Genomic DNA, 57,671 nt, shown 5'->3' with positions numbered 1-57,671 from the left:
TCCGACTCTTAAAAAAGCATGTGACTTTGTTCAACATACCGGGCACAAAGTTTTTTCAAGACAATTAGAGGATTTCCTACTCAAGTTAAAGCTCATAAGCAATCCGCAACAGGAGGAAATATTTTCTAATAATCCGGAACAGCACATTAAGCAAGAACTCCAAAAGCAGTTCCTACTTGATAAGAATCAAAACATTGAACTCTTTTCGAGTGGAATGAATGCGATATATTCTCTTTTTGAGGGCATTAATCAAATTCAAAAGCTGAAAAAGTCCGCTATTTTCATTCAATATGGCTGGTTATATACCGATACCATAGATATTTTAAGAAAGTACAGTGAATCTTATTTTGAGGTAATCTCTGTTTATGATGAGAAAGAATTACTATTGGTTATTGAAGCTAACAAAGAAGAAATTGCAGCAGTATTTACCGAAATCCCAACCAATCCTTTTCTTCATACTCCTAATTTACCTTTTCTATATTCGCATCTAAGTAAACTCGATATCCCATTAATTGTGGATGGAACCATTGGGACATGCGTGAATATGAATTATCTGCCTTACTGCGATTTTGCTGTGGAAAGCCTCACAAAATTTGCATCGGGAATGGCTGATGTTATGGCTGGTTGTGTTGTATCAAATCCCAATTCGAATTGGATAAAAAACAACTTTGTTGATTTAAAACCTTATCAACAAGAATTATACAGAAGAGATTTGGAAAGAATTGCATTTCAAATTTCGGGTATGGAATCGAGAGTTAAATCGATTCGAAAAAATGTATTCGAATTGGCTCGTTTTTTCGAATCCCATCCCATCGTAAAGACGGTAAATTGGTCGCACAATAAAAAAAACAAGGCTAACTATTCTAAAATTGAGAAAGAAAAAAACAACTATGCCGGTTTAATTTCTATTGAATTTGATGGTTCAATTGAAAAGTTCTATGATGCTCTGGAACTTCCGAAAGGTCCAAGTCTTGGCACAGAATTCACATTGGTAATGCCTTATTTTTACTTGGCTCATTACGATTTAATTAAAACCGGAGAAGGACGAAAACTACTTACTGAAAAGGAAATAAATTGGGAATTGGTGCGCATATCAGTCGGCACTGAGCCAATCGAAGAATTAGTCAGCATTTTCGAAAAAGCCTTCAATCAATTCTAAAAAAAAGCTCCGAATTTTCATTCGGAGCTTTTAATGTTAGATCAATGCCAGAGCCGGATAATCTGTATATCCAACTTCGTTACCCCCGTAAAAAGTTTCTTTATTAGCTGCATTCAATTCAGCACCTTGTTCAAATCGTTTTTCTAAATCAGGATTGGCTAAATAGGGTACTCCAAAAGAAACCAATTCTGCTTTTTTCGAAGCAATTGCTTCATGACCTGTCTCTTTCGTAAATCCTCCATTCACCATTCGAATGCCCTTGTACTGTTTCCTGTAATAACCGGCTACATCTTTAATCAATTGCGGATGATCATCAAGAGGCATCAAAGATTCAATCAAATGCAAATAAGAAAGATCATATACATTCAATTTATCAATCACATAATTAAAGATTGATGTTGGATTCGAATCTCCCATATCATTAAATAAACCACTGGGAGAAAGACGAATACCTACCGATGAAGAATCCCAAACCTGCAGTGTTGCATCTAAAACTTCAAACAGAAAGCGAGCTCGGTTCTCTACTGTTCCACCATATTTATCGGTTCGGTGATTTGTTTTATCTTCTAAAAACTGATCGATTAAATAACCATTTGCCGCATGAATTTCAATCCCGTCAAAACCTGCATCCTTCGCATTTTTTGAGGCATTTTTAAAATCCTCAACAATAGATTCGATCTCATCTGTTTCCAAAGCTCTGGGAGTCACAAAATCCTTTAATCCCTCATAAGTAAATGCTTGTCCTGCCGGACGAATAGCGGAAGGTGATACTGGCAATTCTCCATTGTGAAAATCGGGATGCGAAATCCGCCCAACATGCCAAAGTTGAATAAATATCTTCCCGCCTTTATCGTGAACAGCTTTTGTAATTTGTTTCCAACCGTCCACCTGTTCTTTACTATAAATTCCAGGCGTTGCCGGATAACCCACTCCCTGAGGTGAGATTTGACTGGCCTCTGTGATAATCAATCCTGCTCCTGATCTTTGTTGATAATACTCTGCCATTAATTTGCTCGGAACATTTCCTTCTCCGGCTCTGTTTCTGGTCATTGGAGCCATCACCATTCTATTTCCCAATTCGATTTTACCAATCGTAAGAGGAGTTAATAATGTATTTTTATTCATCTTCTTTTTCGTTATTTTTATTTAATCAAGATATAAATAAGATTCTGATTTCTAAAAAAAGAAATATTAGAGATAAGTATAAATGAATTTATAGTTGCTATTTATTACTGAGCAAGAAAACAATCAAGTTGAATTTCTATTGATCTCAACATTGGTTCGTATCTTCGCTAAAAATTGAAAAGAATGAAACGTTCATGAGAAAATAATTATTAACTCATACATGAGCATGCTGACAACTTTAAACAATTTCAGACACATGAAACAAATTGAACTATTAGCTCCAGCCAAAAATCTGGAAACAGGAATGGCTGCCATTAATTACGGAGCTGATGCTATATATATTGGTGCACCTAGATTTGGTGCCCGATCCGCCGCAGGAAATACTCTCGAAGATATTGGAGAGTTGATTAAATATGCTCATAAATACTGGGCAAAAGTATTCATCACGATGAATACGATTCTATATGACAATGAATTAAAAGAAGCTGAAGAGCTAATTCATCAACTTTATAAACTTGGCGCTGATGCTTTAATTGTTCAGGACATGGGTATTCTGGAAATGAATCTTCCGCCTATCGAACTTCATGCCAGCACCCAAACTCATAATTACGATCTCGATCGGATTAAATTTTTGGAACAAGTTGGATTTAAAAGAATTATTCTTGCCCGGGAGCTTTCCCTGGATCAGATTAAAGAAATCCGCAAAAATACCACAGTAGAGCTTGAATATTTTATTCACGGAGCATTATGTGTTTCACTTAGTGGGCAGTGCTATTTCTCTCATGCCATTGGTGGCCGATCGGCAAATCGCGGAGAATGCAGTCAGGCTTGCCGTATGAAATACGATTTGGTTGACGGAGAAGGAAAAGTAATTGCGAAAGACAAACACCTGCTCTCTTTAAAAGACCTGAATCTCTCCGGTCATATGAAAGAATTGGTGGAAAGCGGAATTTGCTCTCTGAAAATTGAGGGGCGTTTAAAAGACAGCTCCTACCTAAAGAATGTTACCAGCTATTACAGAAAAGAATTAGATGATGTTTTTGCAAAAAAAAAAGAATTCAGAAAAGCATCGTCGGGGACAATCAAACCAAACTTTGAACCGGATTTAGAGAGAACTTTTAACCGGGGGTTTACAAACTACTTTTTTACAGGTAGAATTCCCGAAATTGCAAATTTCCATACGCCAAAATCATTAGGAAAAGAAATTGGTAAGATTGCAGCTGTTCGAAAAGATCATTTTATAATTGACACCAAATTTGAAATTCACAACGGTGATGGCCTTTGCTTTTTTAATCACAACAAGCTGTTAAAAGGAATTCTGGTGAATGGAGTAAAGGGGAAACAGGTTTTCCCGAATGAGATGAGTATGCTGGTTAAAGGTGCTGTTTTGTATCGTAATAACGATCACGAATTTGCCAAAATTCTTAAAAAAGACAACTCTATTAGAAGAATTTCAGTGGATCTTTTTCTGGAATTTAAAGAAAATATTCTGACCCTATTTGCTGCAGATGAAGACGGCATTAGTGCTTCTGCTCAACTTAAGGACGAGTTTGAATTGGCTCGCAATGCAGAAATGGCTATTACTAATCTTAAAAATCAATTATCGAAATCAGGAGATTCAATCTACTCGATCAATTCCATTGAAACCAACTTTACCGAAGCACCCTTTGTTCAGGCCAAAGTGCTTAATGAGTTGCGCCGACAGGTTCTTGATTCTTTAACTGAAAGTCGACTTAGTGCATTTCAACAACCCCAAACGAAAGCGCTAATATCGCATCCCAAATATCATACAAAAAACCTGAATTATATGGGTAATGTGGTCAATTGTAAGGCCGAAGAGTTTTATCACAAGTGCGGGGTCGAAAAAATCGAAAAAGGTTTTGAATTACAATCCAATTTCAAAGGGAAAACAATCATGACCACAAAGCATTGTTTGCGTCATGAATTTGGTTTGTGTAACAAAGAGATGAGTACAGGACAAAAAACAAATCGGCCTCTGTATCTTGTTGATAATAAAAACCGTTACAAGCTTGAATTTCAGTGCCAGCGTTGCGAAATGAAAATCATTTTTGAATAGAACTAACTCAGATTCGAACCCTATTTAAGGATTTTAGCTATGGTTCACTATATAGAAAAACTAATTCGTGAAGGAGAACATCAGCAACAGGATTTTAAATTCTGCATTACTGATTCCCGAAAAATTGCCAGATCATTATCTGCTTTTGCCAATACCGATGGTGGGAAATTACTTATTGGTGTGAAAGACAATGGGAAAATTGCCGGAGCAAAAGTAGAAGAAGAATTCCACATGATAAAAGCTGCGGCTGATATGTACAGTCGTCCTAAAATTACTTTCGAGAGTAAAGTCTGGCAAATAAACGGAAAAAATGTTTTGGAAATCACTGTGCTGCCTTCCGAAAAAATGCCTCATTATGCCGAAAATGAAAAAGGAAAATGGTTGGCGTACCTTCGAAGAGATGATGAAAATATTCTGGCAAACAAAGTTCTTCTTGAAGTTTGGAAACAAAAGTCAAAACCAATCGGTACCTATTTAAAATACACCGAAACAGAGGCTGTTCTAATGAAATACCTTAATCGTAATCAAGAGATTAGTCTCAATCAATTTTGCAGAATTGCAAAGATTAGTCGTTACAAGGCAGAACGAATATTAGTGAAACTAATTTGCTGGAATGTTATTGAATTAAACTTTTATGAAGGAGGTACCAAATACCTCATAAAACAAGAAAAACTTCAAGCGTATAAAACACTCTAATTAAATGAGTATTGAGTATATCTACTTGATTAGATGGAAATTTACACAATCCCCACATTGAAAAAAAAGCATAAAAAAACCGCACTAATTAATAGGATTTTAAACTCCTAAATGACAGGATTTGAGTGCCAGCCTGATCAAGTATCCCCTGTGTCGAAACAACCCGAAGGTTGGGGCCCGCTTTAGCAAGCATGTAGCTTTCTCGGTATCTTATAAATGTTGAGTTTAACAATCGATAATTAATGCGGTATGCTATTATCTTATTTCCAAAGAACGTTCTCTTATTACTTGCAAGCTAAGGAAGAATCTCTGCTTTTGCAAGGCTTACGGTGTATTTTTTATTCTAAATTAAACAAATTCACACTTCCAATTACTCAAAGCACAAGTTATTAAAACGTTATACAGTCAAGACAGCCTGCTTAAAGCAGGAAATTTGGATCAATCAGCAATATTTGTATTTTTGCCAAAAAAATGACTTTGTCGGTGGTACCCTATATCAATATTCATACGCATAACTATAGTTCTCAGTCCAATGTTCGTTCTATCCTATCAATTCAGATAAAAGAACAACTGTTGGACAGTCAAGCTGTATCTTATTCTGTAGGAATTCATCCATGGGCAATTAAGTCCGCAAACATTCCTTCAGCATTGAATGAAATGACAAATTTGGCTTCATACCCGTCAGTTTTAGCCATTGGAGAAATAGGGCTTGATCGAATGATCGAAACTCCTCTTTCCATTCAGGAAGAAGTATTTTGGAAACAATTGCAGGTAGCCAATCAATTTAATAAACCGGTAATTATTCATTGTGTAAAGTGTTATTCAGAAATAATCAACATTCGTAAAAAAACAAATACTAAACTTCCGTGGATTATTCATGGATTTGTTAAAAACTTACAGATTGCCGAAGATTTAATAGAATTGGGATGTTATATCTCATTTGGAAAGGCTTTACTAATTAATGAGAATCTACAACACATTTTCAAAACGCTTCCTGCAAAAAATATATTTCTCGAAACGGATGATAGTGATACAGATATTGAAGTATTATACAAAAAGGCAGCAACTATAAAAAACCTTGAAATAGAGGATCTGAAAAAAGAATTATTATCAAATTTCACAACCTGTTTTAATAGATTATGAATACAGAATGGCTTAGCAGAACAGAACTGCTTCTTGGAAATGATAAATTGAACAAGCTAAAAAATGCACATGTTCTGGTTGTTGGATTAGGTGGTGTTGGAGCTTACGCAGCAGAACAAATATGTCGCGCCGGAGTTGGAGAAATGACCATTGTTGATGGCGATGATATTGAAATTACAAATATAAATCGTCAACTGCCGGCAAGTATTAGTAACTTAGGAAAAGATAAGGCGAAAGTAATGGGCGAACGTCTTTTGGATATCAATCCGAATTTAAAACTCAACATACTTAACGAATACCTTCATGACGAAAGAATGATTGAAGTTTTGCGAGAAAAAAAGTACGACTACGTTTTGGATGCAATAGATACTTTAGCTCCTAAAATCTTTCTCATCTACCATAGCTTACAAAACAATCTGAAAATTGTGAGTGCAATGGGTGCAGGAGGTAAAATGGATCCAACGAAAATTCAGATTACTGATATTTCAAAATCATATAACTGCAAATTGGCTAGAATGCTTCGTAAAAAACTTCACCAATTGGGTGTGCACGAAGGCGTACAAGTCGTTTTTTCTCCAGAAGATGTATCTAAAAATGCTGTTATACTCGCTGAAAGCAAAAATAAAAGATCAAATGTAGGTACTATTTCATATATGCCTCCTCTATTCGGATGCTTCTGCTCTTCGGTAGTAATAAATGGTTTATTATCAGATTAATTATTTTCACAGTACATAAAGCAACATTCACTGTTGTTCTTTATAATATTAGTACATTGGTAAGAATTAACACATCATTATTTTCTAAATCAACTGCTATGATCTACTACGATATTCTTCCGTCTCCTGTGGGTAATTTATTGCTTGTAGCAGATGATAGTGGTTTAAAACAAATTCTGTTTGCTGAAGAGAATCAATCAAATGAAATAAAACCAAATTGGACTAAAGATTCTAATAAATTAAAGACAGTTGCCGATCAATTAATTTCCTACTTTGCCAATGAGAGAAGCACATTTGATGTAAAACTCTCACCTGATGGAACTGCTTTTCAAAAACAAATATGGAATCAACTTCTAAAGATTCCATATGGGAAAACATGTTCTTATCAGGATATTGCCATAGCTATTCATAAACCTTCTGCCTGCAGAGCAATAGGAATGGCTAATTCTAAAAACCCAATTCCTATCATAATTCCTTGTCATCGGGTTATCGGGAAAAATGGGAAACTAACCGGTTATGCCGGAGGACTATCCAATAAGGCTAAGCTGCTGGAAATAGAAAACATTGATCTTGCTCCTTCGAAAGAACAATATCTGCTGTTTTAACTGCCGTTTTCTCTTTATTCATCAGGCTTTCTATCTTATTCATGTTTTATTTACTTTTCCTGAATAAGGCATATAAATACGTAGAATAGCTTTGATATCGTTGGCAAATTGGCTAACTTGCGCAAGGCATTTTTATAGCTGAACACCTTTGTTTTAGCTATAAAATTTTGTCCAAAATCATAAAATCAATAAATAATTACATGAGTAAAATTTTAGGACATAGTTTCCACATCCCAGTAATGGGAACAGGATTTACGGTGGACACTCCTGTAAAAGTGGCTCATTTAGGAATATCATCAGTTGTTTCAATTGTTGATGATATTTTACTTGAGAAAATGAGAGAATTGTATTGCAATAAACTCAGCTTACCATTTTTACCAATTTCGGAGAAAACTAAAGATTTTCGTGCAGAAAGAATCACCTCGTACCTCAATTTGATAGATAAGATCGTAAAAGAGAAATTTGAGAATCTAAAAACATCCGTACAAGAAAAGAAAGAAAATCTTGAGGAATATCTTGATTTACTTCCTGATTTTTCAGAAGTGAAAAAAGAATTTAAAGAAAAATTTGAAGGCAATTCTTACGTAAAAGAAGCGAAAGAATGGTTGGTAAAAAATCTACCTCTTGGTTCTATTGATGTAAACATCATGACCAAGCTAGACAAAGATAACTTTTATGAAGGTGAGCAATTACCTGCAGAATATAACGATGCACATGCAGCTCTTCGTGGATTTGCCATGAGTAACCTGGAGAGCTCCATGGTTTTATCTGCCGGGATGAACCCACGCTTATATGGCTATTTAGAGCAATTTGAAGACTTTTATCCGGATGAAACCGGCTATATAAAGAAGAAAATTGTTCTTAAAGTCAGCGATTACCGCTCTGCTTTAATACAAGGTAAATTCCTTGCTAAAAAAGGAATCTGGATTTCGGAGTTCCGAATTGAATCCGGTCTGAACTGCGGCGGTCATGCTTTTGCAACCGATGGTTTTTTAATGGGCCCAATTCTTGAAGAATTCAAGAATAACAGAGAGGAATTAAAAGTAACTCTTAGCGAGATTTTATTTCAAGCTCTAAAAGGAAAAGAAAGAGCCTGCCCAAAATCAAATTTAGACATAAGAATCACCGCTCAAGGTGGAGTTGGAACAGCTGAAGAGCAAGATTTTCTAATGAACCATTACAATCTTGATTCCATTGGCTGGGGAACTCCGTTTCTTTTAGTTCCTGAAGCTTGCGAAGTTGATGAAAACACCCTACACCTACTTGAGGAAGCTCAGGAAAAGGATTTAAAGCTTAGTCATGCTTCTCCTTTAGGCGTTCGTTACAACAACCTTGTTTCAAACACCAGAGACAGAGATGTTCTCAAGAAATTTGCAGAAAATAAGCCAGGAAGCGCATGCACAAAAAAATACATGTTAGCCAATACTGAGTTTACTGAAAAACCTATTTGCACAGCGTCTATTCAATACCAGAAGTTAAAACTGGCTGATTTAAAAGATAAAAATCTTCCGGAAAAAGAATACGAAAAAGAAATTAGTTTACTTCTTGAAAAAACCTGTTTGTGTAAAGGTTTATCGGCATCTGCTTTTTTGGTTAATCATATCGATACAAAAGCAGATGGTGATGGAGTTTCGATTTGTCCGGGACCAAATCTAGCCTATTTTTCGAAAAAAGCTAAATTGAAGGAAATGATTGATCACATTTACAATCGAACGAATTTGATTGTTAGAACAGACCGGCCTCATATGTTCATAAAAGAAATGAGTCTGTATATCGACTATTTAAAAGAACAAATTGATGAGCTTCATAATCCTGTAGCGAAACAACTTAGATCTCTTGAAAAGTACAAAGACAACCTTTTAAACGGGGTTGATTACTATAAAAATTTATCGAATAATATAACCGGTAAATTTAAAAATATAAAAACCCAGGTTGGTAAAGATCTGGAGAAATTAGAACTTGAAATTCGGGGATTGCTTATTTCCTCTGAAAAATAATCTACATGTAAAGCCAATCGAATACCGATTGGCTTTTCTTTTCCTATCTGCTCACCACCAAACAATTACATAATACAAATAATTAAAATGGCGTAAATCACCCATTTTTTTTGAGTATTTACACCCTGTACATTGGGTAAAACCAATGATTTTTCTCTCTAAAAAAACATCCATATTTGTAAGGCGAAAGGGATATCACAATAAGGTTTCTGACCAAATTGTGAAATGGGACGGATTAGTATAGTAGTATGTGTTTCTGCTACGAGAATACTTTAAATCCTGCTTGGTTTAGGTTAGGGTTAGAATTGTGTAGCAGGATTTAAAGTAGTTCTCTTTTCTTTCGGAATTAAGTTAGAATTCATTGGAACGTTTTCCATATTGTTAGTTTTTGCGCAAAACTGTATAAAAGTCTTCACCAACTTTTATGCAGTTTTTTTTTTGCATAAAAAAAGCTGATTTCATTTCAGAAATCAGCTCAGTCCTATGATATCATAATTATTCTTCAGCTTCCGCCATTTTCTTAATACCGGCAATCTTCTCCAACATATCAGTTGTGATTGATTTTGGTCTTTCCAAAGGATATCCTAAAGCTCTGTCCCAAATCACATTAGCACAAATACCAATTGAACGGCCAATCCCGAAGAGAACGGTATAAAAATCATATTCAGTAACCCCGTAGTGCCACTGAATTACACCAGATTGTGCATCAACGTTTGGCCAGGGATTCTTCGCCTTACCATGCTCTTTAAGAATATCCGGCACTACTTGATACAGCATATCCGCATATTTAAAAATAGGATCCTCAGGCAAATGTTTCAAACTAAACTCACGCTGAAGCATATATCTTGGATCAGTCTTACGCAATACAGCATGACCAAAACCAGGAATTACCTGACCCGAGTTTAATGTATCCCATACGAACTGGGTCATCTCTTCTTTAGTAGGAATCCGATTGTCCATTTTATCCATTACCTCTTGCAGCCATCTTAAAACCTCCTGATTGGCAAGACCATGCAATGGACCAGCCAAACCATTAATCATTGCAGATATAGAAAGATAGATGTCTGATAATGAGCTGGCTACCAGATGACCTGTATGCGCACTCACATTACCACTTTCATGATCACTATGAATAATGAAATGCAAACGGGACACATCGTCGTAAGGCTTTGCAACGCCCATCATGTGAGCAAAATTGGCTCCCATATCCAAATTAGGATTGGATTGAATTCTTGGTCCCTGACGATACAATTTATTATAAATGTAAGAAGCTATCTCGGGAAGTTTAGCAAGCAAATTTAATGCATCTTCATAGGTTGCATCCCAATACTCCTTCTTATTTAATCCGGCATGGTACTGTCTGTTAAAAACAGATTCTCTGTTTAATGTAAGAATGGCAGTTGAAAAGATGGCCATTGGATGACTGCAGCATGGAAATGAATCAATTACCTCATAAACATAGCGAGGTACAATTCTACGCTTGCTAAATTCATCCACAACCTGCATTACCTCTTCCTGATTTGGAATATCTCCGGTAAGGAGTAAATAAAACAATCCCTCAACATAAGGCATGTCGCCCCCTTTAGGTTTCGGTAAGCCTTTAATTACTTCATCCAATGTAAATCCTCTGTAACGTATCCCTTCATCCGGATCAAGATAAGAGATATCTGTAACCAAAGATTTCAGTCCCCTCATTCCTCCAATTATTTGGGATATGGTAACCTGATCAACAACTACATCCCCGTATTCTTCCAGTAATCTTTTTGTCCTAGGTCTATGTTCCTTAATTTTTTTGAACAAAGTTTGTTTTAATGTTTTTTTCATATGGTCTAAACTTTATGTTTGGAAACCAACCGGGGAGACTGATTTCACGTTAGGAAATGTTTATTGTTTATTTTGCGTTTTGTATTCTGATTAAATTTAAAGCACTTCCTGCTTTAAACCACTCAATTTGAACATCGTTATAGGTATGGTTCGCTACAATTGTATCTTTTGTCCCATCTTCATGCGTAACAACTAATTTCAATGGTTTTCCTGGAGCGAAATCTGTTAATCCGGTAACATCAAATTTATCCTTCTCCTGAATTTTATCGTAATCAGCTTTGTTTGCAAATGTCAATCCCAAAACACCTTGCTTTTTAAGGTTCGTTTCGTGAATTCTGGCGAAAGAACGAACGATTACCACCTTAACACCTAAATGTCGTGGTTCCATTGCTGCGTGTTCTCTCGATGAGCCTTCGCCGTAATTTTCATCTCCTACCACAACAGAACCCAATCCACTGGCTTTTAAATCCCTTGCCGTAACAGGCACTTCTTCATATTTGCCGTTTACCGGATTAAATATCGAATTGGTTTCCTCATTGAAATAATTAACGGCACCAATCAACATGTTATTAGAGATATTATCCAAATGTCCTCTGTATCTTAACCATGGTCCTGCCATAGAAATATGATCAGTTGTACATTTTCCTTTTGCCTTAATCAATAAATTCAACCCAGTCCAGTCTTTACCATCCCAGGCTTGAAATGGGGCAAGCAACTGCAAACGTTCCGAACTCTCATTCACATTAATAACAATAGCACTTCCATCAGCACCTGGAGCCAAATAGCCTGAATCCTTCATATCGAATCCTTTTGGAGGAAATTCCAAACCTTTTGGTTCATCCAATCTCACTTCAACACCATCTTCATTAATCAAAGTGTCGGTCATCGGATTAAAGCAAAGATCTCCCGCAATAGCCAATGCAGTAACCAATTCCGGTGATGCTACAAAACCATGAGTATTTGGATTGCCATCATTTCGTTTGGCAAAATTTCTATTGAATGAAGTTATAATGGAATTTTTACGGGTTGGATCCTCTGTATGACGTTTCCACTGTCCGATACAAGGTCCGCACGCATTGGCCATAATTACTCCGCCGATGTCTTCAAACTCCTTTAAAATACCATCACGTTCCGTTGTATATCTTACAAGTTCTGAACCCGGAGTTACCACAAATTCTGCTTTTACTCTCAAGTTTTTATCCTTAGCCTGTTTTGCCAAAGATGCAGCTCTAGAAAGATCCTCGTAAGAAGAGTTGGTACACGATCCTATTAATCCAACCTCTAATGTTTGAGGGTAATTATTTTCTTTAACAGCCTTTCCAAATTCACTTAAACTGTGAGCCAAATCAGGAGTAAAAGGACCGTTAATATATGGCTGCATTTCGGATAAGTTGATTTCGATTACCTGATCGTAATATTTTTCAGGGTTCTCATAAACTTCCTCATCAGAACGAAGATTCCCCATTACAACGTCAGCCAAATCAGCAACATCTTCACGACCTGTAAGACGTAAATAATTACTCATATTTCGATCGTAAGCAAAAATAGACGTTGTTGCCCCAATTTCTGCTCCCATATTACAAATGGTTCCTTTTCCTGTACATGAAATTGAATCGGCACCTTCACCAAAATATTCAACAATAGCACCTGTTCCCCCTTTAACGGTAAGAATTCCGGCAACTTTTAATATTACATCTTTAGGAGAGACCCAACCACTTAATTTACCGGTCAGCTTCACCCCTATTAATTTAGGCATTTTCAATTCCCAAGGCATTCCCGCCATCACATCAACAGCATCGGCACCGCCAACACCAATTGCAATCATTCCCAGTCCTCCTGCATTTACGGTATGAGAATCGGTTCCAATCATCATTCCTCCCGGGAATGCATAATTTTCAAGAACCACCTGATGAATGATACCTGCACCTGGTTTCCAAAAACCAATTCCATATTTCTGAGAAACAGACTCTAAGAAATCATATACTTCGTTGTTTTGTTGTTTTGCATCAGCCAAATCTTTCTCAGCACCAATTGATGCTTGAATTAAATGGTCGCAATGAACCGTTGAAGGTACAGCAACTTTAGTCTTCCCTGCATTCATAAATTGCAAAAGCGCCATTTGCGCTGTCGCATCCTGCATGGCAACTCTATCGGGAGCAAAATTCACGTAATCTTCTCCTCTTGTAAACTTATTCCCTTTTTCCTCAACAGATAAATGGGAGTATAAAATTTTCTCGCTTAAGGTAAGCGGTTTGCCTAAATTTTTACGGGCATTTTTCACCCTTTCAGGCATTTGTTCGTAAACAGATTTTATCAATTTAAAATCAAATAGCATAGTTTGATGAATTTTTGATTTATATATATTTTCATTGGTATTTATTTCGAATTCGAAAAAGTCTACAAAATAAATAAATTATTATCGGATTTCCCGATCTTTTTATGCATTTTATTGTGCATCTTACTCAAATATCTTCATTCTGACTTACAGCTGTTTATAAGGCTTTCAGCTAAATAACGATCTGCTAAGTATAATTAAATTTAAATATCTAAATATAACAAAAACTTGGTATATTAAAAAGCATGAACTAAAAATCTTCATGAGCTTTCAGACCACTTAAAAAGAGACATAATTATCCCATCCTTTCAATAAATTCCCCCTTGATAAAATTGACTTTTCAGGTATTTCTGAACTTCGGTAAGTTAAGTGCTTTTACTTGCCCTTACTCCCAAATTCCACAACTTGAAGATCTTTTATTTCCTTTGCTTCAATTGTGAATTTCACTATAGTTTGCACTTTGTGGAAACCATGAACTCCAGATGCTCCTGGATTTATATGCAAAAGATTCAATTCTTTATCGAAAATAACCTTAAGAATATGTGAATGACCTGAAATAAATAATTGCGGAGCATTCTCAAAAATTTCGGGCTTTACATTCCGATCGTAATTTTTGGGATAACCTCCAATGTGTGTGATCCAAACATCAACCTCCTCGCAAAAGAAGCGTTGGTGTTTTGGGTAAATCAGGCGAACATTATGGTCGTCAATATTTCCATGAACTGCTCTAAGTGGTGCAATTTCAGCTAATTTATCAGCAATTTCAATTCCTCCGATATCTCCGGCATGCCATATTTCATCGCATTCTTTAAGATGCTTCACCACAACCGGGTCAAGCCATCCATGAGTATCAGAAAGTAATCCTATTCGCTTCATAAATTTTTTATTATCCGCAATTTTGAAGCGTAAATCTACAAAAAGAAAATGAAAGAAAATGCAGAAATAATCAAATTGAATTAAGCAATCGTTAGCGCTTGAAAGCAGTACATACCTAGGCTGTCACCCTTGCATAGGGTGCATTAAGCTGCTGAAAAGGCAAGCTATTTAATCGACAGCTAAACACCTATAATCAGTAAAAAATGATTACTTTTGCATGCTTTTATTTTTAAAGAAAATACTATAGATGGGGTTTAAAGACGAGATAAAAAGACGAAGAACATTTGGGATTATTTCTCATCCGGATGCGGGAAAAACAACACTAACTGAAAAATTACTTTTATTTGGTGGTGCTATTCATGTTGCAGGAGCTGTAAAATCTAACAAAATAAAAAAAACGGCTACTTCCGATTTCATGGAAATTGAAAGACAGAGAGGAATTTCTGTTGCAACTTCCGTAATGGGATTCGAATACAAGGGCCACAAAATAAATATTCTTGATACACCAGGTCACCAGGATTTTGCTGAAGATACCTTCCGTACACTTACAGCATGTGATAGTGTAATTATCGTTATTGATGTTGCAAAAGGGGTTGAGGCACAAACCAGAAAATTGATGCAGGTTTGCAGGATGCGAAAAACTCCGGTTATTGTTTTCATCAACAAAATGGACCGTAGCGGAAAAGATGCGTTTGATTTACTTGATGAGATTGAAACAGAATTGCAGATTAGTGTGAACCCTTTAAGCTGGCCAATTAACATGGGCCCTGATTTTAAAGGCGTTTACAATATTTATCAGAAAAATTTGAGTTTGTTTACACCAGCAACTCAGACGATTCAGGAGACCATTGAATTTGACGATCTCTCCAATCCTAAATTGGAAGAATACATAGGGGATGATGCCGAAATACTTCGCGAAGAACTCGATCTCGTTTCAGGTGTTTATCCTGAACTGGATATTCAGGAATATCTGGATGCAAAAATTGCTCCTGTTTTCTTCGGATCAGCTTTAAATAACTTTGGTGTTCGCGAACTTTTGGATGCTTTTATTCAGATTGCACCTTCTCCCCGTCCCTGCCAGACTGTTGAGCGTGTAATTGAACCTACAGAAGAAAAATTCTCAGGCTTTGTATTTAAGATTCACGCAAATATGGATCCAAATCACCGTGACCGTATTGCCTTTGTGAAAATTGTATCGGGTGTATTTAGAAGAAATACGGCTTATTTGCATGTGCGAAACGGCAAAAGAATAAAGTTTTCGAGTCCAACAGCATTTATGGCCGAGAAGAAATCGATTATTGAGGAAGCCTATCCAGGTGATATTGTTGGTTTGCACGATACAGGAAATTTTAAAATTGGGGATACTTTAACTGAAGGTGAAAAGATCCACTTTAAAGGAATTCCGAGTTTCTCTCCTGAACTGTTTAAATACATCGAGAATGCCGATCCGATGAAATCGAAACAATTGGCAAAAGGTATTGACCAATTAATGGATGAAGGAGTTGCTCAGCTTTTCACTTCTGAATTTAATGGCCGTAAGGTTATTGGTACGGTGGGTGCTCTGCAGTTCGAAGTAATTGAATATCGTTTACTACACGAATATACTGCCTCATGCCGCTGGGAACATATCAACCTTCACAAAGCTTGCTGGATTAAATCCAACGATGACGAGCAGCTAAAAGAGTTTAAAAAAGCCAAATATCAATACATTGCAAAAGATAAACACGGAAGGGATGTTTTCCTTGCTGACTCTGGTTATATGCTGCAAATGGCACAAAACAATTACCCAAAATTGGAATTCCATTTCACATCGGAATTTTAATCATCCAACTACGATATAAACAATTTTTTATATGGCATTAAAAGAAGGATTATCTGTAACACAAACTATGACTGTGACCAAAACAGATACAGCAATACATCATGGTTCCGGTAAACTGGAAGTATTTGCCACACCGGCCATGGTAGCTTTCATGGAAAATACGGCAGTTGCCTGTATCGATACTGAAATGGAAAAAGGCACAGATAGTGTCGGCATTCAAATTGACACCAAACACAGCAAAGCCAGTAAAGTTGGAGCTGTTATTAGCTGCACCGCTAAATTGGTAAAAGTAGATGGCAAGAAACTAAGTTTCGAAATTGAAGCTTCGGACGAGGGCGGAAACATCGGAAACGCGTTTCATATTCGATACATTATCGATCCGGTGAAATTTATGAGCAGACTGTAAAAACTGCTTTCAAAATATGAAAAGCCTGCAAACCAAATTGGATTGCAGGCTTTTATATTTGTAATTTCATCGGAGACAATTACTGTACTCCAAAATTCTAAACCGAAAAATAGCCGGTTAACGAATTAAAAGTAAACAGTCTAAGCCATCTCAGTAAAATGATTCATTAGATGTTTGATCACATTTCGTGCGTTATCGGGGTAATTTATGTGAATTGACTTTTCCTTTTCTTTTAACCAATGCCCGATTAACTCAATGCTGTATTCTTCCAAATCATAAAAAACGGGAACACCTAATTCTTCCAAAGCATGAGCATTACAAACCTGCTCGAATTGATTCTTCATCGGAATTACCGCCAACTTCTTGCCCAAATGCATGGTTTCGGCAGGTGTTTCGAAACCGGCACCGCAAAGTACCCCCTCACAATCTTTTAATCCTTCGATAAATTCTTCGGAATTTACAGGCCGAATACTAACATTATTTTTCCGGTAAGCCTGTTTGCTGTGTTTCGAGAAAACAAGCCATTGAGTAGATGAGAACCTGCACAGTACCGAAATTATTTTTTCATCGGAATAAGCCGGCAGATACACCACATAAAAGCCCTTGTTCTGCACTTCCAATTTGCGGATTTCCCTTCGTATTATTGGTGTAAACATGTTGTGTCCGTATTCTTTAAAATGAAAGCTTAAATTTTGTGAGCATGGAGCATAGTGTTTTAAGATTTTAAATCCGAATGCATCTATGTTTTCGGGCAAAGGGGTTCTGCTGTTCAGCATTGCAGACTGATGACTAAGCCCTAAACAGAATACCTTTTTTAGCTTGCAGGCCCATGCTGTAACCGGTTCAAAATCGCTGATTACCAAATCGTACTCTTCAACCGGAAGTGATTTTATATCCCGGATAAAACGGTAAACATTAAATTTTCGAATGGTTTTCCAAATATCAACACCTCCGCTTTTACCAAAAAAGAAGCCCAAGCCCTGCTTTTTGTATTTAATTGGATGATTGAATTCCAAATCGTGATGCAGACCGGAAATCAGAATATCGACTTCGGCCTCTTCTTTTAAATGAGGTATCAATTCAATTGCCCGGCTTAAATGTCCGTTGCCGGTACCTTGAATTCCGTATAGTATTTTCATTGATTCAGTATAATATGGAAAGGATAAAGCCTGTAATAACTCGATTTTAGCTTTGCACTAGGATGCAATAAGCGTATTATTGGATGTAAATTCAGTGAGCATCTCCTTGAATATTTTATCGTAATCATCCAGCTTGTAACTCTCCAAATCGGGAACTACATCTCTGGCATTTTCATCCTCATTGTACTCATAAATGCTCCATTTCCCCTGGTGATATTCCAGAGCACTCAAACTCTCAATCCAATCGCCGGAATTAAGATACATGGTTGACCCTTCTTTATTACTTATTTCCTTCATTTCAGGATGGTGAATGTGCCCGCAAACTACATAATCGTAGCCTTTTGTTATGGCAATATCTCCGGCAATTTCCTCGAAATTATTAATGTATTTCACAGCTGACTTCACACTGTTCTTGATCTTCTTAGATAGAGATACCTTCTCCTTGCCCAACATTTTAGCAAAAAAATTAACAGCCGAATTAATCAGAATCAGCAGATCGTAACCAATAGATCCTAACTTGGTCAGCCATTTGGCATACTGCATGGTAACATCGAAAACATCGCCATGAAATATCCACGCCTTTTTTCCATCGAGATTCAAAACGATTTTATTCACGATGCTTAAACCTCCCAAGGTAAAGCCTTCAAATTTCCGAAGCAATTCATCATGATTTCCGGTTACGTAATAAACGGGAATCCCTTTCGATAAAAAAGAGGTGAAATGTTTGATGATCCGCATGTGGGATTTCGGCCAGAATCGTTTACTAAACTGCCAGATATCAACAATGTCTCCATTTAAAATTACCTTTTTAGGCTGAATGGAATTTAGGTACTTTAATAGTTCTTCGGCTCGGCAACCCATGGTTCCCAAATGAATATCAGAAAGAACCAGAACATCTACTTCGCGTTTGCTTTTAGGCATAAATAACAGATTAATTTATACAATAAATATATTCTGCGTCTGTTAACTTATGGCCTAGCCTATTTTATGAAATAATAAAAAAAAAACAGCTTTATTGTTAAGAAATTGTTACAAGCTCAAAACAGAGGTGAAGGATGGGGAAAAGGAGAATGGCGAAAAAATAAGTGTGGCGAAAAATTTCCGAATCGGCCAAAGACTGCCTTACTTCGGGCGGACATTCCACAAATCGGGCGGAGAGTGCCCCGCTTCGGGCGGACATTCCGCAAATCGGGCGGAGGCTGCCCTACCTCGGGCGGGCATTCCGCAAATCGGACGGAGACTGCCCCACTTCGGGCGGGCATTCCGCAAATCGGGCGGACAGTCCCGAAAAGATTGTAAAGGCATTCCGGTCTGTTTTATCCTTCACCCGTTTTATTTCCTGTTATTTCATAAGTTGCTTAAAAAAACCAGGAGTATTTGTTTCAAATGTCATCTCTTTTTTAGTGAAAGGATGTTGTATGGTAAGCGATACTGAATGAAGAGCCAAGCGCTTCACTCCCTTTCCTTTTATTCCATACACTTTGTCGCCGGCCACCGGATTTCCATGTTCGGAGAAATGAACACGAATCTGATTTTTACGACCGGTAAACAGATTTATTTCGAGCATACTAAAGTATTTCGATTCCCTGATGACCTTATAACCGGTTTTTGCAAACTTCCCTTTGTTCGGATTTCTAACAGAAAAAACCCTGTGAATGCTGTTCTCGGTCAGGTACGATTCTATGATACCCTCCTTTTCGGCCAGCTTTCCTTCTACAACGGCAATGTATGTTTTACTGAAACTTTGCCACTCGGTTTGCAGGAAGATTTTCGCTGCTTCTGTTTTGGCAAATACCAATACGCCTGATGTATCCTTATCCAGACGATGCACAATAAAAATTCTGTTTTTCGATCGCGGATTTCCTTTTTTTACGTAATGCGTTACGTGCTGATAAGCCGTTTTTGTGCGCTCACGATCGCTTCCCATGGTTAGCAAACCACTCACTTTCTCAACAACAATTATATCCTGATCTTCGTAAAGAATAGCACACCCTCTGGGTTGAAATCTGGGTTTTACTTTATGCTGTGGTTTCTGATTCTCTTCCATTATTTCTATCTGCGCTATCGGATTAAGGCTATATTTTTTTGATTGTGCAAAGATTGCTCTTTCATTCCGTTTTTTTGCAAAAATGAGTGAAATATTATTACAAGCAGAATGCTATGAATGGAATGCCTAACGCATAAGCATAAAAACTAATGCAATTGAATAAGATAAAAATTAATCTATGTGTTTGTTTCTCCCTTACAGTTTGGCAAGCTAAATTTAAAACAACTACCTTTCCCCACTTCACTTTCAGCCCATATTCTTCCCTTATGCTTCTCGATAAAATCCTTACACAACATAAGTCCAAGACCAGTTCCTTTTTCTTTGGCCGTACCTAAACTTGTATGGGTTTCACTAACCTGAAATAATTTGGACAAATGTTCAGGAGAAATTCCAACACCATTGTCACAAACGCTAATTATTACTTCATCCTCATTCTTTTCGGCCGAAACAATAACTTCTCCATCAGGCATCGTAAATTTAACAGCATTGGAAATTAAATTTCTTACTACCGTATTTATCATTTCCTTGTGCGCAAAAACAGTAAAATCAGATGGTATTTGAGTCGTAATTTTTATTGATTTAATTTCTGCAGTATCAGTTAACAAAAGAACAGCACCACGAATCTGCTTGTTCAGATCGTAAAGAACAGGATTAAAAGCTATTTGCCCTATTTGTGAACGCGACCATTCCAAAAGGTTTGATAACAGATCCATAGCTCTACTCGATGAATCATGAATAATTTCGGTATATTCCTCTATGCCTTCATAATCCTTCAATTTCATTTGCTGATGCAGCATGACACTAAAACCTAATATGCTGTTAAACGGATTTATTAGATCGTGTGCGATAATGGTAAACAATTTATCCTTAGTTGAATTTAACTCACGCAATGTGATTTCTCTTTCTCTCAACTCCTCCTGCGATTTAATTTTATAATATTGAGTTCGGGCAAGCCTGTAGAAAATTAACAACCAACTAATAGCCAAAACAGCTATAAAAAATACAGCCTGTTTCCAGCGCAGATTGCTCTTCTCATTTAAAACACGATGTGGAATAATCGAAACTATTTTCCAATGATAATCATTTCCAATTTGCAAATGTCCATTACTGTTAGACGTTAAATTTTTAGGAATCGGATAAACCGTTTTAAAGGTAAACAGGCCTTTTTTCGTTTCAAATTGCGACTCTCCTGTTGCGGCAATACTATCCCAAACTGCCCCATACCTTTTTTTGAAAGTTACATCCAACTTGTCTTCGTACATAAAGCCCCATTCATCATCAGTACTTTGCCCCTTAAACCAGTAGCCATCTGAATTCAAAAACATTAATTGATCTTCAATTAACAGATTACTATGATTTACAAACTTATTGATGATGATTTGTCCGTAATAATTCAAAACAACAACACCCCGTTTTACATTTTGATCATCGAAAACCGGTGTTGCAAACCGTATCATGGGTTTTAATGGCTGCTCTATTTCACCATTCTCAACATTAAGATCGAGTGGAGAAATAAAAACTTCATTCCGATTCAACTTAAACGAATCGTAGAAATAATACCGGTCTTTTTTACTTTGTAATCTATCCTTTGTTACAATCGATGTTTTGTTAATCCTTACAATTTCCATCCCTGTTTCGTCAATCAGCCTCACTTGATCAAAAACTTCGTGATGAAACGAAAGGTTAAAAAATTCAGCTTTTAAATCCTCAATAGTTCCTGCCTTATCGCTCCAAAAATTTTTTAAACTCCTGCTTTCTGCCAACATCATTAAATCTGAAGTAGCAGACTTAACTTCATCCTGAATATTTTCGAGTTTTGTCGCCAATACATTTTCGGCGACCTCTCTGTAAGCATTTTTTTCAACTTCCTTGTATTTATTTAATGTTATAATTGTCCCCGCCACCAATACAGCAAATGCAAATAGGAATATCAATAGTAAGTTACGCACATAATAACGTATGCTTTTATTTTCTTCTTTCATTAATATTTGCCAAATGTTTTTCATATGATTATAATTTTAAACTTTTGCCATATGGAACTTACCATGCTGAAATAATCATCCCCCTGTGTGTCAAAATATCCTTGTCATGAACGTTTCATATTCTTGTTCCGAAAAGTTTTTGTTCGAGAGGATCTCCGAAAAATAAAATGAGTTGCAATATATTAAAACACAGAGCTTCACTAAAATAACTCAAACTACAAGGTAGTAAATAAGACGCTAAAATTAACTGCATTCCAAGAGATTTAACCAGCTAAAATAATTCCGTTCCTTTTTGTTTTAAAGCTCGTAATACCAAATAAACAAAGCCTTTACTTACTGATTTTATTAAATTCCCTTTTTGTATTGTTGGTTGGTGGTCGATTGAATGACTTTTTTCACTTTCGTTTCAGAATCTGCTTTCCCGTCAAGCAAATTTTCAAAAAGCTGAATAAGTTCTGATTTCGACACCAATAGCTTGCTTTCGGTTTTCACATCCCGTAAATCAATCATGAAAGAGGAAAAAACAGCTGGTAAATCATTTAAAATATCTGTGTTCAGGAAATTGTTATCATTGTAGATGGTGTGATAGTTCCCTTTTGATTTTTCAATTCGAAACGAATCGTTTTTTAGATTGGTGATGGATGATGATTTTTCACATTGCTGAATGCATGTATCATCCACGCGGTTTTTCTCACAAGCAGTTACCTGATGAAACAAACATTGCCTGCTGGTCATCAGCACAATGGGATGATAAATGCTGTAGTGCAATTTGAAATCAGCTGGTGCTTTAACAGCTTGAATCTGATTCTTTGTCAGCTCATTGGAGATGAATGCCCCCGAGCAATTAAAATCCTCTTTTAAAGACAGCAGACTATACGAATTCACAATATTAATTTGTGGCCCCGCAATCCAATCTATTCCCAACTGATAAGCCTTGTAAGCTATGCCGGTGTTATTGGCGACAATCAATTTTGGTTTTAGCTGTTTTAGAAATTCCACCGCAGCAGTATAATCTTCCCCAATAATCACCGAAGGAAAGTAAGGGATCAAACTTTTGTTCTTTGCAAATAGTTCTGCATAATGAGAACATTTGTCCTTAAAACTATTGGGCAGCTGAAAATAGATATCGGCCTTAGTTTTATCAGCAAGAAACACCTCTTTTTCCGAAGAAATCAATACAGAAAGCCTCGGTTTATGCATCTCCTTTTCACGATTCTTTATCGCAGGAAGCGTAACCGGGGCTATAGTTTCTTTCGATCCATTTAAAATGAACAGGATTTTTTTCTTAAGTGAGGTAAGCTCTTTAAAAGAAATGTAAACCGCAGCCTTTATCCCTTCCAAATTCAACTCCTCTATAAAATATTCGGTGTCGTTAAAAGCTTTGAATCGCTTTAAAACCATAGCCTCAGTCAACACCTCTGTACCCTTGTCGAACAAATTGCACTCCGAAAATATATCAAAGCCTGCATCCGATGTTTTTACAGAAACTTTTAACGGAGAACCACATTCTCCGGAAAGATGAATTTGCAAAGGCGCTTTTTTAGCACTCACCTGATTGATTTTGCCCTCAACCATTGCTTTTACCTCTTCCTTTTCCTGATATAATTTTAACTGCCCAGCCTCCACCTCATCAGCGGAAGCGTACAAATTAATTTCGGAAAGATGCTTGATGGAATGATCGCGCGGATTATCAATAAACATGCTTTTGCTGATCTCCCCTTTTAGCAAAGTATTCGAGAAAGCTCGGTTAAAGACTTTGTACAAAAGGCTGTCATCCGTGCCAGCTTTGCTCTGTGAGTAAAAAGTATCGAGTTGCTTTCTCCAGACATCCACCACGGTGTAAACGTAATCGTACTTCTTAATCCGGCCTTCAATTTTCAGAGAATCAACACCGGCATCGTACAATTCCTTCAGATCGAAAAAAGCAGAATTGTCTTTTAAATTCAGCGGGTATTCTTTGCCTGCAGCAGTAGTTTTGTACTGATCGCGGCAAGGCTGACTGCAACGCCCCCGGTTGCCCGAATTTCCGCTTAAAACAGAGCTGAAATAGCAGAGTCCCGAAAAGGAAATGCAATTGGAACCATGCACAAACACCTCTGTTAAAACATTATTCTCGTGTGCTGCGGATGTCAGATGCTTTATTTCGTGGATATTTAACTCGCGGGATAGATTTACCCGATTCGCAGAAAGTTTGCTTAGGAATTTTATCTGCCCTTCGTTATGAGTGGTCAACTGAGTAGATGCATGAATAGTCAGACTTTTAAAATACTTTCGAAGCAAATAAAGCATTCCCAGATCTTGTACAATTACACCATCGATACTGGTATTTACCAACTTGTTCAGCAAACCAATCAGAGCCGGAATTTCACGTTCTATGATAATGATATTAAGCGTAAGAAAAACTTCGCAATTGCGGCTGTGAGCCAAATGCAAAATGCCCTGCAGTTCCTCAAAACTAATATTGACAGCCCTATTCCGGGCATTGAACTGATCCAGTCCGCAATACACAGCATTTGCTCCTGCAAGTATTGCGGCTTTTATGGAATCAACATCTCCGCCCGGTGCTAATAATTCAATCTTTCTTTTCGTCACCATCTTACTCTTTATGAGGTGGCAAAAGTAAAGATTTTTTAGTTGACTTCTCTCAATGGGTTTTCGATTCAAACATTAGCGGTTTAGTTTGTCTCCCTCAATTCTGACTCCCCCCGTTTTAGAATAAAGAAATTTTGCCCGATCTAAATCAACAGGCTGATCAATATCAACGGACAAAAAGTATTTCAACTGCCATTTTTGTGTTTTTTCTGCCTGCTTGCTATTTGCCTTATCCCAAGGCGGATAAACGCGGAATCCTCTTTTTCCATCCTTTCGGTCAGCAGCAATAATGCCTTGTTTTACTAATTCTGATTTAGGGAAAACAAATTGTCCAAAATACTTACCCGAGCGAGTGTTTATGATGAAAAAATCGATTCCATCGGAGATACTAAAAGCTTGTGTCAGCCCATTTGTATCCCTTTTCCATACGGTAACAAATTGTCCTGTTTTTGCAGGAGTAATTTTTGCTCTTCTTGCTATTGCGAAAAAATTATCGATTTTGAATGAGCAGGCATTATATTCCTTACTCTCCTTTTCCAAAACAAAGTTCGTGATTTCGAAAGCACATTTGTCGTAAACATGCTCCTTTACTATTGAAAAATCGAAGTTTGAAATCATCATTTAGCATCTTCTTTTTTCATTTTTACAATTCTTTGCACTTCATTTAACAGCAAAGGGAACGCTGGTTCAGTCATTCCATGTCCATAACCATCCAACTCATAAAGTTTGGTTTCTTTATGACCAACAACCTTCATCATTCGCATTAAATATGCATTCTCTTCATACCGTCCCAATAATTCCAGTTCCCGGTCGCCGGTAATTAAAAGTAAAGGCGGAGCATCCGGTCTTACATGAAAAAGTGGCGCCAAATCATCAACAATTGGTTGCGTTCCTGCTATTCCTCGTTCTTCACGAACCGTAAAATGGGTAATGGCTTGACCGCTAAATGGAATCAAACCTGCAATTTGATTTGCATCTATCCCATAGGGTTTCAGCCACCTCTTATCCAAACCAATCATACTGGTAAGATATCCACCCGCAGAATGTCCCGAAACAAAAATCAGGTTTGAATCCCCGCCAAAACTGTTTATATTTTTGAAGACCCATGCTACCGAAGCAGCAGCATCTTCGATATATTTTGGAGCATTTACTTTTGGATACAAACGGTAATTAACCGCAACAATACAAACGCCTTTCTCTTTTAATGCTGCAGGAAACTCCTTATTCCCAGCCTTTAATCCTCCTCCATGAAACCAGACTACAGTCGCAAAATCTTTTACATTTACCGGATAGTAAATATCCAAAACACAACGTTCTTTTATGTAAGCATCTCCCGAATTTATGGAATCGCTATAGTAATTAATGTCTGTTTTTGATTCGTATGTGGTTTTCTGTCCAAATGCCATGCATCCATAAACTAGGAATACAATTGATAGCAGTAAATTTTTCATTTGTCTTTATGAGGATTAATATTTATAATCGTTCCAGCTGGTTTCTATTTCTCAAAATTCAATAATGTTCCTTTAATCGCATCACGCAATTTAGGATCTACACTTACTTCATCGGCATAATTATTCCAATTTTGCACTTTACTATTTACTTCAAAAATAATTTTTTCTGCTTTTTTAATGTTCATTGCTTTTGCAAAGCTGACTAAATCTTCTCTCGTAATATCTTTCCTTTTGCCATTAATACTTAAAGCATGCTGGCTCACCCAAATACTATCGGGCCGGTAGGCATGGCAAATATCGTATGCCGGTGCCAGCTCCCAACTTTCGCCTTCTTTCAATCTAAAAGCAAAATTTTTTGTGTGATCATCACAATTTCGTGCAATCACATTAAACACCATTCTTCGATACATCTGTTCCGCTTGCGGATACGGCAAACGCAGAACTCTCATGGTTTGAAACAACTGCTCGTAACTAAAACTTCTTACTTCATTAAAATCGTAATGCTGCATTGCGCAAAAAGTTTGAATGTGGTGTTTTTGAGAACCATTTTCCCGATCGAATCGTTTGGTCATAAAATGTGCCCGGCCATTTTCCTGCAATAAGTCAGATTCCATCATCTGTATTCCGCAGTCATTTGCCATATTGTAATACGCCATTTCGATTCTTCCATAACCAATGGTTTTTCCAAATTGAGCATCACTTACACCATCGAGCTTTATTAACCAATGCTCAAACCCTTTGGGAGCATTCGCTTGTCCGGAGCGAACCTGTCCTGTTTTTTTGTTGTAGGCAATAATAGCTTTGGGTCTTGCTCCACCAGCTGATGTTCCAATTTTTAGGATCTCCATCATTGCCTGCTGTTCATCTTTACTCAGATTGGCTTCAAAATCTTCGCGTTTTCTGAGCATTTTTTGTGCAATATCAACCAAACCATTGATCTCGACCTGAAAAGAATTTTTATTAGAGTTGAGTTGTGTAGGTTCAAATTCCAGCGCTCCCATTCCTCTTGTTCCAATAAAACAGAGTTGTTCTATTGGGTTCATACTATTTTCGGCGCGACCATTCTGTGCCAACCAAACATTAATCAGCTGATTTCCATATTTATCGGGCAACACATCGGCCAATAAACCAGGCAAACCTTTAAATGTATCGTGTTCGCTGTTTTTCGAAGGTCTGAGTTCAGGGAATGAAAATATGCTCTGACTGGATTGAACCGGCATTTTGACTGGTGCTAAATCAATTCCTTTCGATTTAAATTTAGGTTCATATTCGAAACTGGCCAGGTCCTGATTCTCATCCCAGGCTACAGCCCCAACAGTCTGTCCCCAAATTTTTACGTATGCCGTTTTTATTTCTACCATTCGCTTTCATTTTGCTTGTTATCATCCTTGCCTCTGGCTCTTTGCCTTTTTTGCTTATCCAACTTAGCCAGTTCCAAGGGACTTAACTGAGTTTCAATCTTAAAATTATCAAGCACATGCAATAAATCAAGAGCTCTTAGAATTTGTAGTAAGGAAATCAATGAAACAGCTTCCCCTTTCTCCAATTGACTAACCGTCCAGCGATTAACTCCTGCCGTTTCAGCGATTTTTGCCTGTGTTTTATTTTGCAGTAAACGTTGCTCTTTTACATACCCGCCAATGGCAGAAATAATTGCTTTATCACTCATCGAAACCCAATTCTTGTTGGTATTTACCATCGCTAATATCTTTATATGTATTTAATGTTGGCATTCACAGGCATAAATATACGAAAATTAATTCAAACACAAACAATTTGTGTTGGTAAATACAATCACTAACGCACAAAAAACATATTTACGTTGGTTTTTCCCATCAATAAAAGTTGTACATAACCAATATCTATTATTAAAAAAATTTGATGCTAAAATTTTAACTGTTACCTTTTGGTATACTCAGGCTTAGCCTTCGCAATTAATAATTTTTTAAGTGATTACTAACTTGTATGCGTTTTTCACATAAAAAGCAAAAACATGCATCAACACAATTTCAAAATATCAGATATTAATGATCTTAAAAAGATATTACAATCTGATGAGATAAGCCATTCTACAACATATCAATCTCTTCTTGTGCAAGTATTTTCAGCTCATAATAAATCAGACTGGTATTTGACAATAGGCGAAACAATTAAAGAAGTTTACCCTGACGCTGTAATTATCGGAGCTACATCAGTGGGAGAAATTACAGAAGGTAGAATTTTCACAAATTCAACAGCTGTCTTGTTTTCCTTTTTCGAAAGCGCAAAGCTAAATTTATTTTCTTATAGCTGCCAATTAGGAGAGGAAGAGAAAGTTGGCAACGCACTGCTTAAAAATACAAAACTGCTTGATGATAAAATTAAGGGAATGCTATTACTTTCCACACCTATCGCCAACGATTCTGGAAAAATATTTAACACTCTGGCAACTTCAAGTCTCGATTTTCCAATTTTTGGTGGTGGAGCCGGCGATTATGCGAATGAGCGTGAAACATTGGTTTTTGATGGAGAAAAATGTTATAAAGAAGGTATTGTTGCAGTTTGTTTTTCAGGTGGTAATTTACAAATAGAATTGTCAAGCTGTCTTGGTTGGCAACCACTGAGTAAAGAAATGACAATAACCGATGTAGGTGATGTGGCGGTTAAAACAATTGATAACATGCCTGCGTTTTCGGTTTATGAAAAATATTTGGGAATTAAAGCCGACAATAATTTTTTTCAAAACAGCCTTGAATTTCCTTTTATAATAACCCGGAATAATCACGAAATTGCCCGAACTCCATTTTTTGTGAATGAAGATGATCAGTCCATACAAATGGTAGCAGATGTAAAAGCTGGTGAAAAATTTCGTATTGGATACGGCAATCCTCAAACTATCAAAGAAGAATCAGCCGTATTGCAACACCAAATGTGTAATTTTAAACCTGAAGCTATCTTTATATACACTTGTATTTGCAGAAGATTTTTAATGCAGGATGAAGTTGACTTTGAAACATTACCTTTTAATGTTATCGCCCCAACTGCCGGCTTTTACACATTTGGCGAGTTTTTTTCGAATAACTCGTTTCATGCCTTGCTCAATGCTTCAATGGTGACTGTTGGATTTCGAGAAGGAGAACCAATAACAAAAACCGAATCCTCCAAAGACACATTAAAAAAGAATACCCTCATAGATCCATATACAAATCAACACAATCGAATTCTTTCCCGCCTAATTTTTTTCATCAATGTTTTAATTGAACAAATGGAAGAAAAGAGTCTTAAGTTGAAAGTTCTTAATGATCAAAAAAACGAAATTATTGGTATTGTAGCCCATGACTTACGAAGTCCACTTGGTGTAATACAAGGCTTCTCGGAATTACTGGAAGACGAAATGAAAAATGAAGAGCATAAAGATTTTGCTTCGTTAATTCATACGGAGAGTTCAAATTTACTGTATTTACTAAACGATCTGCTAGACATTTCAAAAATCGAATCAGGTAAATTGGATCTAAAACGAAAAGAAATTGATTACATCGCTTTGATTCATCGGAATATTAAGACCAATAGTTTTTTTGCTCAAAAGAAAAATATCTCAATTACTGTTGAGTCTGCAATTGAACATCAATTATTGTCTGTTGACGAAGGGCAAATTATACAAGTTTTAAATAATATTATTGGAAATGCAATCAAGTATTCCTATCCTGATTCTGAGATAAAAATTAAAGTATTTAAAGAAGACGATCAGATAATCACCCAAATTATTGATCAAGGACAAGGTATTCCTAAAGAAGAACTTGAAAATGTTTTTACGATGTTTCAAAAAACCAGTACTAAACCCACAGCCGGTGAATCAAGCCATGGGTTAGGACTTGCCATTGTTAAAAAAATTGTAGAAGGTCACAAAGGACAGATAAATGTAGAAAGTAATCAGGGAAAAGGTTCTACATTTTATTACTCATTGCCTATTGACTAGTGCTTTCACAACTACTGAATTGTCTATAAAACTGACCAGCAAGCCATTTGTCTGGCTTGCTGGTAATTATTAATTAAGTGGTATCGTAAAATTAAAAGTACAACCTTTCTCTTGGTTGCCATCAGCCCATATTTCGCATCCGTGCATCTCAATAAATTCCTTACATAGTAACAATCCAAGCCCGGTTCCCTTCTCTTTATTCGTTCCCAATTGAATGGCTGTGTTCAATCCGAAACAATTTATCCATATCCTCTTTTTTAGCCCAACTCCATTGTCGGATACAGAAATGATCAAATGCCTCTGCTTACTTCTCCACGCCAGATAACTTATTTGCAATTTCCATGGAAAAATTTTCAAAAGAAACAGAAAGCAATAAGCCCTCAACGAAACTGAAATTATAAATTGGTTGATTTTTCAATTTCCCATATTTAACTTATATTGCGAAACTTTTATGATAATATATGAATACGAACCTCTCCTCTGTCTACAAAATTAAGCAAGGCGATATTGCCACCTTCAAAAGCTTATATCTGGAGTATTATAAAAAACTATGTTTCCACGCGTTTAAAATTACCAACCGTAATGATATTGCTGAAGAAATAGTACAGGACGTGTTTGTTAAAATTTGGGAAAAACGCGAAAAGCTTAACCTTTCTGATAATATTGGCAGCTACTTGTACCGTGCTGTACTAAACGAATCACTCAATTTTCTGAAAAAACAAAAGTATGATACTTACGAAGAAAATAGTATACAAAACCTGAAAAACCTTAGCAACTGCCATGAGATGGAGGTCAACCAAAATGAGATAAGAAAAGAAATAAGAAAGGCCATAAAAAAACTACCCGACAAAACACGACGTGTTTTCATTATGAGTCGTAAACTAGAACTCTCTTACCAAGATATAGCAGACAGGCTGAATATAAGCATTAAAGGTGTGGAATATCATATATGCAAAGCCTTAAAATTATTACGGGAGGATTTGAATTCAACTCTTTTTTTACTTTTTTTTATGTTTTTCACTATGGTATCAACAGCTTACATTGTTATAACTATATAAATCTCTTCTTAAAATGTCAGGTAATACAAACCATACAGAAAACGAACTTCTTATTTCCCGCTTTTTAAGCAAGCATGCTTCAGAAGCCGAGAAACAGCAGGTAATTAATTTGTTGCAAACCGACGATAAATTTAAAGAAGTATTTCTCAGTATGCAGCAAACAGTAAAGGCCGTTGATGCCCTTCTTTTTTACGAAAGCATTGATGAAGAAAAAGCGCTTAAACAAATTTATTCAAAAGCAAATATTAAAGAAGAAAATACAGTTAAACCAAGGCCTGCAATACAATTAAGCAGAATTCTAAAAATTGCAGGGATAATTATACTTGGAATTGTGATTGCTTTTTTGATTCAGGATAAACCGAAACAGATATTACTTTCGTCAAAAACTAGTGTAGTTTCAGAAAACCTAATGCCCGACAGCTCGTTAATAGCTTTAAATAAAAATAGCACTTTACAGTACTCAAATAAATATGGCATCAAGAATCGCAATATTAAGCTTACTGGCGAAGCCTTTTTCTCTGTTAAAAAAAATCACCGGCTGCCATTTATTGTAGATTGCAACGGGCTTTTCGTAGAGGTTACCGGGACTTCATTTACCATTAATAATCAAATAAACAGTAAACAAATAAACGTTTATGTGAGTTCCGGGCAGGTGAAAGTCTATGATAATAATGGCAAGCAGGAAATATTGAATCTTGGCGACATGGTTTCATACAATAGAACTAATGAAACACTAATTAAATCTCATATAGAAAAAAATTTAAATATCAATTCATGGCTAACTCGAACATTGGCTTTCGACGATTGCCCTTTGCAACAGGTTATTAATGATATTAACAATTATTACAAGGCTGATATTCGACTTGATGTTAAAAACATGAAAAACTGCAGATTTAGTGCAAATTTTGAAGAAGCAAATCTGGATTCAGTTCTTGAAATTATTTGTTTATCATTCAATTTAGAGTTGATAAAAGATAATAACAACCTCACCCTAAAAGGGGACGGATGCTGATACAAATTTGAATAAATAATAATTTATGCGAAAATATATCCAACCTGATATCTCACATTAAAAATTTACAATTTGCTTATCACCCGAAATTCATACCTGGTGTTTTTCTTGTTTTTTCATTCCTTATCTTTTGCTCAAACAACTTTAGAAAGTAGAAACATCAGCCTGCAACTTTACGAAACTTCATTAATAGAAGCTGTAAAAGCCATTGAAGCACAAAGCGGTGTTTCTTTCGCATACAACACTTCCATAATGAAAAATGCCCAAAAAGTGAGCATTGATGTTAAAGATGCTGACATCAATGCACTTTTACAAAAAATTTGTAAGGAGTCGGGAAATAACTATAAGGTAATTAATAATCAAGTCGTTTTTTTTAAAGTCACTGCCTCTATTGCAAAACCTATTAGAGTTTTGACAGCAACCGAAACAAGTCAGCAATCCTCCTCTCAGCATATAGCGATTTCAAAAAATATCACTCAACCAGTGAAAAATATTTGTGATCAAAATCCTCTTTTGGGTCCTGCTGACAAACCTATTCTTGATGTTGAAAAAAATGTAATAACAGATACTCTAAAAGCAGTACCTCTTACAACTGATTCTGTATTAAACAAGGTAAACGTTTTTCCAATTTCAGCAAAATTAGTCCCCAACCAAGATTGCTTCTCCGATAGTCTCAGGCTTTCATATCTTAACATTACAGAACAAAACAATTCAACAGATAAACACTCAGTAAACAAATACTTTTATTCCATTCAGATAAAAGAAGAATTAGGCATTTCACCTGGTTTTAGCAAAGGTGATACCCTTGGTACCGAAGAGGCTCAAATGCTAAACAATAGTGTAATCAGTTACGGATTCAGCGGTGGAATAAAACTTGGATATAGCATCAAACGTTTTTCATTCAAGACCGGCCTGTTGTATACCCAATTCATTGAAAGATTTTCAATAAAAAAAACTCACCAGATATTTTCCAGGCAAACACATTTAGAAGGAATTACATGGCAGGAACAAAGTTCTGAGGGGATTATAATACACACCGACACTATTCCCATTACACAAACCATTGTAAGCGATTCGGTGGCAGTATTTAGGCAAAAATATAAATCCTCGTATCTTGAGATACCATTCGATATTGATTACACAATTCCTCTTAATGCAAAATGGAGTGTGTTTGGCTCTTTGGGCATAACTTATGCTATCACTTTGAAAGATGATTTTACTACACCATTTTCTATGTACAGTTCAAAAGCATTTAATAAACTTGATATATCAGTAGGAGTAAGTACGGGAGTAAAGTTTTTTTCTAACCGTTTACACTACTATTTTATGGCTGGCGGACGGGCTCGTACTTCACTGAATACCAATAACAAACTCATCAGCCGGAATCCTATTTACCTAAACATGGCAGTTGGGGTTATAAATTATTTCTAATATTTCACTAGGGAACAACAAGTATTGATTGTTATATGAGTGTAAATATTAAAAATTTAAATTATGAATACGAAAAATTTTCTTACAGGTATCTTTTTAATACTAATTGCATTTACAGCTTGCAATAAAGATAGTATTGAAGACAACAAAACTCTGAGCCCGGTTGAATTTAAAATGGCAGTTAGCGAAAACAGCACGAAGTCTGCAGTTGGAAACAAGCTAAAAACTACCGAAGTTACCAATGTAAAGTCTGCTTTAGTTTCTATTGCTGATGATAATGGCAACTTAGTTTACGAACTGGAACAAATTGAGCTAATTAGTTTTAATGGCAGTTTTATTACAAATAAATTATTGCTGGAAGTTGGAAACTACACAGTAACAGAGTTTTTACTACTCGATATCAATGGCAATGTAGCCTATGCAACGCCCAAAGACGGCTCTGATTTAGCCAATTTGGTTAATGACCCTCTTGCCATTGACTTTTCGGTTAACTTAAACGAAACAACTACGGTTACTCCCGAAGTATTAAGTATTGATAATTTTGAACCAACCGATTTTGGTTACGTTGAGTTTGGATTCAGATACATTAAAACATTCGATTTTGTAATGGGTATTTACACGCTCGATGACAACCAAACAGCAACAGCAAGCAATGCCAATATTACATTAACAGCGAATAACAAAGAATATCTTAATAAAGAAATAAACGGAATATTAAATGTGTTAACAGTAAATGATGGTCTGCAAAATTACAGCATAAAAGTAGAGAAATCAGGCTATAAAACATTTAGTGAAACCTATACGGCAGAACAATTAAAACAATATGAAACAACACCTCTGAATATTTATCTGGAAGAGATAAAGGAATTTACTCTTGATTACAACAAAATAACTGATGCCACTCTTACAAGTTTCTATCCCGACAATAACGAAAACGGAACTTTTATTCAGGCTTTTACATGGACTTTTACTGGAGATCCGGTAAGCTGCAGGTTTCTTATGGGATTTGATTTGAGCGAGATTCCTGAAGGACAACAGATAAAAAGCGCTAAACTCTCATTATTCTATGCCGACAATCATGTCGCTTCTCTTGAAGAATATTATGGTGGTCAAAATGATTTAAAAATTGAATTAGTAGACCAAGCCTGGGACGAAACTACAGTTACCTGGAACAACCAACCATCTACAGTTGCTGCCGGCGCAGTAATTATACCTGCAGATGAAAACGGAAAAATTGACAAACCTGATATTGACATTACTCCATTAATTCAAGCCATGGTAAATAACTCCGATGGTCGTTTTGGAATTAAAATATCGCAGGTTGTCGAAACAATATACAGATCAAGCTTTTTTGCTTCAACAGAAAATGAGTTAATCAATAAAAGACCAATACTTAAAATCGTTCTTAATTAATAATTATTTCATCCCTCAATAAGCGTAATAGATTATTGGACTCAATAAATAACATTCTGAGTAGTCCACAAGGGTAACTTTGTGGACTACTGCATTTTTATAGGTTTTAATTTTATTTTGTCGATGCATCTGATCCGAAGTTAACCTACTGCACAAATAATGGTATGCTATTTGTTTAGCAAAACCTATTCACGCAAACCAGTTGCAGTATGGACTGAATAAAACCGAAAAAAAAGGAACCTTATCAACTTGCTGGCATATTCTCAATTTTAAAATTAAATTTGCATCAAAACCAACATCCTACATCTATGAATAAAATGATACGCTGTGCACTTATTGCTCTTCTATTTATTTCTGCTGCCTGCAGTACCGGAAATAAAGCTCTTCAAAATGGAGATTACTATTCTGCTGTTATTAAATCGGTAGACCGGTTACGGTCAAATCCTGATAAAGCAAAGGCTCAATTAACTTTAAGAGAAAGTTATCCTTTGGCAGTGAACTGGTATCAGCAGGAAATCAGTACGCTTTTATCTTCGAATGATCCGTTTAAGTATTCAAAAACAGTTGGGCATTACCAGACTTTAAACAGAATGACTGATGAAATAAGAAGATGTCCGGGTGCTTTGCGCGTTATTCCTTATCCTAAACTATATCAGACTGAAGAAGATATGGCCAGGCAAAACGCGGCTCCTGAATGTTATGGTGCCGGTATTTTAGAACTTGCAAAAGGAACCCGTCAAGATGCGGTAACTGCATTTATGCATTTCGAAAAAGCCAATGTTTTTGTTCCCAACTACAAAGATGTTGCCGATAAAATGGCCGAAGCAGAGGAAATGGCAACTTTAAAAGTGATTATCGATCATGTGCCTGTTAACTCTACTAAGTATCAATTGAGTGCTGAATTTTTTCAAGATCAGGTAACACAGTTTATCTTCAACAATATCAAACAAAGATTTGTACGATTCTACACACCCAAACAAGCTGAACTGGAGAAACTGGAATATCCTGATCAGATTATTGGAATGCGTTTCGAAGATTTTGTGGTTGGCGAAACTCACGATACAGATATAGAAAAACAAGTTGTAAGTGCCGACAGTGTTGAAGTTGGATCGACCAAACTAAAAAATGGCGAAACAATTAAAGTATACAATATTGTGAAGGCCAAATTGCATATTCACAAACGTGAGGTGATTTCGAAAGGAATGCTTTCTCTTCATATTATTGAATTCGAAAACCAAAAGGAATTGAATAACAAACAATTTGGTGGCCAATTTAACTGGTTTTACCAATGGGGAAACTATAATGGCGACGAAAGAGCTTTAACAAAAGAAGAATTGAATATTTGCCATAGCGAGCCAATTCTCCCTCCTGCTCATCAGGATTTATTTGTAGAGTTTACAAAACCTATTTTCACCGATCTTACTGCAGAGTTAAGACGATTCTATAATCGATACTAATTAATAAACATCTTTTTGACAAAAGAATATTTGACGTCAATGTAAGTTTATCCTATAGTAAACAAGAGCTATACTTAAAAAATTAAGCAATATACAAAGAGACAGAAAAATTAAATTTCTGTCTCTTTGTATATTTTAAAACTCCTTATCGATCGCGGTGAATCAAATTGTAGTCAACAATTAGTGTTTTAAAAAACTCGAGAGGCTGCATTTCTGTCTTGATTCCCAGTTTTTCCATCACATTTTTTCGTGCCCGTAACCCAAATTGCAGTTTTTCAACCGGATCTTCCATGCTTTCAATCTGAGCAATCACCTTTTTAAACAGTGGCAGGTCTTTTTCATTAATTTTTCGGGACTCAAGGAAAACAAGCTCATAATTTTGGGGGATATCAACCAAAATAGTATTCTCAATCGACACTTTTCGCTTTGTTCTTATTACCGTCGTTTTAGCTAGAATATCGCCCAGGCGTTGTCCTTTTTCTCCAAGCACAATGCACAAAATACCGCAAATACCATAGGTCAACGAAATATCAACCAACCGAAACATCCATCGAATCAAATAATTCAGAAAAGCAGGTGCAGATCCGTCAACTGTGCTCACCTTAATTTTCATGATTTTTTTTCCCGGAGTTTGACCATTCATAAAAACCTCAAATATCAAAGAGTAAAACATTAACGGTACTAATAAAAACAAAATCCAAGCTACACCTTTCCCTATTAAAGCAATTACAAGCAAAAGAATCATATAAATGACAAATAAGAACAGAAAATCAAGCAAGGTGGCTGATATTCTTTCTCCAATACTTGCCAATTGAAAATTAATGCGAACATTTTGAGTTGTTTCTATTCCTATATCTGCCATTTAATTTTGAATTTTGTGAATCCGAATATACCTATCATAAGAAAATAAAAGAAATAATCGAATAATTATTTTCAACATTTAAAATCATTCTACTGACTTATTGCCAGTTAGTAAATTCTCCAAACATCTAACCTTAATCTGACGTTTGTAATTTTCCTTAATTACAATAACTTTAGCATTGTTTTACAGAAAAACCCAAATGAAACATTCATGAATAAATAATTATTCACTCCCAAACGGAGAGGATTATTTACGAATGATAAGTTCCATCTGGCAACAGAGTAAAAATTACAAACAGATGAAAGAAGTCGTATTTCTGGATCGCAACAGTAAAAAATGGAAAGAATTTGAAAATATTCTTGCTGGCAAATCGCATAGCAATCCAGATTCCATTGCCGATTTATACATCCAATTAACGGATGATCTTTCCTATGCACAAACCTTTTATCCAAATTCATCTACTACTGAATATCTCAATCAATTAAGTGTGAGTGTTCATCAGGAAATTTATAAAAACCAGAAAGCACAAAAGGGAAAATTCAAGCAGTTTTGGACTACAGACTTGCCGTTAATCCTTTTCCAAACACGCAAACAACTACTCTATTCTTTACTGATATTTGTTACCGCTACTCTTTTGGGTGTGGTATCAACTAGTAATGATCAGTCTTTTGTTCGTGCCATTCTTGGAGATAACTACGTAAACATGACCATTGACAATATCAAAAAAGGAGATCCTATGGCCGTTTACAAACAAGAAGGACAAACAGAAATGTTTCTTGGAATTACCGTAAACAATATTAAAGTATCCTTTATGGCCTTTGTTTTTGGAATACTTACTGCTTTTGGTACCGGATACATCCTTTTTAATAATGGAATTATGCTGGGAAGCTTTACTTATTTCTTTGTTGAAAATGGTTTGTTCTGGGAGAGCACCCGGGTAATATGGATACATGGAACGCTTGAAATTTCTGCCATTATTATCTCTGGAGCTGCAGGAATTGTAATGGGAAACAGTATTGTTTTTCCTGGCACCCTGCCTCGCAAATCATCCATGCAAATTGGAGTTCGCAAAGGCATTAAAATTGTAATTGGAATTATACCTATGTTTATTGTTGCCGGCTTTTTAGAAGGCTATGTAACCCGACATACCGAAATGCCAATGTGGCTAAGCTGGATCATTATTATCTGTTCCCTGCTGTTCGTTATTTGGTATTTTATTATTAACCCAAAACGAGTCTATCAAAAACTAAATAATTTATAAAATTCTAATCTTAAAAAAATGATTGATAATAATTTTAAATTCGAAAAAAACCGTGATTTCGGGGAACTATTCAACGACACATTTCTTTTTATTAAGTACAATTTTAAAAATTTACTAATGGGAATGATCTATTTCGTTATCCCTTTTGCATTATTACAAGGAATAGCACTAGGTGTGTATCAATATGAAGCACTTTCAACTCTTTCATTAGAGCCGTCATCAAATCCGTTTGCTGCAATGGAAGGAGCAATGAGTTCAATGCTAATCACCTATCTGTTTACCATGATTACTTATACGTTTTCTATGGCATTTGTATTTCAATACATCAAATTATACAAAGCATCAGAAAATAATGAAGTGGAATTAAAACAAGTTTGGAAATCAATGCTTGGTGTTGCTCCAAAAATTTTCCTTTCAATGTTTGTTATTGGATTTCTCTCAGGTCTTGGTTTTATATTCTTACTAATTCCGGGTATTTATTTAATGATTTGTTTTAGTCTGGTTATTCCAATTATTATTTTTCAAGGTGATTCACTTAGCGAAGCTCTAAGTTCTTGTTTTTCATTAATTAAAAATAACTGGTGGCAAACATTTGGATTTTTACTAGTCCTAGGTTTGATAGCTGGAGCATTACAATTTGTATTTCAAATACCTACCACTATTTATCAAGGAATGGCAGGTTTTCATATGGTGCAAAATGGAGCTTCATCAGCAAGTCAAAGTTTAAGCATTCTATTTTCTATTATCCAAGCAATGGGAGCATGCTTTATGCAAGTAATTCCATTTATAGGAATTGGAATTCTTTATTTTAGTCTGGTTGAGCAAAAACAAAATCCTGCATTACTAAAAGAATTGGAAAGCGTTGGCGCGAATGAGTAAAAAAACACTTACAATCCTAATTATTGGCTGGTTTCAACTATTTATTGGAACCAGCCAAATTTTAGCACAGGAAACTTTCCGCCCGGATACCATCGTTACTGATATCGGACAAGTTCAATTGTGGGAAAAATCCATTCCGAAAGAACACATTGATAATTACCGTAAACAGAGCGATTTCAATTACGATTTTACCGATGTAAAACAAGAAAGTTTATGGGATCGTTTCACTCAGTGGATCAGAAATTGGTTAAATTTCATGATTAAAGGGCTGGGAGTTATTTGGTTCCTGAGATATCTCATTCTTGCTGTACTTATTATCATTCTTATTGCGCTGATTTACAAAAGCAAATTTACCGGCTTGTTCCGTTCCCACCAGGAAATTACATCTCTGGAGTTTAGTGAAACTGTGAACCCGACAAAAATTAATTGGGAGCAAAAAATTAATGAAGCATTTCTTCAACAAGAGTATCGTTTGGCTTTGCGTTATCATTTTTTATCTCTGTTAAAAAGTTTAAGTCAGCACAATTTAATAAGCTGGAAATCGGAAAAAACCAATTACGATTACATCCGGGAAATAAAACAGGATAAAATAAAAGCTGATTTTATTGAATTAAGCGAATTGTATGAAGCCGTTTGGTATGGCGACTTCCCAATAACCAAACAAGATTACGACCAAATTAATAAAGAATTTGGCCGATTGAATCTTATTCTCCCGCAAGTAAAAGAATTCGCATCATGAGACTAAATATCCCCAAAAACGCACTTCCCGTAATTGGAATTCTAATCATTCTTATATTGATGGAACTTTTCGCGCCTCAGCCAATCGACTGGACAAAAAGTTTTAATGAGGATGACAAACGTCCGTTTGGTTGTTTTCTGCTAAAGGAATTAATCCAGAACGATTTATTTCCTGATCAGGAATTTAAAATCAGCAGTAATGCCATCTTCAACTATCCGGAGACTGATAGTCTCTCAACAAAAAAGAATTACATTTTTGTTACCAATGATTTTTCTCCTCAGGAATGGGAAATCAATACAATAATGGATTTGGCTAAAAATGGAAATCAAATATTCATTGCAAGTTCAAATTTAGGAAAAGCCTTTTCAGATTCTTTGCATGTACACATCGAAAGCGATATTCAGTTTTCCGAATTAGTGGCAGTAAAGAAAAAATCTCAAAATTTGGAAAACCCAGTTTTACAAGGAAAATCGAAGTTTGAATACCCAAAAGCATTCGACAATTCAACAATAGCCAAATTTAATAAGGACAGTGCAGTTGTTCTGGGACGCGATCATCAAAGGAAAATTCAGTTGGTGAAAATTTCCTATGGAGAAGGCAACTTCTTCATTAGCTGTCAGCCATTAGCCTTTACCAATTACAATGTTGTACAAAATGAGAATGCAAATTATATTGCAGGAGCATTCAGCTATTTACCTCCCAATCCGATAGTTTGGGATGAATATTACAAACCTCTTAGAGCTTTGCGATCCACAAGCCCAATCATTTTCCTGCTTTCGAGTCCTCCATTAAAAATGGCCTACTACATTTTGCTCGCCTGCTTACTACTGGTTCTTATTTTTCAAGGCAAACGTCAGCAAAGAATGATTCCTGTTCTAAAACCATTGCCCAATACCTCTCTTGAGTTCATTAAAACGATGGGGCGATTGTATTACAACCGCAAAAATCACAAAGACATTGCTTTAAAAAAAATTAAATACCTGAAAGAATTTTGTAAAAGCCGCTATCATATCAATTTAACTATTGATACTTTAAATGAAGTGAGTAAGCGTTCGGGGATTTCTTTAAAAACTCTTGAAATCCTTTTTAATCTGGCAGACAAAATATCTAATTCTCAAAATATATCACAGGAGACACTGGAAGACTTACACTCAAAAGTGGAATACATTTATAAATCCGGCAAATAAAATAAACCCTACAATGGAAAATAAAGTGCAATTTAAAAACCGCATAGATTTGCAAGAGCTTAATCATCTGATTGGCCAAATTAAATATGAAATTAAAAAAGTAATCATCGGTCAGGAGAAGAATATCGATCTGCTATTGGTAGGATTATTTGCTAAAGGCCACGTTTTAATTGAAGGAGTTCCAGGAATTGCAAAAACTCTTTCAGCTAAACTGCTTGCCAAATCAATTTCCTCCGGTTTTTCGCGTATTCAATTTACTCCGGATTTGATGCCCTCCGATGTTTTGGGAACTACCATATTCAACGTAAGCACATCAAAATTTGAGTTTAACAAAGGTCCGATCTTCTCAAATATTATCTTGATTGATGAGATTAACCGTGCTCCGGCAAAAACCCAATCGGCACTTTTCGAGGTGATGGAAGAAGCTCAGATTAGTATCGATGGAACCACACATAACATGGAACAGCCATTTTGGGTAATTGCAACACAAAACCCTATTGAGCAAGAAGGAACTTACCGTTTGCCAGAAGCACAATTGGATCGTTTTCTCATGAAAATAGAATTCACATATCCTGATGAACAGGAGGAACTTGAAATTCTATCGACAAAAAATGCGAGAAAAGGTAAAAATGAAACATTTGAAATAACTGAAGTATTGAATTCAGAACAAATTAATATGTTGCGTCAGCAGATTCTGGAGATACACATTGATGAGAACCTTCAGAAGTATATTGTTCAAATTGTTCAAAGCACAAGAAATCACCCTGGAATTATTCTGGGAGCTTCGCCAAGAGCATCAGTTGCAGTAATGATGGCAGCAAAAGCTCTTTCGGCTATAAGAGGCAGAGATTTTGTTACTCCGGATGATATTAAAGAGGTAGTAATTCCTGCCCTGCATCACAGACTAATATTGACTCCTGAAAAGGAAATGGAAGGTGTGCTTCCAAAACAAATTATTGCGCAAATTATGGAAGGAATTGAAATTCCACGATAGTGAATCCGAACGAATCGGTTCAGAAAAAAATCAATATTCCCAAATACTAATGAAATTCATTAAATCAATATATCTAAAACCGAATTTTTACTGGATACTGGTAATTGTGGCTGTAATTTCCATCCTCGGGCATTTTATTCCATTCCTATTTCCGGTGGCCCGACTACTTTTACTTTTGTTTTTGGTATGTCTGGCTTTGGATATTTTCATTCTCTACCAAAATAAAAATGGAATTACTGCATCTCGAAAATGTCCGGAGAAACTATCAAACGGAGATGAGAATACCATTTCAATACTCGTAGAAAATAATTATTCGGTATCTACACAAATAGATATTATTGATGAATTGCCGGTTCAGTTTCAAAAAAGAGATTTTCTTTATTCTTTTCAACTAAAATCGGGCAAAGAAAAGCAAATTAATTACGAAGTAAGACCCACTGCAAGAGGTGGATATCATTTTGGTTTTTTGAATGTTTTTGCCGCTTCTTTTTTTGGACTTATCAAAAGAAGATATAAAATAGAGGCCGAACAGATGCTTCCCTGCTATCCGTCGTTCATGCAAATGCGTCAATACGAGTTATTGGCAATTTCGAACCGCTTGAACGATTATGGTGTGAAGCGAATACGACGAATCGGGCACCAAATGGAATTCGATCAAATTCGGGAGTATGTAAAAGGTGATGATTACAGAACCATTAACTGGAAAGCTACTGCCCGTAAATCGCAAATAATGGTGAATCAGTATCAGGATGAAAAATCACAACCTGTTTACTGTCTTATCGATACCGGCCGATCGATGAAAATGCCCTTTGATGGTTTAACTCTTCTTGATTATGCAATCAATACAAGTTTGGTAATTTCAAATACTGCTGTAATAAAACATGACAAAGCCGGAGTAATTTGTTTTGGGAAAAATATCAACGCTCACATTCCTGCTGATGGAAGAAGAACTCAGATAAGGAAAATAATGGAGGTTCTCTACAACCAGAAAACCAATTATCCCGAACCAAATTATGAATTATTACACAATTCTGCCCGACGCTTACTTAGAAACAGAAGCTTACTAATTCTCTTCACCAACTTTGAAAGTCTTGATTCAATGAAACGTCAACTACCCTATTTACAGGGGTTGGCAAAAGATCATTTGTTAATGCTTGTGTTTTTTACAAATACAGAAATCAAGGAAATCACTAAAAAAACCGCCAAAAGCATAGAGGATATATATATTAAAACCATCGGCGAAAAATTTATTTACGACAAAAAATTAATCGTAAAAGAATTGGAAAAATATGGAATTCATGCGATATTGAGCAATCCTAAAGATTTAACTATAAATACACTCAACAAATATCTCGAATTTAAGTCAAGAGGATTGATCTAAATAGATTATTCAATTGAGATATTGATATGAGAAAAACGCGAATCATGAAACACATTTATCTTCTTCTTGTATCTGTTATAATACTTGCAGACTTTGCGAGCGCTCAAAATCCTAAAGTTGAAATTACGACGACACTAGGAACAATCGAATTGGAAATTTTCAAAGATAAAGCCCCCATCACAGCCAATTACTTTTTGGAAAATGTGAACAACAATGTTTTTCAGAATGCTTTCTTTTACCGTGTGGTTAGAATGGATAACCAACCTAATAATGATATTAAAATTGAAGTTATTCAAGGCGGATTGTTCTTCGATTCTATTGTAGATCAGAAGCCGACAATTGCACATGAAACAACAAAAGAAACCGGCATTTTACATACCGATGGTGTTATTTCGATGGCAAGAAATCAGCCGGGTTCAGCCTCAACAGAATTTTTTATTTGTATCGGCGATCAACCCAATTTAGATTTTGAAGGAATGCGTAATCCGGACGGACAAGGTTTTGCTGCATTTGGCAAAGTGATCAAAGGAATGGACGTTGTCAAATTAATTCAACAACAAAAAGATGATGAACAAATGTTGGTTGAACGAATCGATATTTTATCAATAACCAGAATACAGTAGACTTATACTAGCTGAAGTAATTCCCGGATGTTTTGAATCTCACTTACTCCAACATTTTGTAATTCTTCATCACTCACCAATTCGTGTTCCCAGGTTGTATGAAATGGAACATGAACCGCTTTTCCTCCCAAATTAAGTACTGGAAGAATATCCGATTTTAAGGAATTCCCAACCATTAAAAACTCATTTGCAGGAATATCAAGATGTTGAATCAACTTTTTATAGTCATCTTCCCTTTTATCACTCATCACCTCGATATGATGAAAATATTTTAGCAATCCTGATTTTTTCAATTTCCTTTCCTGATCGAGTAAATCGCCTTTGGTAGCAACAATCAACCTGTATTTTCCCTGCAGGCTTTCCAGCACCTCAACAACACCATCCAATAATTCAATGGACTTATTCATCTGCTGTTTACCCAATTCAATAATTGCCTGAATTTTTTCGGAACTAATATTTCCTTTTGTGATTTTCAAACTTGTTTCTATCATTGATAAAATAAAAGCCTTTGTCCCATATCCATACAGAGGAATATTGCCAATCTCCGTTGCAAATAATTCTTCGGTGACCTCCTCAAGGCTCATTCCATTTTTCATCAGATTACAAAACTCCATTTCAGATTCTCTGAAATAGGGTTCATTCACCCAAAGAGTATCGTCTGCATCAAATGCAATCACTTTTATTCCATTCATGTTATTTTTTTATTAGAGCAAAGCTGCAAAAAGACATTAAGAATACAAAAACTGAATTGCAAAAACGAACAAAATAATTGCAAAACAATTCCAAACCCTACCACCAACTCATAACCAATTAAATTTGATTCTATTTTAGTATTTCCGTAATTTGAAAATGCATATTTTCGAAAAGCACATAACCTATGGAAAAACGTATGTTATTTCAAGATCATCCATCGCAATTTTATCTTGTTGCAGCCAGAGTTATCGGATTCCTGACTACAGGTGTCTTCATGCTATTTCTGGTGCCTGAATTTATTGCCCTATTAAGTAACGAAACAGCCAACAATGAAGGTTGGATATTACTCTTTTATCTTCTTTCGATTGCCTATGGCTGTAGCTTTCTAATCTCTTTCTGGAAAGTTGGACCGGGTGGTTTGCTACTTGTAATCAGCAGCATTTTAATCACACTTTATGCATTTATCGATTCCAATAGTTGGGTGGTTTTACTTCTGTTTCTTCCTCTTTCCTTCTCAGGGATTTTATTTCTGATTGATTGGAGAAAAAACAAAAACAGCTAGAAAGAAATATCCCGGCTACTTTACCAAGGATTTCTTAACTTTTTTCACCGAAACGATATTCTTCTGATTCAATGGAAGAGTATTATCCCAGCGATAGGCAACAAAAACACCGTCGTTAGCAATACAGCCATCCACGCAGCACAAATTATTACGAACAACACCTGCTTTATCTCCCAAACAATAATGTCCGAAAAATACAGGATGTTCATCTTCGGAGTAAAGTGGAATATCAAAGTAAAGTTGAGATGGAATGGTGTATTGGGGCAAGTGAAATCTGTTTCCAAATGAAATCTCATCAAAACTTTTCCCATTCATTGGCTCCCACCATTTAATCCGATAAGCTGAACGTTTAAAACCATAATCATCCTTCAGCACCAAATTATCAGGAAATGCAAACTCTCTCCCTTTTAACAAAAGCATGGCGGCATCAAATACTTTGCCTCTTTCAAAATTTATTTTTCGTAAAAACTCCTTGCTCAAACAATTTTCCGGGTTTTCCTTTTTCAGAAGTTCAATAGCTTCCTGATCCCAGCAGGCATGAACAACACGAAATCCATCCAACTCTAAATACAAAGGCAAAGACCGTAACCATTTCAAATAAGATTTTCGTTTCGCCTTATCTAATTTGAACTCTTCGTAGGTTTTTTTAATTTGAGTTTTGTTCTTCAGGTTATGCCCTTTTAAAAACAAACCATCATTATCTTTGGTATAAAAAGTAAGTACATTCAGTTCGTGATTTCCTACTATAGCAAAGGCATTACCGGCAGTAACCATTTCCCGGATAATTCTGAGTGTCTCAAAAATATGAGGCCCCCGATCCACATAATCTCCAACAAAAATGGCTTTTCTTTCAGGATGAAAATATCCTTCCTTCCCTTCAATATAATCAAGACTAAGCAACATATGTTTCAATGTTGCGGCCTCTCCATGAATATCTCCAATAATATCGTACACGCTAAAATCTTTATTTTTATTCAAATCAAAAATATAAAAAAATCCTGAAAACAAATTCTCAGGATTAAAATCATATCTATAAAGAAAAGGCAGATTTCTTAGAATTTGAATAAATCATTAACAACAATCTTTTTCCTGGCTTTTTGATCGCCACTGTAGAAAAACTCATTTGTTTTGCGGTTGTAAGAATAATCATTTTTCCAGTCTTCGAAATTCTCAACAATTTTCTCCAAACTATTAATAAAAAACAAGACCTCTTTATTCGTTGTTGTAGGATGCAGTGACCAACGTACCCATCCTGGTTTGTGGGTTAAATCGCCTGATGTAATTTCACTTGTGATCGCATCAGACTGCTCCTGACTCACCTCCAACAGATAATGTCCATAGGTTCCTGCGCAGGCGCAACCGCCGCGTACTTGAATACCAAAACGGTCATTCAACAGCTTCACCAAAAGGTTGTAGTGAATGTACTCAACGTAAAAAGACAATATCCCCAAACGCGATTTGACATTCTCGGCAAGTACATGTACGTCTTTTACTGCTTTTAAACGGTCGAATGCCAAATTGAGGAGCTCTTCTTCTCTTTCAGCAATATTTTTAGTTCCCATCTGATTTTTCACTTCAATTGCCAGAGCAATTCGAATCGACTGCAGAAATCCAGGTGTTCCGCCATCTTCACGGGCTTCAATACTATCAACATATTTGTATTTCCCCCATGGATTGGTCCAATCTACTGTTCCTCCGCCCGGATTATCGGGAACCTCATTTTTGTATAGCTTCGAATCGAAAATCATTACTCCGGAAGAACCCGGACCTCCTAAAAACTTATGGGGAGAGAAGAAAATCCCATCCAATTTTTCCAGTTCATCTTCAGGATGCATGTTAATATCAACGTAAGGTGCTGAAGCTGCAAAATCAATAAAACAAATTCCACCAAATTCGTGCATTAATTTAGCCATTTGATGGAATGGAGTTGCTATACCGGTTACATTCGAGCAGGCCGTAAAGGATCCGATTTTCATTTTACGTTCCTTGTATTTTTCCAACTGATTTCTCAACTCGTTCAGATCAATAGTTAAATCTTTTCCCGGAGGAATCACAACTACATCAACATTGGTTTCGTACCATGAAGTTTGATTGGAGTGATGCTCCATATGAGTAATAAACACAACTGGCTTTTCTCTTTCTTTCTGACAAGCGTGTCGTCCTAAAATTCCACAACCTTTCAAACCTAAAATCCTCTGCAGCTTATTAATAACCGCAGTCATTCCAAAACCAGCATGAATAATTACATCATCAGAATCTGCATTTACATGCTTTTTAATCAACTCCTGAGCCCGATGATAGGATTGAGTCATTAAAGTACCTGTTTCGTTCGTTTCGGTATGCGTGTTTGCAACATACGGACCAAATTCTTCCGCTATTTTCTTTTCGATGGGTGCATATAAGCGACCGCTTGCAATCCAATCGCCGTAAATAATTTTTTGCTTTCCGAATGGGGAATAAAAACGGGCATCGTGACCGATCGTATTTTTACGAAACTTTTTAAAATATTTTTCCAGATTACTCATTTAGTTTAGGTTTATGTATGTTGTTGTTTGTGTCGTAATTTATTAATTATCCTTTCTTTAAAGACAACTAAAACCCACTTTTGGGTGAAAAGATTCAGAAAAAACATTTATTAATTTCATTCAATAAAACGAGCGGGAAATTAGATATTCTTCACACGAAAATCAAGGAGTTTTTGCAGGTTTTTAGCTATTTACATATTAAAATAGCTACACTAAAATACATTCACAATTTTTTAATACGCGCAACTTGTTTAAAACGGGCTAATCAGCTATTTTTGAAACTCGTTAAAATCAAGAGCATTCTTACAATATAGAAGTAAATGAAAACTATCATACAACTCTTTGAGAACAGTGTTAATCTGTTTGGTAAAAATCCTTTCCTGTGGGAGAAAACCACTTCAGAGTATCAATCTGTTAGTTACCAATCTCTATACGAAGAAGTTCAGCTATTTGCAGCCGGCTTGTTTTCTTTAGGGATTCAAAAAGCAGATCGAATCGGGCTTCTTTCTGAAGGGAGAAATGCATGGGTGCTCTCCGAGCTTGGAATTTTATTTGCCGGTGCGGTAAATGTTCCTTTATCGGTAAAGTTAGATGCTCAAAACGAACTTAAATTTCGATTGAATCATTCGGAAGCTCGTATTGTTGTTGTTTCAAACAATCATCTCGAAAAAATCAGATCGATTAAAGACCAATTAGAAAATATTGAAACTATAATTGTTCTTGATGAAAATATTGAGCTTCAAGAGAAGGAAATTTCACTTTCTCAACTACTGAAAATGGGTGAAGAGTTATCTGAAAATGATAAATCCAAACTTAAAGAGATTCAAAAAAACATTGTGGCAGATGATGATGCAAACATTTCCTACACTTCCGGAACCACTGCCGATCCGAAAGGAATAATTCTCACACACAACAACTACGCGAGTAATGTGTATCAGGCATCGAACCTGATGGAAATTCCTGCCAGCTTTAAAACCTTATTGATACTCCCTTGGGATCATTCATTTGCGCACACAGCCGGAATTTACAGCTTTATGCTAAAAGGTGCTTCGATTGCTGCTGTTCAGCAAGGTAAATCGCCTATGGAGGCCTTAAAGAATATCCCCAATAATATCAAAGAAATTAAGCCCGACATTATTTTAAGTGTTCCTGCTCTCGCTAAAAATTTTAAAAAAAATATCGAAAAAGGAATTAAAGCCAAAGGCCCTAAGGCCGAGAAACTTTTTAATAAGGCTCTTGAAGTAGCCTACAAATACAATGATGCCGGCTGGAATAAAGGAAAAGGAACACGTATGTTTCTAAAGCCCTTGTACATGTTCTATGACAAAATACTTTTCTCAAAAGTGAGAGAGAATTTTGGCGGCAACTTAAAATTCTTTGTCGGCGGAGGTGCTCTTCTTGACATTGAACTGCAACGCTTCTTTTACGCTATTGGAATTCCAATGTATCAAGGTTATGGATTATCGGAAGCTTCGCCAATTATTTCTTCCAATGCCCACCATAATCATAAATTAGGATCATCGGGATTCATTGTGCCCAATATGGATTTAAAAATCTGCGACGACAATGGAAACCCGGTTTCTGTAGGAAAAAAAGGCGAAATTGTGATCAAAGGCGGCAATGTAATGAAAGGCTACTGGAAAAACGATAAAGCCTCTGCTGAAACTCTTCGTGATGGTTGGTTGCATACCGGCGATATGGGCTATATAGATCAGGATGGATTTCTTTATGTCCTGGGTCGTTTCAAATCTCTTTTGATTGCCAATGATGGTGAAAAATTTAGCCCCGAAGGAATTGAAGAAGCATTTGTGGATCAATCACCACTGCTGGATCAGTGTTTACTTTATAACAATCAGAATCCTTATACCATTGCTCTGGTAGTTCCCAACAAAGGGGCTGTTCTGGCTCGATTAAAACCGCTCCATCTTACTCTGGAATCGGAAGAAGGACAAACAGCAGCTTTGGAATTAATACAAAACGAGCTAAATGAGTATCGTCCGGGAGGAAAACACGAAGATATGTTTCCTCATCGATGGTTACCAACAGCAATTGGAATTTTACCGGAAGCTTTTACCGAAGAAAATAAGTTACTAAACTCTACCATGAAAGTGGTTCGCGACAGAGTAATTGGCTTTTTTAAAGAATATGTTGATTTTCTTTATACACCGGAAGGAAAAGACATATTTAATTCCAGAAACAAAGAGAACCTCAGGAATCTATAGAACAACACAATTAAGGTTAAATTAACTATTTAAACTCATTACGAATAATATTTAATTAGTAGATTTGGGAAAATTTAAACAAAATAAAATGTTACACACCGAGATAAAATTGAAACAGATTCTTGCCATTGCATTGTTGCTGATTTCCTTTAACAGCATTGCTCAACCCAGCGAAAGAGATGCCTATAAAGGCAAAGCACCGAAATACATCTTTTATTTTATTGGTGATGGTATGGGCTTATCGCAAACCAACGCAGCAGAAGCCTATTTGGGATCTTTAGAAAACAGCAACGGGATTAAAAAATTGCAGTTAAGCACTCTTCCTAACCAAGGATTTTATACCACCTACGCACTCAACCGATTCATTACAGGTTCAGCTGCAGCAGGTACTGCGTTGGCTACCGGACATAAAACTACAATTAATACCATTTCGATGGATGCACAAAGATTGCATCCTTTAAAAACCATTGCCGAAATGGCAAAAGATAAAGGCTATAAAGTTGGAATTGTATCGTCGGTTTCTATCGATCATGCTACACCGGCAACTTTCTATGCTCATCAGCCTACCCGCAACATGTACTATAAAATCAGCCTGGATTTAAGTAAAAGTGATTTCAATTATTTTGCTGGTGGTGGATTTAAACATCCTGAAGGAGATGGAAAAACTACAGAAGAAAGTTCCCTGTCGAATTTTGGAATGGGAGCCACTGAAGATATTGAAAATAAAGAACCTAACTCCATGAAAGTTGCTGAATCGAGAGGATATACTTTTGTAAATACGATTCAGGATTTTAAAAAGCTAAAAAAAGGAGATGATAAAATTATTGCTGTTGCCCCCAAATTAGCCGCAGGTTCTGCCCTTCCCTATTCAATAGATCAGAAAAACGGAGCGGATATTTCATTGGCCGATTTTACTGAAAAAGGCATTCAGCTTTTAGATAACAGCAATGGCTTTTTCATGATGGTTGAAGGGGGAAAAATTGACTGGGCAAGTCATGCCAACGATGCTGCTTCGGTAATAAAAGAAGTACTGCAATTCGATAAAGCTGTGGCAACAGCGATGGAATTTTATAATAAACATCCGGAAGAAACATTAATTCTTGTTTGCGGCGATCATGAAACAGGAGGTTTGGCATTGGGATTTGCCGGCAGTCATTACGACTCGTCTTTTAATTTACTTCAATACCAAAATATATCTTACGAGGCATTTTCAGATAAATTAGCTTTGTACAAACAAGAACATATCGGTAATTACAGCGTTGCAGATGGTTTGGAACTGGTAAAAGAACATTTTGGTTTGGGCGATGCATCAAAAGGCCTTCAATTATCACCATTTGAAATGCAACAATTGAAAGATGCCTTTGAAAAAAGCATGACTTATGCTGATGAGATGACAAAAAATGATCAGTTTTATTTGCTATACGGAAGTTACGATCCATTTACTGTAACTGCTTGTCATATTCTATCACACAAAGCAGGTATTGGCTGGACATCTTATTCTCACACGGCTTCACCAATACCTATTCGCTCGATTGGTCCTGGAGCAAGTTTATTTACAGGCTTTTTTGACAATACCGACATTCCTAAAAACCTGATGAAACTAATTGAAAACAAATAAATCTGAAATAGATATAAAACGCCCTGCAGGTAAGCAGGGCGTTTTTTTTATCAAGTCAAAAAATCGGGAAGAGTCTTTGACTATTTGACCTTTCGATCATTCAAGACTTTCAACTTTTCAATACCTTTACAACTATGTTCAAATTCCAGCTTCCTCAAAAATCAGATCTTATATTGGTTGGTTTGCTTCTGATTTTAAGTACTGTTATACTATATCTTCCCACAGGATTTTCTGAAAATGATTATAAAAATTCAGAACGTGTGAAAGCCTTGGTTTTAGCAACCGATAATTCCCTTGTTGTAGAAACCGGAATTTTAAAAACCGGATCACAAACCGTGCAGATTAAAATTTTAACTGGAAAATTTAAAGGAAAAGAAATAACTGCCTTTAATCAGTTAATAGGGAGAATGGAATTCGATAAATATTTTTTTCCCGGAGATAAAACTCTCACAGTTCTTAATTTTAATCAGGATAAATCTGAAATAATCAGCGCCAATGTTATAGATCATTATAGAATTAATCTGGAAGCTTTCCTGCTTGGATTATTTGTTCTTTTCCTGGTTTCCTTTGCAGGATGGACAGGTGTAAAGGCAATGCTTTCGTTTCTGTTTGCCGGAATCACCATTTGGAAATTACTCTTGCCTGGCTTGCTTAAAGGTTATGCTCCTATCCCGCTTTCGTTGGGTATCGTTGCTTTACTTACCTCTGTAATCATCTTTTTGGTGGCCGGCACCAATAAAAAAGGATTGGTTGCCTTTTTCGGTGCCATGAGTGGTATTGCCATTACTTGTTTTATGGCCATAGTCTTTGGAAAACTATTCAATATTCATGGTGCCATTAAACCATTCTCTGAAACCTTGCTCTATTCGGGTTATTCTTACCTAAACTTAACGGAAATTTTCCTTGCCGGAATTTTCATTTCCTCTTCGGGTGCAGTAATGGATATTGCTATGGATATTGCCGCTTCGCAAGCTGAGGTGTACCAACAACACAAAAGTATTACAGCCAAACAATTGCGCCAATCAGGTTTCTCGGTAGGAAAAGCCGTAGTGGGTACAATGACTACCACACTCCTTCTTGCATACTCCGGCGGATTTTCAGCTCTGCTTATGGTATTTATTGCACAGGGAACGCCTATGGTTAACATTCTAAACCTGAACTACGTTTCAGGCGAAATACTACACACTTTGGTAGGTAGTTTCGGATTGGTACTGGTAGCTCCTTTCACAGCAATTATTGGTGCCTGGGTGTTTACCCGAAAAAAAAGTGAAGAATAATTTCTTCACTTCACAGTGTGATTATTTTTCCCTTTTTAACTTTTTGGGCATTAATATAAAATCCCGACCTTCCTCCTCGTTTACTTGTTTCAAAAACTTGCAGTTAACACAATTTGCCAATTTTTGAGCGTAAGTACCTGCAACATTTCCATCGCAACAAGTGCCTGCGATTACCCAACAAAATCGCCCGCTATCTTTTCCTCCATTAACACCATCAAAATTGTTCGGTAATGCTGCCGGACAAACCCCACACTTAACAGAATTTACACCATTCAGTTCCCTTCCACATTTCGGAATTTCCCAACAGTTATTTTTACCCATAACAAACAATCGATTTTAACATATATACCTACTAATTACGCAAATTTTAACTATTTGTTTCATCTTAATCCTTTGCCTGATTGCAGGTTTAACTATTTAAAATCGTTCTGAAAATCCATAAAAAGGCTATTCTTTTATTAAAACTCATGTAGCAAGCAACTTAAATAAATATTATCTTTCGGATGCAACACGATTCAATTCGTAACATCACTAAATTTACATACTCCACAATTTATGGGCAAACTGCATTAGCTTTACCCATTCTAAATATGATCTTACTGAACAATCTCTGGTCTGCATTTAGTCATAAATCCTTACTTTTGATTCTCAGCTAATCCATTAGAGAAAGGAGTATCATCCTATGAAGCTGAATTCGCCTAACATTCCATATTATGAGTATTCTAATTACAGACGTTCAAAATCAAAGACAACGAAAAGCATTCGTTAACTTTCCATTTAAATTGTATAAAGATCATAAATTTTGGGTACCTCCTTTTAAAGCCGGCGAACTGGAACTTTTACAACCCGAAAAGAATCCTGCTTTTGATTTTTGCAAGGCTAAATTTTGGCTGGCTTACGAAAATGGAAAAATCGTAGGACGAATTGGTGCCATTGTAAACCATTTGTGTATCGAAAAACAAGGTGAGAAAATTGGCCGAATAACCCGAATGGAATTTGTTGACAACCATGAAGTCTCAGAAAAACTTTTTGCAGTGGCTGAAGAGTGGCTGAAAAGTGAAGGTATGGTTGGAGTGAGCGGCCCTCTGGGATTTTCGAACTTAGATCATGCCGGATTGTTGATTGAAGGCCATGAATGGCTTCCTTCCATGGCTTCCGATTATCATTTTGCCTACTATCAAAATCATTTCGAAAGATTGGCCTATGAGAAAGAAATTGATTGGTTGGAATTCAGAATCAGTCTGCCGGAAGAAACGCCGGAAAAAGCAAGCCGGGTTGCCGAACTAATCAAAAAAAGATATGGTTTGCAAACCGTAAACTTCACAACAAAAAAAGAGCTGGAACCCTACAAAGAAAAAATATTTAAGGTTTTTAATGATGCCTTCTCCGATTTGTTTGGCTCTATTAAACTACCCGAAAAGTTGATCCGTTTCTACATTTCAAAATACTTTCCCATTCTGAATCCCCGATACGTTAAAATCATCTTAAACAAAGAAGATAAATTGGTTGGATTCATTATTGCTTTGCCTTCCTTATCGAAAGCCCTGCAAAAAGCCAAGGGCAAGCTTTTGCCTTTCGGATGGTGGCATCTGAAAAAGGCACTCGAACACCCTACCGAAATGGACTTGATGCTGACTGGTGTAGATCACGATTGCCAAAAACTGGGATTTGTATCCATATTGATGAATGAATTGCTAAAAACATCAAACAGCGATGGGCTTAAATTTGCCGAAACAACCGGAATGCTTGAGAACAATCATGTGGCCATTCAGCTTTGGAAATCATTCGATCATATTCAGCACAAACGGAAACGCTGCTACCGCAAAATGCTTTAATGCCATTTAATCAGCCAATAAGTAGTTTTATAAATCATTGAGAATCTGACTCTAAGTCGGATTCTCAAACAATATTTAGTTTAGAATGTATTTCTCAACCACTTCGGCAACACCATGATTGTTGTTCGAGGCAACAATAACATCGGCACAGCTCCTAAGTTCTGGTAATACATTGTCTACCCAAACGCCCAGGCCGGCATATTCCACCATACTTAAATCATTGCCGGCATTTCCTACGGCAATAATCTCATCCTGACGGATTCCTAATTTCTCAGCCAAGCGGGCAACACTTGCCGCCTTATCAATTCCTTTTGCCATCACCTCTAAAAAGAAAGGTTTCGATATTGCAACACTCGTGTCCGGTTTTTCCTGTTTCAATTTTACCTCCACGGTTTTTAAATATTCAGGATCCTCCAATAGAATGCATTTCACGCCCGGTTCGGTTACAGCAGTCTTAAAACAATCTACCTTATTAAATTTCATCTGCGTAAGCTGAACTTCTATATCAATATATTTCGAAGAAGTTTCGCTAATGATGCTGTCTGCTGTATAAGTAACAATATCCACATGATTGGCCAGAGAAAAATCATGCAAAGCATGAATTTGCTCTTTACTTAAGCTCTGTTCGAAAATGCTTTTTTGCAGCCTAAGATCAGTAATAATTGCCCCGTTGTAAGAGATTATAAACGATCCGTATTTTTCCAAATCGAGCTCTTTGGCATAACGAAGCATGGCTGGTGTTGGTCGGCCCGAGGCCAAAACAACATAAACCCCTTTCTCCTGCGCTTTCATCAGCATCTCTTTGTTTCTATCTGATATGCTGTAATCGTCGCACAAAAGCGTATCGTCCAAATCGAGGACTAACATTTTATATTGCATCTAATTATCATTTATTTTTAGTTACCAGATGAAACTCCTGCTTGTGTTAAGCCCGATATCGGTGATGTTTCATCTCTCACTGTATTCATTTATCTCCTTCTCACAAGTCTTTCCTCTTCACCATAAAATGATTTCCAATCAGAGATCTTTCCTTTAAAGTAATTTGGGTGGGAATTTTTCTTTTCCTGCCTAACGAACAATGCGTTAGTCTTTCAATTTTCAGTGTGCAAAAATAAAAACAATTATCGAATTCTCACAATGCGTATTATTAATTCATTCTTAAAATTGAACTTAACCCATCGGTATTACGAATACTGATGGCTTTTGCTTTTATTCTTACAAATTGTCTTTAAATAATATTCACTAAATTCGTGGCCATACTACTTATAAAAACAATAACTAATGAATAATTTATCTGCACTAAACAAGCAATCGAGCAAGCAAGACGTTTTGGACGAACTTGTACAATTATTTACGCCTTATGCCCGCAATCTTTTAGGCTCTGGAGCCGATTTTAGTTACATGAACATGTATGCTGATAATTTTCGTGATCAGTTACTAGATCAGACCAGTCTTACAGAATATGATGTTTATACGATTTTAAACGAAGCTTGTGATCTTAGCTGGAGAAATCAGGTAAAGCAATAAAAAAAAACGAAGCTGGAGGCTTCGCTTTGGGTAAGAATATATGTTGCTGTTGAACTTCTTCAATTTTTATAAATCCTAAGTTCGATATGATCTTAAAACCATTTCTTTCTTTTAAAATAGATTAATGGAATGATAAAACTCAGAACTAAAACCAGAACAGTAATTGGATATCCAAAAGCCCAATCCAGTTCAGGCATGTATTTAAAATTCATTCCATATATACCTGCAAGTAAAGTAGGCAGTGATATGCATACAGTAATGATGGTTAGTATTTTAAAAATCTGATTTTGTTCTAATTCTATCTTCGAATTTATATTCCCATTCAGGTCATCCAATCGATTAAAATTGTATTGTAAATAATCTGCTATTACTCTAAGATCATTTAATTCCTCACTAATTTTATTGAATGTATTGTCCTTTTTTTTAAAGCTCTTTTTTAAAAGAAGAAGAATCCTTTGAAACTCGGAAAGGGATTCCCGAATAAGAAGATTATTGAACCTTAATTCGGCAATGTAATCCAAGTCTTTTTCCTTGAATTGTTTCGTTTTTAGAATATTTTGGAAAAGGTCTCTTATTTTTTTTGAAATCAGCTCGACAATATCAGCATAGTAATCGGAAATTACCCCTATTTGAAAGATGAAAAGTTGATGATAGGTGTCAATTTTTGTGTTCTCAAAATTATAAATAGATTGTGTTAATTGATTCAAGCTCTCTTCTATATCGGGTGAAAGAAATGTAAATACAATTTCGTTTTTAATCAGAATGTAAATGTCTTTTTCCTCAAAAAAATCACTGGACGAATAGCTTGGAATCGTAAAGTTTAAAGACAACTGGTCAGGTGAATCAATATAATGGGAACTTATTTCGATATCCTCTTTTTTACTGAAAGAAGTTAAATCAAGATCAAACTTTTCAGAAATCAGTTCCAAATCTGAATTCATAAAATCAATAAACCGGATACTGAATATATTGTCTGGTAAATAATCAATTTCACCAATCGATTTATATTTCTGTATCTCATTATTCTTGTAATAGATCTCAATCATATTCTCTTATTTATAGTACAGCCAACAGTAATTTGTATAAAACCCTAAATCAATTGCAATCAAGATAAACTTTTTTTTTGAGTCTGATTGTCTTGCAGAAATTTATTGGGTACTTAAAAACA

The 57,671-nt window shown here is 36.1% G+C and carries 49 protein-coding genes (1 of these 49 only partly in view); 28 read left to right on the top strand and 21 right to left on the bottom strand.

All coding sequences use genetic code 11. From position 1 onward, the window contains the following. Nucleotides 1–1,159: the 3' portion of a PLP-dependent transferase gene (locus QUH73_RS10470; protein ID WP_289530389.1), read on the top strand. The gene continues 347 nt to the left of window position 1, outside the view; only the last 1,159 of its 1,506 coding nucleotides appear in the window; the start codon falls outside the window, past its left edge; it ends in the stop codon at nucleotides 1,157–1,159. A gap of 36 nt (nucleotides 1,160–1,195) precedes the next feature. Here QUH73_RS10470 and QUH73_RS10465 read toward each other — a convergent pair whose 3' ends face one another. Beyond that, a complete protein-coding gene (locus tag QUH73_RS10465; protein ID WP_289530388.1) occupies nucleotides 1,196–2,284 on the bottom strand; it encodes an alkene reductase in 1,089 nt (362 codons plus the stop codon). 256 nt (nucleotides 2,285–2,540) lie between these two features. On the opposite strand from QUH73_RS10465, the gene QUH73_RS10460 reads away from it, so the two are divergent. From QUH73_RS10460 to QUH73_RS10435, 6 genes are all read left to right on the top strand, one after another. Then, on the top strand, nucleotides 2,541–4,361 hold the full coding sequence (locus QUH73_RS10460) for a peptidase U32 family protein (RefSeq protein ID WP_289530387.1): 1,821 nt from the start codon (nucleotides 2,541–2,543) through the stop codon (nucleotides 4,359–4,361). Between the two features lie 39 nt (nucleotides 4,362–4,400). Then, nucleotides 4,401–5,057 carry an AlbA family DNA-binding domain-containing protein gene (locus QUH73_RS10455; RefSeq protein WP_289530386.1) on the top strand — a complete coding sequence of 219 codons (657 nt, stop codon included), beginning with the start codon at nucleotides 4,401–4,403 and terminating at the stop codon, nucleotides 5,055–5,057. Nucleotides 5,058–5,528: 471 nt separating this feature from the next. Continuing rightward, nucleotides 5,529–6,200: a TatD family hydrolase gene (locus QUH73_RS10450; protein WP_289530385.1), complete on the top strand. Its 672-nt coding sequence runs from the start codon at nucleotides 5,529–5,531 to the stop codon at nucleotides 6,198–6,200. Beyond that, nucleotides 6,197–6,916, top strand: coding sequence for a tRNA threonylcarbamoyladenosine dehydratase (locus QUH73_RS10445; protein WP_289530384.1), 720 nt, complete (start codon nucleotides 6,197–6,199; stop codon nucleotides 6,914–6,916). The genes QUH73_RS10450 and QUH73_RS10445 overlap by 4 nt, the downstream gene beginning before the upstream one ends. 98 nt (nucleotides 6,917–7,014) lie before the next feature. Next, nucleotides 7,015–7,521 carry a methylated-DNA--[protein]-cysteine S-methyltransferase gene (locus tag QUH73_RS10440; protein WP_289530383.1) on the top strand — a complete coding sequence of 169 codons (507 nt, stop codon included), beginning with the start codon at nucleotides 7,015–7,017 and terminating at the stop codon, nucleotides 7,519–7,521. 200 nt (nucleotides 7,522–7,721) lie between these two features. Then, nucleotides 7,722–9,518, top strand: a complete 1,797-nt coding sequence (locus QUH73_RS10435; RefSeq protein WP_289530382.1) for a hypothetical protein — start codon at nucleotides 7,722–7,724, stop codon at nucleotides 9,516–9,518. 495 nt (nucleotides 9,519–10,013) lie between these two features. Here the strand turns inward: QUH73_RS10435 and QUH73_RS10430 are convergent, their stop codons facing one another. From QUH73_RS10430 to QUH73_RS10420, 3 genes are all read right to left on the bottom strand, one after another. Beyond that, nucleotides 10,014–11,342, bottom strand: a complete 1,329-nt coding sequence (locus QUH73_RS10430) for a citrate (Si)-synthase (RefSeq protein WP_289530381.1) — start codon at nucleotides 11,340–11,342, stop codon at nucleotides 10,014–10,016. Between the two features lie 67 nt (nucleotides 11,343–11,409). Further along, entirely contained in the window at nucleotides 11,410–13,677 is a 2,268-nt protein-coding gene (locus QUH73_RS10425; RefSeq protein WP_289530380.1) for an aconitate hydratase, read from the bottom strand. Nucleotides 13,678–14,052: 375 nt separating this feature from the next. Next, nucleotides 14,053–14,553 (bottom strand): metallophosphoesterase family protein, encoded by a 501-nt coding sequence (locus QUH73_RS10420; RefSeq protein ID WP_289530379.1) that lies wholly within the window; start codon nucleotides 14,551–14,553, stop codon nucleotides 14,053–14,055. Between the two features lie 247 nt (nucleotides 14,554–14,800). Here QUH73_RS10420 and QUH73_RS10415 point away from each other — a divergent pair, with 247 nt between their 5' ends. Both QUH73_RS10415 and QUH73_RS10410 read left to right on the top strand, forming a co-directional pair. Beyond that, entirely contained in the window at nucleotides 14,801–16,375 is a 1,575-nt protein-coding gene (locus QUH73_RS10415) for a peptide chain release factor 3 (protein ID WP_289530378.1), read from the top strand. A gap of 31 nt (nucleotides 16,376–16,406) precedes the next feature. After that, nucleotides 16,407–16,781, top strand: coding sequence for a thioesterase family protein (locus tag QUH73_RS10410; protein WP_289530377.1), 375 nt, complete (start codon nucleotides 16,407–16,409; stop codon nucleotides 16,779–16,781). Between the two features lie 140 nt (nucleotides 16,782–16,921). Here the strand turns inward: QUH73_RS10410 and QUH73_RS10405 are convergent, their stop codons facing one another. The 9 genes from QUH73_RS10405 to QUH73_RS10365 all read right to left on the bottom strand — a co-directional run bounded on the left by QUH73_RS10405 (nucleotide 16,922) and on the right by QUH73_RS10365 (nucleotide 27,691). Beyond that, nucleotides 16,922–17,920, bottom strand: a complete 999-nt coding sequence (locus QUH73_RS10405) for a glycosyltransferase family protein (RefSeq protein WP_289530376.1) — start codon at nucleotides 17,918–17,920, stop codon at nucleotides 16,922–16,924. 57 nt (nucleotides 17,921–17,977) lie between these two features. Beyond that, nucleotides 17,978–18,841 (bottom strand): UDP-2,3-diacylglucosamine diphosphatase, encoded by an 864-nt coding sequence (locus QUH73_RS10400; protein ID WP_289530375.1) that lies wholly within the window; start codon nucleotides 18,839–18,841, stop codon nucleotides 17,978–17,980. Between the two features lie 421 nt (nucleotides 18,842–19,262). Next, nucleotides 19,263–19,967 (bottom strand): RluA family pseudouridine synthase, encoded by a 705-nt coding sequence (locus QUH73_RS10395; RefSeq protein WP_289530374.1) that lies wholly within the window; start codon nucleotides 19,965–19,967, stop codon nucleotides 19,263–19,265. Between the two features lie 176 nt (nucleotides 19,968–20,143). Continuing rightward, the gene (locus QUH73_RS10390) at nucleotides 20,144–21,973 is read right to left on the bottom strand and encodes a sensor histidine kinase (RefSeq protein ID WP_289530373.1); all 1,830 of its coding nucleotides are present in this window, start codon (nucleotides 21,971–21,973) and stop codon (nucleotides 20,144–20,146) included. 321 nt (nucleotides 21,974–22,294) lie between these two features. Beyond that, nucleotides 22,295–24,544, bottom strand: a complete 2,250-nt coding sequence (locus tag QUH73_RS10385; protein ID WP_289530372.1) for a DUF3656 domain-containing U32 family peptidase — start codon at nucleotides 24,542–24,544, stop codon at nucleotides 22,295–22,297. Nucleotides 24,545–24,616: 72 nt separating this feature from the next. Next, a complete protein-coding gene (locus QUH73_RS10380; RefSeq protein ID WP_289530371.1) occupies nucleotides 24,617–25,162 on the bottom strand; it encodes a MepB family protein in 546 nt (181 codons plus the stop codon). Further along, entirely contained in the window at nucleotides 25,159–25,992 is an 834-nt protein-coding gene (locus QUH73_RS10375; RefSeq protein ID WP_289530370.1) for an alpha/beta hydrolase, read from the bottom strand. Before QUH73_RS10375 ends, QUH73_RS10380 begins: the two co-directional genes overlap by 4 nt. A 44-nt stretch (nucleotides 25,993–26,036) precedes the next feature. Beyond that, on the bottom strand, nucleotides 26,037–27,353 hold the full coding sequence (locus QUH73_RS10370; protein ID WP_289530369.1) for a type II toxin-antitoxin system HipA family toxin: 1,317 nt from the start codon (nucleotides 27,351–27,353) through the stop codon (nucleotides 26,037–26,039). Then, entirely contained in the window at nucleotides 27,347–27,691 is a 345-nt protein-coding gene (locus tag QUH73_RS10365; protein WP_289530368.1) for a helix-turn-helix domain-containing protein, read from the bottom strand. The genes QUH73_RS10370 and QUH73_RS10365 overlap by 7 nt, the downstream gene beginning before the upstream one ends. Before the next feature lie 294 nt (nucleotides 27,692–27,985). Between QUH73_RS10365 and QUH73_RS10360 the strand changes: the two genes are divergently transcribed. Beyond that, nucleotides 27,986–29,947, top strand: a complete 1,962-nt coding sequence (locus QUH73_RS10360) for an FIST N-terminal domain-containing protein (protein WP_289530367.1) — start codon at nucleotides 27,986–27,988, stop codon at nucleotides 29,945–29,947. A gap of 69 nt (nucleotides 29,948–30,016) precedes the next feature. Here the strand turns inward: QUH73_RS10360 and QUH73_RS10355 are convergent, their stop codons facing one another. Further along, nucleotides 30,017–30,241 carry an ATP-binding protein gene (locus tag QUH73_RS10355; RefSeq protein WP_289530366.1) on the bottom strand — a complete coding sequence of 75 codons (225 nt, stop codon included), beginning with the start codon at nucleotides 30,239–30,241 and terminating at the stop codon, nucleotides 30,017–30,019. 167 nt (nucleotides 30,242–30,408) lie between these two features. Between QUH73_RS10355 and QUH73_RS10350 the strand changes: the two genes are divergently transcribed. The 5 genes from QUH73_RS10350 to QUH73_RS10330 all read left to right on the top strand — a co-directional run bounded on the left by QUH73_RS10350 (nucleotide 30,409) and on the right by QUH73_RS10330 (nucleotide 36,318). Beyond that, nucleotides 30,409–31,005: an RNA polymerase sigma-70 factor gene (locus QUH73_RS10350; protein ID WP_289530365.1), complete on the top strand. Its 597-nt coding sequence runs from the start codon at nucleotides 30,409–30,411 to the stop codon at nucleotides 31,003–31,005. Nucleotides 31,006–31,018: 13 nt separating this feature from the next. After that, a complete protein-coding gene (locus QUH73_RS10345; protein ID WP_289530364.1) occupies nucleotides 31,019–32,017 on the top strand; it encodes a FecR family protein in 999 nt (332 codons plus the stop codon). Between the two features lie 72 nt (nucleotides 32,018–32,089). Then, entirely contained in the window at nucleotides 32,090–33,448 is a 1,359-nt protein-coding gene (locus QUH73_RS10340; RefSeq protein ID WP_289530363.1) for an outer membrane beta-barrel protein, read from the top strand. 63 nt (nucleotides 33,449–33,511) lie between these two features. Beyond that, nucleotides 33,512–34,861 carry a DNRLRE domain-containing protein gene (locus QUH73_RS10335; protein ID WP_289530362.1) on the top strand — a complete coding sequence of 450 codons (1,350 nt, stop codon included), beginning with the start codon at nucleotides 33,512–33,514 and terminating at the stop codon, nucleotides 34,859–34,861. Between the two features lie 308 nt (nucleotides 34,862–35,169). Further along, nucleotides 35,170–36,318: a hypothetical protein gene (locus tag QUH73_RS10330; protein ID WP_289530361.1), complete on the top strand. Its 1,149-nt coding sequence runs from the start codon at nucleotides 35,170–35,172 to the stop codon at nucleotides 36,316–36,318. Between the two features lie 145 nt (nucleotides 36,319–36,463). Here the strand turns inward: QUH73_RS10330 and QUH73_RS10325 are convergent, their stop codons facing one another. Further along, the gene (locus QUH73_RS10325) at nucleotides 36,464–37,180 is read right to left on the bottom strand and encodes an RDD family protein (RefSeq protein WP_289530360.1); all 717 of its coding nucleotides are present in this window, start codon (nucleotides 37,178–37,180) and stop codon (nucleotides 36,464–36,466) included. 298 nt (nucleotides 37,181–37,478) lie between these two features. On the opposite strand from QUH73_RS10325, the gene QUH73_RS10320 reads away from it, so the two are divergent. Genes QUH73_RS10320 through QUH73_RS10290 form a run of 7 tightly spaced genes read left to right on the top strand, consistent with a single transcriptional unit; the run spans nucleotide 37,479 to nucleotide 44,244 of the window. Further along, nucleotides 37,479–38,441, top strand: coding sequence for a stage II sporulation protein M (locus QUH73_RS10320; protein ID WP_289530359.1), 963 nt, complete (start codon nucleotides 37,479–37,481; stop codon nucleotides 38,439–38,441). Nucleotides 38,442–38,459: 18 nt separating this feature from the next. Continuing rightward, nucleotides 38,460–39,320: a glycerophosphoryl diester phosphodiesterase membrane domain-containing protein gene (locus QUH73_RS10315; protein WP_289530358.1), complete on the top strand. Its 861-nt coding sequence runs from the start codon at nucleotides 38,460–38,462 to the stop codon at nucleotides 39,318–39,320. Continuing rightward, nucleotides 39,313–40,059 carry a DUF4129 domain-containing protein gene (locus QUH73_RS10310; protein WP_289530357.1) on the top strand — a complete coding sequence of 249 codons (747 nt, stop codon included), beginning with the start codon at nucleotides 39,313–39,315 and terminating at the stop codon, nucleotides 40,057–40,059. The genes QUH73_RS10315 and QUH73_RS10310 overlap by 8 nt, the downstream gene beginning before the upstream one ends. Next, a complete protein-coding gene (locus QUH73_RS10305) occupies nucleotides 40,056–41,246 on the top strand; it encodes a DUF4350 domain-containing protein (RefSeq protein WP_289530356.1) in 1,191 nt (396 codons plus the stop codon). Before QUH73_RS10310 ends, QUH73_RS10305 begins: the two co-directional genes overlap by 4 nt. A 13-nt stretch (nucleotides 41,247–41,259) precedes the next feature. Continuing rightward, the gene (locus QUH73_RS10300) at nucleotides 41,260–42,240 is read left to right on the top strand and encodes an AAA family ATPase (protein ID WP_289530355.1); all 981 of its coding nucleotides are present in this window, start codon (nucleotides 41,260–41,262) and stop codon (nucleotides 42,238–42,240) included. A 49-nt stretch (nucleotides 42,241–42,289) separates the two neighbouring features. Next, a complete protein-coding gene (locus QUH73_RS10295; protein WP_289530354.1) occupies nucleotides 42,290–43,621 on the top strand; it encodes a DUF58 domain-containing protein in 1,332 nt (443 codons plus the stop codon). 44 nt (nucleotides 43,622–43,665) lie between these two features. Next, complete coding sequence (locus tag QUH73_RS10290) at nucleotides 43,666–44,244, top strand: peptidylprolyl isomerase (RefSeq protein ID WP_289530353.1); 579 nt, start codon at nucleotides 43,666–43,668, stop codon at nucleotides 44,242–44,244. 2 nt (nucleotides 44,245–44,246) lie between these two features. On the opposite strand, the gene QUH73_RS10285 is transcribed toward QUH73_RS10290, so the two are convergent. Then, nucleotides 44,247–44,936, bottom strand: coding sequence for an HAD family hydrolase (locus tag QUH73_RS10285; protein ID WP_289530352.1), 690 nt, complete (start codon nucleotides 44,934–44,936; stop codon nucleotides 44,247–44,249). A gap of 185 nt (nucleotides 44,937–45,121) precedes the next feature. Between QUH73_RS10285 and QUH73_RS10280 the strand changes: the two genes are divergently transcribed. Next, nucleotides 45,122–45,499 (top strand): DUF7670 domain-containing protein, encoded by a 378-nt coding sequence (locus QUH73_RS10280; RefSeq protein WP_289530351.1) that lies wholly within the window; start codon nucleotides 45,122–45,124, stop codon nucleotides 45,497–45,499. A gap of 15 nt (nucleotides 45,500–45,514) precedes the next feature. Here QUH73_RS10280 and QUH73_RS10275 read toward each other — a convergent pair whose 3' ends face one another. Further along, on the bottom strand, nucleotides 45,515–46,477 hold the full coding sequence (locus QUH73_RS10275) for a metallophosphoesterase (protein ID WP_289530350.1): 963 nt from the start codon (nucleotides 46,475–46,477) through the stop codon (nucleotides 45,515–45,517). A 74-nt stretch (nucleotides 46,478–46,551) separates the two neighbouring features. Further along, nucleotides 46,552–48,024: an aminotransferase class V-fold PLP-dependent enzyme gene (locus QUH73_RS10270; protein ID WP_289530349.1), complete on the bottom strand. Its 1,473-nt coding sequence runs from the start codon at nucleotides 48,022–48,024 to the stop codon at nucleotides 46,552–46,554. 320 nt (nucleotides 48,025–48,344) lie between these two features. Here QUH73_RS10270 and QUH73_RS10265 point away from each other — a divergent pair, with 320 nt between their 5' ends. The 3 genes from QUH73_RS10265 (at nucleotide 48,345) to QUH73_RS10255 (ending at nucleotide 53,141) form a co-directional block, all read left to right on the top strand. Further along, nucleotides 48,345–50,246 (top strand): AMP-dependent synthetase/ligase, encoded by a 1,902-nt coding sequence (locus tag QUH73_RS10265; protein WP_289530348.1) that lies wholly within the window; start codon nucleotides 48,345–48,347, stop codon nucleotides 50,244–50,246. Between the two features lie 88 nt (nucleotides 50,247–50,334). Further along, nucleotides 50,335–51,864 (top strand): alkaline phosphatase, encoded by a 1,530-nt coding sequence (locus QUH73_RS10260; protein ID WP_289530347.1) that lies wholly within the window; start codon nucleotides 50,335–50,337, stop codon nucleotides 51,862–51,864. 134 nt (nucleotides 51,865–51,998) lie between these two features. Next, complete coding sequence (locus QUH73_RS10255; RefSeq protein ID WP_289530346.1) at nucleotides 51,999–53,141, top strand: YibE/F family protein; 1,143 nt, start codon at nucleotides 51,999–52,001, stop codon at nucleotides 53,139–53,141. A 21-nt stretch (nucleotides 53,142–53,162) separates the two neighbouring features. Here the strand turns inward: QUH73_RS10255 and QUH73_RS10250 are convergent, their stop codons facing one another. Continuing rightward, the gene (locus tag QUH73_RS10250) at nucleotides 53,163–53,462 is read right to left on the bottom strand and encodes a two-CW domain-containing protein (protein WP_289530345.1); all 300 of its coding nucleotides are present in this window, start codon (nucleotides 53,460–53,462) and stop codon (nucleotides 53,163–53,165) included. A 392-nt stretch (nucleotides 53,463–53,854) separates the two neighbouring features. On the opposite strand from QUH73_RS10250, the gene QUH73_RS10245 reads away from it, so the two are divergent. Next, complete coding sequence (locus QUH73_RS10245; protein WP_289530344.1) at nucleotides 53,855–54,976, top strand: hypothetical protein; 1,122 nt, start codon at nucleotides 53,855–53,857, stop codon at nucleotides 54,974–54,976. Between the two features lie 75 nt (nucleotides 54,977–55,051). On the opposite strand, the gene QUH73_RS10240 is transcribed toward QUH73_RS10245, so the two are convergent. Then, on the bottom strand, nucleotides 55,052–55,855 hold the full coding sequence (locus tag QUH73_RS10240; protein ID WP_289530343.1) for a Cof-type HAD-IIB family hydrolase: 804 nt from the start codon (nucleotides 55,853–55,855) through the stop codon (nucleotides 55,052–55,054). A gap of 402 nt (nucleotides 55,856–56,257) precedes the next feature. On the opposite strand from QUH73_RS10240, the gene QUH73_RS10235 reads away from it, so the two are divergent. Then, nucleotides 56,258–56,503 carry a hypothetical protein gene (locus QUH73_RS10235; protein WP_289530342.1) on the top strand — a complete coding sequence of 82 codons (246 nt, stop codon included), beginning with the start codon at nucleotides 56,258–56,260 and terminating at the stop codon, nucleotides 56,501–56,503. Between the two features lie 92 nt (nucleotides 56,504–56,595). Here QUH73_RS10235 and QUH73_RS10230 read toward each other — a convergent pair whose 3' ends face one another. Beyond that, nucleotides 56,596–57,549: a CorA family divalent cation transporter gene (locus QUH73_RS10230; RefSeq protein ID WP_289530341.1), complete on the bottom strand. Its 954-nt coding sequence runs from the start codon at nucleotides 57,547–57,549 to the stop codon at nucleotides 56,596–56,598. Nucleotides 57,550–57,671: the final 122 nt, after the last annotated feature.

It is taken from the genome of Labilibaculum sp. K2S, from assembly GCF_030372765.1.
GTDB lineage: Bacteria > Bacteroidota > Bacteroidia > Bacteroidales > Marinifilaceae > Labilibaculum.
The sequence above is the reverse complement of the archived record's forward strand: the minus strand, read 5'-3'. Positions and strand labels throughout refer to the sequence as shown.

Coding starts and splice junctions, on each gene's coding strand:
- QUH73_RS10290 (WP_289530353.1), top strand. CDS start 43,666: ATGAAACACATTTATCTTCTTCTTGTATCTGTTATAATACTTGCAGAC.
- QUH73_RS10345 (WP_289530364.1), top strand. CDS start 31,019: ATGTCAGGTAATACAAACCATACAGAAAACGAACTTCTTATTTCCCGC.
- QUH73_RS10455 (WP_289530386.1), top strand. CDS start 4,401: ATGGTTCACTATATAGAAAAACTAATTCGTGAAGGAGAACATCAGCAA.
- QUH73_RS10415 (WP_289530378.1), top strand. CDS start 14,801: ATGGGGTTTAAAGACGAGATAAAAAGACGAAGAACATTTGGGATTATT.
- QUH73_RS10240 (WP_289530343.1), bottom strand. CDS start 55,855: ATGCAATATAAAATGTTAGTCCTCGATTTGGACGATACGCTTTTGTGC.
- QUH73_RS10445 (WP_289530384.1), top strand. CDS start 6,197: ATGAATACAGAATGGCTTAGCAGAACAGAACTGCTTCTTGGAAATGAT.
- QUH73_RS10260 (WP_289530347.1), top strand. CDS start 50,335: ATGTTACACACCGAGATAAAATTGAAACAGATTCTTGCCATTGCATTG.
- QUH73_RS10285 (WP_289530352.1), bottom strand. CDS start 44,936: ATGAATGGAATAAAAGTGATTGCATTTGATGCAGACGATACTCTTTGG.
- QUH73_RS10300 (WP_289530355.1), top strand. CDS start 41,260: ATGGAAAATAAAGTGCAATTTAAAAACCGCATAGATTTGCAAGAGCTT.
- QUH73_RS10385 (WP_289530372.1), bottom strand. CDS start 24,544: ATGGTGACGAAAAGAAAGATTGAATTATTAGCACCGGGCGGAGATGTT.
- QUH73_RS10390 (WP_289530373.1), bottom strand. CDS start 21,973: ATGAAAAACATTTGGCAAATATTAATGAAAGAAGAAAATAAAAGCATA.
- QUH73_RS10460 (WP_289530387.1), top strand. CDS start 2,541: ATGAAACAAATTGAACTATTAGCTCCAGCCAAAAATCTGGAAACAGGA.
- QUH73_RS10265 (WP_289530348.1), top strand. CDS start 48,345: ATGAAAACTATCATACAACTCTTTGAGAACAGTGTTAATCTGTTTGGT.
- QUH73_RS10425 (WP_289530380.1), bottom strand. CDS start 13,677: ATGCTATTTGATTTTAAATTGATAAAATCTGTTTACGAACAAATGCCT.
- QUH73_RS10320 (WP_289530359.1), top strand. CDS start 37,479: ATGAAAGAAGTCGTATTTCTGGATCGCAACAGTAAAAAATGGAAAGAA.
- QUH73_RS10335 (WP_289530362.1), top strand. CDS start 33,512: ATGAATACGAAAAATTTTCTTACAGGTATCTTTTTAATACTAATTGCA.
- QUH73_RS10420 (WP_289530379.1), bottom strand. CDS start 14,553: ATGAAGCGAATAGGATTACTTTCTGATACTCATGGATGGCTTGACCCG.
- QUH73_RS10255 (WP_289530346.1), top strand. CDS start 51,999: ATGTTCAAATTCCAGCTTCCTCAAAAATCAGATCTTATATTGGTTGGT.
- QUH73_RS10410 (WP_289530377.1), top strand. CDS start 16,407: ATGGCATTAAAAGAAGGATTATCTGTAACACAAACTATGACTGTGACC.
- QUH73_RS10400 (WP_289530375.1), bottom strand. CDS start 18,841: ATGCCTAAAAGCAAACGCGAAGTAGATGTTCTGGTTCTTTCTGATATT.
- QUH73_RS10360 (WP_289530367.1), top strand. CDS start 27,986: ATGCATCAACACAATTTCAAAATATCAGATATTAATGATCTTAAAAAG.
- QUH73_RS10250 (WP_289530345.1), bottom strand. CDS start 53,462: ATGGGTAAAAATAACTGTTGGGAAATTCCGAAATGTGGAAGGGAACTG.
- QUH73_RS10330 (WP_289530361.1), top strand. CDS start 35,170: ATGAATAAAATGATACGCTGTGCACTTATTGCTCTTCTATTTATTTCT.
- QUH73_RS10325 (WP_289530360.1), bottom strand. CDS start 37,180: ATGGCAGATATAGGAATAGAAACAACTCAAAATGTTCGCATTAATTTT.
- QUH73_RS10270 (WP_289530349.1), bottom strand. CDS start 48,024: ATGAGTAATCTGGAAAAATATTTTAAAAAGTTTCGTAAAAATACGATC.
- QUH73_RS10230 (WP_289530341.1), bottom strand. CDS start 57,549: ATGATTGAGATCTATTACAAGAATAATGAGATACAGAAATATAAATCG.
- QUH73_RS10310 (WP_289530357.1), top strand. CDS start 39,313: ATGAGTAAAAAAACACTTACAATCCTAATTATTGGCTGGTTTCAACTA.
- QUH73_RS10465 (WP_289530388.1), bottom strand. CDS start 2,284: ATGAATAAAAATACATTATTAACTCCTCTTACGATTGGTAAAATCGAA.
- QUH73_RS10245 (WP_289530344.1), top strand. CDS start 53,855: ATGAGTATTCTAATTACAGACGTTCAAAATCAAAGACAACGAAAAGCA.
- QUH73_RS10435 (WP_289530382.1), top strand. CDS start 7,722: ATGAGTAAAATTTTAGGACATAGTTTCCACATCCCAGTAATGGGAACA.
- QUH73_RS10315 (WP_289530358.1), top strand. CDS start 38,460: ATGATTGATAATAATTTTAAATTCGAAAAAAACCGTGATTTCGGGGAA.
- QUH73_RS10350 (WP_289530365.1), top strand. CDS start 30,409: ATGAATACGAACCTCTCCTCTGTCTACAAAATTAAGCAAGGCGATATT.
- QUH73_RS10235 (WP_289530342.1), top strand. CDS start 56,258: ATGAATAATTTATCTGCACTAAACAAGCAATCGAGCAAGCAAGACGTT.
- QUH73_RS10405 (WP_289530376.1), bottom strand. CDS start 17,920: ATGAAAATACTATACGGAATTCAAGGTACCGGCAACGGACATTTAAGC.
- QUH73_RS10305 (WP_289530356.1), top strand. CDS start 40,056: ATGAGACTAAATATCCCCAAAAACGCACTTCCCGTAATTGGAATTCTA.
- QUH73_RS10295 (WP_289530354.1), top strand. CDS start 42,290: ATGAAATTCATTAAATCAATATATCTAAAACCGAATTTTTACTGGATA.
- QUH73_RS10395 (WP_289530374.1), bottom strand. CDS start 19,967: ATGGAAGAGAATCAGAAACCACAGCATAAAGTAAAACCCAGATTTCAA.
- QUH73_RS10375 (WP_289530370.1), bottom strand. CDS start 25,992: ATGAAAAATTTACTGCTATCAATTGTATTCCTAGTTTATGGATGCATG.
- QUH73_RS10380 (WP_289530371.1), bottom strand. CDS start 25,162: ATGATGATTTCAAACTTCGATTTTTCAATAGTAAAGGAGCATGTTTAC.
- QUH73_RS10370 (WP_289530369.1), bottom strand. CDS start 27,353: ATGGTAGAAATAAAAACGGCATACGTAAAAATTTGGGGACAGACTGTT.
- QUH73_RS10280 (WP_289530351.1), top strand. CDS start 45,122: ATGGAAAAACGTATGTTATTTCAAGATCATCCATCGCAATTTTATCTT.
- QUH73_RS10365 (WP_289530368.1), bottom strand. CDS start 27,691: ATGGTAAATACCAACAAGAATTGGGTTTCGATGAGTGATAAAGCAATT.
- QUH73_RS10430 (WP_289530381.1), bottom strand. CDS start 11,342: ATGAAAAAAACATTAAAACAAACTTTGTTCAAAAAAATTAAGGAACAT.
- QUH73_RS10450 (WP_289530385.1), top strand. CDS start 5,529: ATGACTTTGTCGGTGGTACCCTATATCAATATTCATACGCATAACTAT.
- QUH73_RS10440 (WP_289530383.1), top strand. CDS start 7,015: ATGATCTACTACGATATTCTTCCGTCTCCTGTGGGTAATTTATTGCTT.